At 71.8% G+C, this 57,671-nt stretch carries 50 protein-coding genes, 1 tRNA gene and 1 pseudogene (2 of these 52 running past the window's edge); 18 read left to right on the top strand and 34 right to left on the bottom strand.

Annotated elements, in window-relative coordinates; genetic code table 11:
• From AB0N03_RS07800 to AB0N03_RS07810, 3 genes are all read right to left on the bottom strand, one after another.
• Positions 1-1,028, bottom strand: partial view of a hypothetical protein gene (locus tag AB0N03_RS07800; protein WP_364367009.1) — the 5' portion only. Its footprint begins 1,417 nt before the window's first position; only the first 1,028 of its 2,445 coding nucleotides appear in the window; its start codon is at positions 1,026-1,028; its stop codon lies off the left edge, out of view.
• Between the two features lie 16 nt (positions 1,029-1,044).
• Positions 1,045-2,721, bottom strand: a complete 1,677-nt coding sequence (gene ettA / locus AB0N03_RS07805; protein WP_364367012.1) for an energy-dependent translational throttle protein EttA — start codon at positions 2,719-2,721, stop codon at positions 1,045-1,047.
• Between the two features lie 147 nt (positions 2,722-2,868).
• The gene (locus AB0N03_RS07810; protein ID WP_364367015.1) at positions 2,869-4,887 is read right to left on the bottom strand and encodes a cytochrome c oxidase assembly protein; all 2,019 of its coding nucleotides are present in this window, start codon (positions 4,885-4,887) and stop codon (positions 2,869-2,871) included.
• A 56-nt stretch (positions 4,888-4,943) separates the two neighbouring features.
• On the opposite strand from AB0N03_RS07810, the gene AB0N03_RS07815 reads away from it, so the two are divergent.
• Complete coding sequence (locus tag AB0N03_RS07815; protein ID WP_364367018.1) at positions 4,944-5,582, top strand: histidine phosphatase family protein; 639 nt, start codon at positions 4,944-4,946, stop codon at positions 5,580-5,582.
• Here the strand turns inward: AB0N03_RS07815 and AB0N03_RS07820 are convergent.
• Both AB0N03_RS07820 and AB0N03_RS07825 read right to left on the bottom strand, forming a co-directional pair.
• Positions 5,556-6,707 carry an ATP-binding protein gene (locus AB0N03_RS07820; protein ID WP_364367173.1) on the bottom strand — a complete coding sequence of 384 codons (1,152 nt, stop codon included), beginning with the start codon at positions 6,705-6,707 and terminating at the stop codon, positions 5,556-5,558. The genes AB0N03_RS07815 and AB0N03_RS07820 overlap by 27 nt on opposite strands.
• 197 nt (positions 6,708-6,904) lie before the next feature.
• Positions 6,905-8,083 (bottom strand): MFS transporter, encoded by a 1,179-nt coding sequence (locus tag AB0N03_RS07825; RefSeq protein WP_364367021.1) that lies wholly within the window; start codon positions 8,081-8,083, stop codon positions 6,905-6,907.
• A 51-nt stretch (positions 8,084-8,134) separates the two neighbouring features.
• On the opposite strand from AB0N03_RS07825, the gene AB0N03_RS07830 reads away from it, so the two are divergent.
• The 7 genes from AB0N03_RS07830 (at position 8,135) to AB0N03_RS07860 (ending at position 14,165) form a co-directional block, all read left to right on the top strand.
• Positions 8,135-9,190 carry a LacI family DNA-binding transcriptional regulator gene (locus tag AB0N03_RS07830; RefSeq protein ID WP_364367024.1) on the top strand — a complete coding sequence of 352 codons (1,056 nt, stop codon included), beginning with the start codon at positions 8,135-8,137 and terminating at the stop codon, positions 9,188-9,190.
• Positions 9,191-9,366: 176 nt separating this feature from the next.
• On the top strand, positions 9,367-9,741 hold the full coding sequence (locus tag AB0N03_RS07835) for a peptidase inhibitor family I36 protein (protein ID WP_364367027.1): 375 nt from the start codon (positions 9,367-9,369) through the stop codon (positions 9,739-9,741).
• Between the two features lie 843 nt (positions 9,742-10,584).
• Entirely contained in the window at positions 10,585-10,713 is a 129-nt protein-coding gene (locus AB0N03_RS07840) for a hypothetical protein (RefSeq protein ID WP_284742184.1), read from the top strand.
• Positions 10,714-10,937: 224 nt separating this feature from the next.
• A tRNA-Arg gene (locus AB0N03_RS07845) sits at positions 10,938-11,014 on the top strand.
• A gap of 729 nt (positions 11,015-11,743) precedes the next feature.
• Positions 11,744-12,346, top strand: a complete 603-nt coding sequence (locus tag AB0N03_RS07850) for a dTDP-4-dehydrorhamnose 3,5-epimerase family protein (protein WP_364367030.1) — start codon at positions 11,744-11,746, stop codon at positions 12,344-12,346.
• Positions 12,347-12,428: 82 nt separating this feature from the next.
• Positions 12,429-13,502: a nucleotide disphospho-sugar-binding domain-containing protein gene (locus AB0N03_RS07855; RefSeq protein WP_364367176.1), complete on the top strand. Its 1,074-nt coding sequence runs from the start codon at positions 12,429-12,431 to the stop codon at positions 13,500-13,502.
• Between the two features lie 201 nt (positions 13,503-13,703).
• Complete coding sequence (locus tag AB0N03_RS07860) at positions 13,704-14,165, top strand: YceI family protein (RefSeq protein WP_364367033.1); 462 nt, start codon at positions 13,704-13,706, stop codon at positions 14,163-14,165.
• A 41-nt stretch (positions 14,166-14,206) separates the two neighbouring features.
• Here the strand turns inward: AB0N03_RS07860 and AB0N03_RS07865 are convergent, their stop codons facing one another.
• The 21 genes from AB0N03_RS07865 to AB0N03_RS07965 all read right to left on the bottom strand — a co-directional run bounded on the left by AB0N03_RS07865 (position 14,207) and on the right by AB0N03_RS07965 (position 38,266).
• A complete protein-coding gene (locus AB0N03_RS07865) occupies positions 14,207-14,758 on the bottom strand; it encodes a carboxymuconolactone decarboxylase family protein (RefSeq protein WP_364367035.1) in 552 nt (183 codons plus the stop codon).
• Positions 14,746-15,231, bottom strand: a complete 486-nt coding sequence (locus tag AB0N03_RS07870) for a DUF6187 family protein (RefSeq protein ID WP_364367038.1) — start codon at positions 15,229-15,231, stop codon at positions 14,746-14,748. Before AB0N03_RS07870 ends, AB0N03_RS07865 begins: the two co-directional genes overlap by 13 nt.
• Positions 15,224-16,552, bottom strand: coding sequence for an NAD(P)-binding protein (locus AB0N03_RS07875; protein ID WP_364367041.1), 1,329 nt, complete (start codon positions 16,550-16,552; stop codon positions 15,224-15,226). The genes AB0N03_RS07870 and AB0N03_RS07875 overlap by 8 nt, the downstream gene beginning before the upstream one ends.
• Before the next feature lie 40 nt (positions 16,553-16,592).
• A complete protein-coding gene (locus tag AB0N03_RS07880) occupies positions 16,593-17,135 on the bottom strand; it encodes a DUF6423 family protein (RefSeq protein WP_364367043.1) in 543 nt (180 codons plus the stop codon).
• Between the two features lie 287 nt (positions 17,136-17,422).
• A complete protein-coding gene (locus AB0N03_RS07885; protein WP_364367046.1) occupies positions 17,423-17,728 on the bottom strand; it encodes a DUF6235 family protein in 306 nt (101 codons plus the stop codon).
• Positions 17,729-17,908: 180 nt separating this feature from the next.
• A complete protein-coding gene (locus tag AB0N03_RS07890; protein WP_364367049.1) occupies positions 17,909-18,061 on the bottom strand; it encodes a hypothetical protein in 153 nt (50 codons plus the stop codon).
• Between the two features lie 162 nt (positions 18,062-18,223).
• Entirely contained in the window at positions 18,224-18,409 is a 186-nt protein-coding gene (locus tag AB0N03_RS07895) for a DUF6222 family protein (RefSeq protein ID WP_364367052.1), read from the bottom strand.
• Complete coding sequence (locus AB0N03_RS07900; RefSeq protein ID WP_364367055.1) at positions 18,406-19,464, bottom strand: NAD-dependent epimerase/dehydratase family protein; 1,059 nt, start codon at positions 19,462-19,464, stop codon at positions 18,406-18,408. The genes AB0N03_RS07895 and AB0N03_RS07900 overlap by 4 nt, the downstream gene beginning before the upstream one ends.
• Positions 19,465-19,478: 14 nt before the next feature.
• Positions 19,479-20,054: a flavin reductase family protein gene (locus AB0N03_RS07905; protein WP_364367058.1), complete on the bottom strand. Its 576-nt coding sequence runs from the start codon at positions 20,052-20,054 to the stop codon at positions 19,479-19,481.
• Position 20,055: 1 nt separating this feature from the next.
• Complete coding sequence (locus AB0N03_RS07910) at positions 20,056-20,508, bottom strand: acyl-CoA thioesterase (protein ID WP_364367061.1); 453 nt, start codon at positions 20,506-20,508, stop codon at positions 20,056-20,058.
• Between the two features lies 1 nt (position 20,509).
• Entirely contained in the window at positions 20,510-26,338 is a 5,829-nt protein-coding gene (locus AB0N03_RS07915) for a type I polyketide synthase (protein WP_364367064.1), read from the bottom strand.
• Between the two features lie 251 nt (positions 26,339-26,589).
• Positions 26,590-27,384 carry a TIGR03084 family metal-binding protein gene (locus tag AB0N03_RS07920; RefSeq protein ID WP_364367067.1) on the bottom strand — a complete coding sequence of 265 codons (795 nt, stop codon included), beginning with the start codon at positions 27,382-27,384 and terminating at the stop codon, positions 26,590-26,592.
• Positions 27,385-27,428: 44 nt separating this feature from the next.
• Complete coding sequence (locus AB0N03_RS07925) at positions 27,429-28,481, bottom strand: carboxymuconolactone decarboxylase family protein (protein ID WP_364367070.1); 1,053 nt, start codon at positions 28,479-28,481, stop codon at positions 27,429-27,431.
• A gap of 140 nt (positions 28,482-28,621) precedes the next feature.
• Positions 28,622-30,274, bottom strand: coding sequence for a GMC family oxidoreductase (locus tag AB0N03_RS07930; RefSeq protein ID WP_360685688.1), 1,653 nt, complete (start codon positions 30,272-30,274; stop codon positions 28,622-28,624).
• Positions 30,271-30,840 carry a DUF5987 family protein gene (locus AB0N03_RS07935; protein WP_364367073.1) on the bottom strand — a complete coding sequence of 190 codons (570 nt, stop codon included), beginning with the start codon at positions 30,838-30,840 and terminating at the stop codon, positions 30,271-30,273. The genes AB0N03_RS07930 and AB0N03_RS07935 overlap by 4 nt, the downstream gene beginning before the upstream one ends.
• A 34-nt stretch (positions 30,841-30,874) precedes the next feature.
• Positions 30,875-32,260: a cytochrome P450 gene (locus tag AB0N03_RS07940; RefSeq protein WP_364367076.1), complete on the bottom strand. Its 1,386-nt coding sequence runs from the start codon at positions 32,258-32,260 to the stop codon at positions 30,875-30,877.
• Positions 32,257-33,264, bottom strand: a complete 1,008-nt coding sequence (locus AB0N03_RS07945) for an enediyne biosynthesis protein (RefSeq protein WP_364367079.1) — start codon at positions 33,262-33,264, stop codon at positions 32,257-32,259. Before AB0N03_RS07945 ends, AB0N03_RS07940 begins: the two co-directional genes overlap by 4 nt.
• A 4-nt stretch (positions 33,265-33,268) precedes the next feature.
• Complete coding sequence (locus AB0N03_RS07950) at positions 33,269-35,242, bottom strand: VCBS repeat-containing protein (protein ID WP_364367082.1); 1,974 nt, start codon at positions 35,240-35,242, stop codon at positions 33,269-33,271.
• Positions 35,239-36,222, bottom strand: a complete 984-nt coding sequence (locus AB0N03_RS07955) for a DUF1702 family protein (protein ID WP_364367085.1) — start codon at positions 36,220-36,222, stop codon at positions 35,239-35,241. Before AB0N03_RS07955 ends, AB0N03_RS07950 begins: the two co-directional genes overlap by 4 nt.
• Positions 36,223-36,329: 107 nt before the next feature.
• Complete coding sequence (locus tag AB0N03_RS07960) at positions 36,330-37,325, bottom strand: DUF1702 family protein (protein WP_364367088.1); 996 nt, start codon at positions 37,323-37,325, stop codon at positions 36,330-36,332.
• Positions 37,326-37,357: 32 nt separating this feature from the next.
• A complete protein-coding gene (locus AB0N03_RS07965; protein ID WP_364367091.1) occupies positions 37,358-38,266 on the bottom strand; it encodes an AraC family transcriptional regulator in 909 nt (302 codons plus the stop codon).
• A gap of 492 nt (positions 38,267-38,758) precedes the next feature.
• On the opposite strand from AB0N03_RS07965, the gene AB0N03_RS07970 reads away from it, so the two are divergent.
• Both AB0N03_RS07970 and AB0N03_RS07975 read left to right on the top strand, forming a co-directional pair.
• On the top strand, positions 38,759-39,619 hold the full coding sequence (locus AB0N03_RS07970) for an AfsR/SARP family transcriptional regulator (protein ID WP_360685712.1): 861 nt from the start codon (positions 38,759-38,761) through the stop codon (positions 39,617-39,619).
• Positions 39,616-40,312, top strand: a pseudogene (locus AB0N03_RS07975) (winged helix-turn-helix transcriptional regulator). Before AB0N03_RS07970 ends, AB0N03_RS07975 begins: the two are co-directional and overlap by 4 nt.
• A gap of 90 nt (positions 40,313-40,402) precedes the next feature.
• Here AB0N03_RS07975 and AB0N03_RS07980 read toward each other — a convergent pair.
• Complete coding sequence (locus AB0N03_RS07980; RefSeq protein ID WP_191307830.1) at positions 40,403-41,629, bottom strand: DUF6596 domain-containing protein; 1,227 nt, start codon at positions 41,627-41,629, stop codon at positions 40,403-40,405.
• A complete protein-coding gene (locus tag AB0N03_RS07985; protein ID WP_191307832.1) occupies positions 41,626-42,015 on the bottom strand; it encodes a YciI family protein in 390 nt (129 codons plus the stop codon). The genes AB0N03_RS07980 and AB0N03_RS07985 overlap by 4 nt, the downstream gene beginning before the upstream one ends.
• 133 nt (positions 42,016-42,148) lie before the next feature.
• On the opposite strand from AB0N03_RS07985, the gene AB0N03_RS07990 reads away from it, so the two are divergent.
• A complete protein-coding gene (locus AB0N03_RS07990; RefSeq protein WP_364367096.1) occupies positions 42,149-42,850 on the top strand; it encodes a maleylpyruvate isomerase family mycothiol-dependent enzyme in 702 nt (233 codons plus the stop codon).
• Here the strand turns inward: AB0N03_RS07990 and AB0N03_RS07995 are convergent, their stop codons facing one another.
• Positions 42,851-43,471, bottom strand: a complete 621-nt coding sequence (locus tag AB0N03_RS07995) for an L-threonylcarbamoyladenylate synthase (RefSeq protein ID WP_191307835.1) — start codon at positions 43,469-43,471, stop codon at positions 42,851-42,853.
• Between the two features lie 206 nt (positions 43,472-43,677).
• Between AB0N03_RS07995 and AB0N03_RS08000 the strand changes: the two genes are divergently transcribed.
• Entirely contained in the window at positions 43,678-44,136 is a 459-nt protein-coding gene (locus AB0N03_RS08000) for a DUF899 family protein (RefSeq protein WP_364367099.1), read from the top strand.
• 281 nt (positions 44,137-44,417) lie between these two features.
• On the top strand, positions 44,418-46,766 hold the full coding sequence (locus AB0N03_RS08005) for a histidine kinase (RefSeq protein WP_364367102.1): 2,349 nt from the start codon (positions 44,418-44,420) through the stop codon (positions 46,764-46,766).
• 27 nt (positions 46,767-46,793) lie between these two features.
• On the opposite strand, the gene AB0N03_RS08010 is transcribed toward AB0N03_RS08005, so the two are convergent.
• Both AB0N03_RS08010 and AB0N03_RS08015 read right to left on the bottom strand, forming a co-directional pair.
• A complete protein-coding gene (locus tag AB0N03_RS08010) occupies positions 46,794-47,399 on the bottom strand; it encodes a response regulator transcription factor (RefSeq protein ID WP_364367105.1) in 606 nt (201 codons plus the stop codon).
• Between the two features lie 352 nt (positions 47,400-47,751).
• Entirely contained in the window at positions 47,752-47,949 is a 198-nt protein-coding gene (locus AB0N03_RS08015; protein WP_364367108.1) for a hypothetical protein, read from the bottom strand.
• Between the two features lie 455 nt (positions 47,950-48,404).
• Here AB0N03_RS08015 and AB0N03_RS08020 point away from each other — a divergent pair, with 455 nt between their 5' ends.
• On the top strand, positions 48,405-49,151 hold the full coding sequence (locus tag AB0N03_RS08020; RefSeq protein WP_364367111.1) for an AraC family transcriptional regulator: 747 nt from the start codon (positions 48,405-48,407) through the stop codon (positions 49,149-49,151).
• A gap of 175 nt (positions 49,152-49,326) precedes the next feature.
• Positions 49,327-49,932, top strand: coding sequence for a response regulator transcription factor (locus tag AB0N03_RS08025; protein ID WP_191307843.1), 606 nt, complete (start codon positions 49,327-49,329; stop codon positions 49,930-49,932).
• A gap of 16 nt (positions 49,933-49,948) precedes the next feature.
• Here the strand turns inward: AB0N03_RS08025 and AB0N03_RS08030 are convergent, their stop codons facing one another.
• From AB0N03_RS08030 to AB0N03_RS08040, 3 genes are all read right to left on the bottom strand, one after another.
• Positions 49,949-51,172 (bottom strand): histidine kinase, encoded by a 1,224-nt coding sequence (locus AB0N03_RS08030; RefSeq protein ID WP_364367114.1) that lies wholly within the window; start codon positions 51,170-51,172, stop codon positions 49,949-49,951.
• A gap of 108 nt (positions 51,173-51,280) precedes the next feature.
• On the bottom strand, positions 51,281-52,711 hold the full coding sequence (locus AB0N03_RS08035) for a SagB/ThcOx family dehydrogenase (RefSeq protein WP_364367117.1): 1,431 nt from the start codon (positions 52,709-52,711) through the stop codon (positions 51,281-51,283).
• A gap of 51 nt (positions 52,712-52,762) precedes the next feature.
• Positions 52,763-55,060, bottom strand: a complete 2,298-nt coding sequence (locus AB0N03_RS08040) for a TOMM precursor leader peptide-binding protein (RefSeq protein WP_364367120.1) — start codon at positions 55,058-55,060, stop codon at positions 52,763-52,765.
• 247 nt (positions 55,061-55,307) lie between these two features.
• Here AB0N03_RS08040 and AB0N03_RS08045 point away from each other — a divergent pair, with 247 nt between their 5' ends.
• The 3 genes from AB0N03_RS08045 to AB0N03_RS08055 all read left to right on the top strand — a co-directional run.
• Positions 55,308-55,997, top strand: coding sequence for a winged helix-turn-helix transcriptional regulator (locus tag AB0N03_RS08045; RefSeq protein ID WP_364367122.1), 690 nt, complete (start codon positions 55,308-55,310; stop codon positions 55,995-55,997).
• Between the two features lie 120 nt (positions 55,998-56,117).
• Complete coding sequence (locus tag AB0N03_RS08050; RefSeq protein ID WP_360685754.1) at positions 56,118-56,690, top strand: hypothetical protein; 573 nt, start codon at positions 56,118-56,120, stop codon at positions 56,688-56,690.
• Positions 56,687-57,671, top strand: partial view of a copper resistance protein CopC gene (locus AB0N03_RS08055; protein WP_364367125.1) — the 5' portion only. The gene runs 359 nt beyond the window's last position; only the first 985 of its 1,344 coding nucleotides appear in the window; the start codon lies at positions 56,687-56,689; the stop codon falls past the right edge of the window. The genes AB0N03_RS08050 and AB0N03_RS08055 overlap by 4 nt, the downstream gene beginning before the upstream one ends.

The raw sequence follows: 57,671 nt of genomic DNA on the forward strand, positions 1-57,671 counted from the left end.
TACAGGCACGCGATGGCCTCCTCGGCCTGCCCGAACCGCTCCTCCAGCTGCGCCAGCTCCAGCCACAACCGGGCGGTGACCGCGGACAGCCCGTGCCGATCCGTGCTCGCCACGGCTTCGCGGACCAGCTCGATCGCCGCTTCGCCCGAACCCGAAGGCAGGTGGATCCGCGTCGCGACGGCCAGCCGCAGCCAGCCCATCGGCGCGACCCCGGCCGCCCGCACCGGCTCGGCCAGGATCGGCTCGGCGATCTCGTACGCCATTTCGGCGTCGCCGCGGTCGAGCAGCGTGCTCACCAGCAGCAGGACCAGCCGGATCCGGACGAGGCCGCCGTCGTCGGCCGGGTTGTCGAGCTTCTCCAGGAAGCCAAGGCCGGTCCGGGCGGCGTCGGCCGCCGCGGTCAGGTCGCCGTGGCGGCGCCGGTGCGCGGCCGTGCCGACCCGCAGCAGCGCCCGCACCAGCAGCTGGGTGTCGGCGCCCAGGGACTCGTCGCCGAGGACGAGCTTGTCCGCCTCGACGAGCACGCGGTCCAGCTCCGCCTTGCGCCCGATCTGCGCGAGGCCGCCGACGAGGTGGGTCAGCGCGGCGGCGCGGTGCACCGGCGAAACGACCGGATCGGTCAGCACCGGCCGCAGTGCGGCCAGCCCGGTCAGCGGCAGGCCCAGGCTGCGGGCGCACACGGCGAGGTCGATGCGCAGCCGGGCGGCGATGTCGCCGTAGCCGGCGTGTTCGGCCGCGCGCAGCGCCGCGACCGCCCGCCCGACCGTGCCCGGCCGGTCGCCGAGCCGGACGCGCGCGGACACGACGAGGCTCTCGGCCCGGATCCACTGCTCATCGGCGCCGGCGGCTTCGGACAACGCCGCCGCGCGCTCGCCGAGGACCAGGGCGAGCTCGGGGGCCCGCAGGTGCAGGGCGTCCGCCCGCTCGATCAGCCGTCCGACTGCGGAGAGGGTTCCCCCGGCATTGGCGGAGCGCCCGCCCTCCATTCGGGAGGACAGGCCCGTCCGGTGCTGCTTGCTGGCTTCCACGGGGAAACCCGCCCCCTCAGTCGCGGGTCAGCTTGCGGTGGGTGACACGGTGCGGGCGGGCGGCCTCGGCGCCCATCCGCTCCACCTTGTTCTTCTCGTACCCTTCGAAGTTGCCCTCGAACCAGAACCACTGCGAGGGGTTCTCGTCGGTGCCTTCCCAGGCCAGGATGTGCGTCGCGACCCGGTCGAGGAACCACCGGTCGTGGGAGATCACGACGGCGCAGCCGGGGAACTGCTCCAGCGCGTTCTCCAGCGAGCCCAGCGTCTCGACGTCCAGGTCGTTCGTCGGCTCGTCGAGCAGGATCAGGTTCCCGCCCAGCTTGAGCGTCAGCGCCAGGTTGAGCCGGTTGCGCTCACCACCGGAGAGCACGCCCGCCGGCTTCTGCTGGTCCGGGCCCTTGAAGCCGAACGCGCTGACGTACGCGCGCGACGGCATTTCGGTCTGGCCGACGTGGATGTAGTCCAGCTCGTCGGAGACGACCTGCCAGACGGTCTTCTTCGGGTCGATCCCACCGCGGTTCTGGTCCACATAGGACAGTTTGACCGTCTCGCCGATCTTGACGACGCCGTCGTCCGGCTCCTCGAGCCCCACGATCGTCTTGAACAGCGTGGTCTTGCCGACGCCGTTCGGGCCGATCACGCCGACGATGCCGTTGCGCGGCAGGTCGAACGACAGGCCGTCGATGAGGACGCGGTCGTCGAAGCCCTTCTTGAGCTTCTCGACCTCGACCACGACGCTGCCCAGGCGCGGGCCCGGCGGGATCTGGATCTCTTCGAAGTCGAGCTTGCGGTGCTTGTCCGCCTCCGCCGCCATCTCCTCGTAGCGGTCGAGGCGCGACCGGGACTTGGTCTGGCGGGCCTTGGCGTTCGACCGGACCCACTCCAGCTCGGTCTTCAGGCGCTTCGCGAGCTTCATGTCCTTCTTGCCCTGGACCGCGAGGCGTTCCTGCTTCTTCTCCAGGTACGTCGAGTAGTTGCCTTCGTAACCGACGAGGCGGCCGCGGTCGATCTCCATGATCCACTGGGCGACGTTGTCCAGGAAGTACCGGTCGTGGGTGACGGCGAGGACGGCGCCGGCGTAGCGGGAAAGGAACTGCTCCAGCCACAGGACACTCTCGGCGTCCAGGTGGTTGGTGGGCTCGTCGAGCAGCAGCAGGTCCGGCGCCGACAGGAGCAGCTTGCACAGCGCGACGCGGCGGCGCTCACCACCGGAGAGGTGCGTGACACCCTCCTCGGGCGGCGGGCAGCGCAGCGCGTCCATGGCCTGCTCGACGGTCGAGTCGAGCTCCCAGGCGTCGGCGTGGTCCAGCTCCTCCTGGAGCTGGCCCATCTCCTCCATCAGCGCTTCGCTGTACTCGGTCTCCATCAGCTGGAGGACCTCGTTGTACCGGTCGAGCTTGACCTTGATCTCGCCGAGGCCCTCTTCGACGTTCCCCCGGACCGTCTTCTCCTCGTTGAGCTCCGGCTCCTGCATGAGGATGCCGACGGTCGCCCCGGGCTGGATGAACGCCTCGCCGTTGCTGGCCTGCTCGATCCCCGCCATGACCTTGAGAACGGTGGACTTACCGGCACCGTTCGGCCCGACCACGCCGATCTTGGCGCCGGGGTAGAACGCGGTGCTGACGTCGTCGAGGATGACCTTGTCCCCGACGGTCTTGCGCACCTTCTTCATGGTGTAGATGAACTCGGCCATACCGACGATCGTAGAGCGCACCTGATCGCGACCTGACGCCGGTCACCGTCGGACTACCGAAAGTCAGCGCGGGATCACGCCGGGAACACCGAAACCGCCGTTTTGCCCGGCTCCGGCCGAGCCTCACCCTCAACCGGAAGTCGAGACTCAGTCGGCCCGCTTGCCGTCGGCGAGGTTCTTCAGCATCGCGTTGTAGGCGTTCAGCTCTTCGTCACCCGTCGCCGCTTCGCGCCTGTCTCGCCGCTTCGCCTCGCGCTCATCCTGGCGCGACCACTGCACCAGCAGCGCGATCAGCACCAGCAGCACCGGGAGCTCGCCCGCCGCCCAGGCGATGCCGCCGCCGAGCCGCTGGTCGGTCAGCAGGTCGGACACCCACGGCAGGTGCAGCTGGCCGTAGAACGCCTGCCCGATCACGGTCTGCTTGCTCATCAGGATCACGCCGAAGAACGCGTGGAACGGCATCGCGGCGAACATCATCCCGAGCCGGCCGAGGTACGGGATCCGCCGCGGCGCCGGGTCGACGCCGATCACCGGCCAGTAGAAGACGTACCCGGCGAGCAGGAAGTGCGCGTTCATCGCCAGGTGCGCCCAGTGGTAGTTCAGCGCGTTGTCGAAGATGCCGGAGAAGTACAGCGCGTAGAACGAGCCGACGAACAGCAGCAGCGCGACCACGGGGTGGGTCAGGAACCGCGACACCGGCGAATGCACCGCCGCGACGATCCACTCGCGCGGCCCCGGCGGGGCGTCCTTGCCCGCGGCCGGCAGGGCGCGCAGCGCGAGCGTCACCGGCCCGCCGAGCACGAACAGCACCGGCGCCACCATCGACAGCAGCATGTGGTTGCCCATGTGGACGCTGAACATCGCGGGCGCGTACCGGCCGATGCCCGACGACGTCGCGATCAGCAGCACCACGCAGCCGACGATCCAGGCGACCGTGCGGCCGACCGGCCAGGAGTCGCCGCGGCGCAGCAGGCGCTGCACGCCGGCGAGGTACAGCCCGCCGAGCACGAGCGCGAGGGTGCCGTAGACCAGGTCGAAACGGGTGTCGAAGAGCAGCCGCCACACGGTCGGCGCGCCGTCGAGGTTGTAGCCGATCAGCAGCTCGGTGGTCGACGGCTGGGTGACCGCGTCCGCCGGTGGCGGCGTCCTGGCCAGCCCGGACGCGATCCCGATCGTGACGAACATGATCAGGATCTCGACCGCGGCCAGCCGCATCAGCTGGCCGCCGCCCTTGCCGTCGACGAGGTCCGCGACGCCCTTGCGGCGTTGCTGGTGGCCGAAGACGCCGAGCAGCAGCAGCGCGACTGTCTTGGCGATGACCAGGAGGCCGTAGTCGGTGGTGAACAGGTCGTTCAGGCCGATCCGGACCAGCGCGTTGACCACGCCGGAGATCGCCATCACGATCCAGCAGACCAATGCCAGCCGCGAGAACCGCTGCGCGGCCAGGCTCAGGTGGTTCCCGCGCCGGTAGCCCAGCGCCAGCAGCGCGACCAGCCCGCCGACCCAGAAGGACGCGGCGACGAGGTGGAACAGCAGGCTGTCGGTGGCGACGTCGTGCGAGCCGCCGCTGGCGGAGTGGCCGGTCACCGCGACCGGGACCAGCCCGCCGACGGCCAGGAAGAACAGCACCGCCGTCCAGCCCCACGACAGCGCGAGCCGGCAGCCGAGCGCGACGAGGACCGCGATCAGCGCGGTCCACAGCCAGGCCTTCGGCTGCTCGATGGCGCCGACGAGGTCGAGCAGCGTCTGCGGGTCCAGGACCTCGCCGAAGGGCTTCCCGGCGGTGTCCGCGGCGGTGAACGCGACGGAAAGCAGGGCCGCGCCGAACCACACCCAGGCGGCGATCCCGGCCGCGCGCAGGGCGCCGTAGCCCTCCGGGCCGAGCGTGCCGGACTTCTGCGGCGGCACCAGGAACGCGGCCAGCAGCAGCGACCCGACGCAGATCACCGACGCGGCTTCGGAGAGCACGCGCATGACCGTGATGCCGTACTTGGTGACCAGGCCCGGATCCGGCAGGCCGGCGATGACGTAACCGGCCCCGCCGGTCAGCGCGATCAGCCCGATGGCGACGACGGCGGCCAGCAGCACGCCGACCGCGAGCAGGGGCAGCACACTGGCCCGGCGCTGCGTGGGGACGTCGGATTTCGTCACGCTCTCGCTGGACACGTCCCAGAGGGTATGCCCCGCCCCGGTCAGGCCCGTGTGACGGGCAGGATGGGAGCGTGAAGATGATCCTCTTGCGGCACGCCGAGTCGCTCGGCAACGTCGACGAGCTCGCCTACACGCGGATCCCCGACCACGCCCTGCCGCTGACGGACAAGGGCGAGCGGGAAGCGCTTGCGGCAGGGCCGGAGATCGCGCGGCTGCTCGACGGCGAGCGGCCCGCCGTCTACGTCAGCCCGTACCTGCGGACGCGGGAAACGTTGCGGCTGCTGGACATCGAGGCGTCGTGCGAGCGACTGCTGCAGGAGCCGCGGCTGCGCGAGCAGGACTGGGGCAACCTCCAGGACCCCGCCGGCCAGGAGGTCCAGAAGGCGCGGCGGAACGAGTTCGGGCACTTCTTCTACCGGCTGCCCTTCGGCGAGTCGGGCGCGGACGTCGACGACCGCGTCGCGGCGTTCCTCTCCGACCTGCGCCTGCGCGACGAACGTCACCCGGAGACGGTCCTGATCGTGTCGCACGGGCTCACCGTACGGCTGCTGTGCCGCCGGCTCTTCGGCTGGAGCATCGAGCTTTTCGAATCGTTGTCCAACCCGGGGACGTGCGAGTACCGCGTCCTCGAAGAGCAGGACGGCAAGTGGGCGCTGGATCGCCCGTTCGCGCAGTGGCGGGACTCACCCGACGGGGAAACTCAGCTCTAGCGGCGCGGTCAGCACGACGCGGGTGCCCTGGCCGGGCGCCGAGTCGATGCGCGCGGTGCCGCCGATTTCGGCCATGCGGGCGTGGATCGAGTTCTCGATGCCGAACCCGGCGCGGTGCGCGCCGGCGTCGAAGCCGGTCCCGTGGTCGCGCACGGACACCGTGACGACGCCGTCGTGCTCTTCGAGGCACATGACGGCTTTGACTGTCTTCGCGTGCTTCAACGTGTTTCGCAACGCTTCGCGCGCCGCGTCGTGCAGGGAGTTGACGACGCTCTCGGGGACTTCAGCGGGCTTCGTGAGCGAGACCAGGTCGACCCGCAGGCCTTCCGCCGTCATCTCGACGGCCAGCGCGCCGAGGCGGTGCTCGAGGCCGCCCGGCTCCGCGGGCGCGTCACCGTCGAGGCTCAGCCGCAGGCGCAGGGCGTGCGCGCGGGCGATGCGGCGGACCTGGTCGAGGCTGCCCACCGGGTCGAGGCCGTCCCGGGGCGCCGGCAGCGCGATCGACTCCATCACTTGCAGGACGGTGTCGTGCAGGTCGCGACGGTGCCGCTCGCGTTCGGCGGCGCGGCCGCGCTGCTCCCCCAGCCGGTGCGCGAACCGCATCGCGCCGGCGACGAGCATGACGATCGCCAGCGCCGTCGCGGCCGCCGCGACCAGGGCGAGCACGATCCACGTCGCGGGCGCCGAGGTGCCGGACACCACGGCCATGCCGTAGCGCAGGAACACGGCGCCGGTGATCGCGATCGCCCCCGCCGGGGCGCCGCGCAGCAGCGTCCAGACCATGACCGTGCCCATGATGTTCGGCCAGGTCAGGGCGAGCAGGCCGGGGGCGAACGCCGCCGCGGCGAGGCTCGTGGCGAGGGTGTAGGCGGTGTCGGCGGCGAGCACCGGCCGGATGCCGGTGCTGCGGTGGAAGACCCAGGCCACCTCGGCCAGGTTCGGCACCAGGTAAAGCGCGATGGCCAGACCGAGCACCGGCGCGCCCAGCGAGCCGCCGGCCCAGACCGCTTGCAGGAACAGCGCGAGCCGGAACGCGACCGGCACGAGCACGAGCCTCGGCACCGCTCCCTGCACGAGCGGGAGCCCAGTTCCGCCGGCGAGCGCCCCCGCGCCGCCGAGCAGCACAACCCTCACGACGTCCTCCCGGGGTCAAGGCCCCTACCCTGACCAGCCCACCTGAACTCGTAACGTCGATACATTCATTTCAGCTAACGACACGCTCAGCTTGCCCCGCCTGGTTCCGCACTGTCAACGGGGCTTCGGCGATAGGGGCCGTATGGGGAAGAGACGCGGGCCGGAAGCCCACGGCTCCCGGCTTTTTGTCACGATTCGGCCGCCAACGCGGCCGCCTCCCGCTTCCGGGCCCGCCGGGCGCCGAGGGCGGCGGGCAGGATCAGCGCGGCGACGAGTCCGACGAACCCGAACGCCACGCTGTAGTTCGATACCTGCGCGATGCCGCCGACGATCGGCGGCCCGCCGAGGAACCCGGTGTAGGCGATGGCCGTGACAAAGCCGATCTCGCGTTCGCCACCGGTGCCGTCGCCGCGCTTGCCGGCGTCGCCCGCGAGGCTCAAGGCGAGCGGGAAGGACGCGGCGAGACCCGCGCCCGCGAGCGCGAAGCCGGCATAACCGGCGGCGGCGACCGGAATCGTGGCCGCGGCGAGCAGCCCGACGGCGGCCAGCCCCGAACCCGCGGCGAGGCAGCGGGTGGGGCCGAACCGGCGTTGCGCCCACGAACCGGCGAGCCGGGTCAGCGCCATGACCAGCTGGAAGCCGGCGAACGCGAGCGCCGCGGCGCCCTGGCCGACGCCGCGTTCGGCCGTCATCAGCAAGGCGGCCCAGTCCGAAGACGCGCCTTCCGCGATCGCCGAGCACAGCGTGACCGCGGCGAGCAGCCACAGCACCGGACGGCGGATCGGCGCGCGGCTCGGCGCGGCTTCTTCGCGGTGCTCGGGACGGCTGCCGGGGACCGTGCGGATCACGAAGACCAGCACCGCGACGGCGACCACGGCGGCCACGCTCAGGTGGCGTCCCGGCGGCCAGCCGTGGCCGGCGGCGAGACCCGCGGCCAACGAACCGACGAGTGCGCCGACGCTGAAGCCCGCGTGGAACTCCGGCATGATCGGGCGGCGGATCCGGCGTTCGACGGCCACCGCGGCGACGTTCATCGCGACGTCGAGCATCCCGACGCTCGCGCCGATCAGGAGCAGGGCGCCGGCCAGCAAAGGCACGGTCGGCGCGAAGCCGACCAGCACCATCGAGCCGGCCGCGCTGACGGTGCTGCCGGCGACGACCACGCGGGCGCCGGCCCGCTCGATGATCCGGCCGGCCACCGACGCGGCGGCGAGCATCCCGGCGCTGGCGCCGAGCAGCGCCAGGCCGAAGACCCCCGGTGAGGCGTGCACCTGCGCCGCCAGCGCGGGCGTGCGCGAGGCCCAGGAGCCCAGCGCGAGGCCGTTGAGCGCGAAGACGACGAATACCGCGACCCGGTCCCGCTGCATGTCTCCAGCGTGACTGAAGCGCTTCAGAAAGTCCATGGCTAGACTGCGCGGATGACCCGGCGCCGCCGTCCGACGCTCGACGACGTCGCCTCGGCCGTCGGCGTCTCGCGGGCCACGGTTTCCAACGCGTACAACCGGCCTGACCAGCTGTCCGACCGGCTGCGGGGCGAGGTGCTGCGGGTGGCGGCGGAACTCGGCTACGCCGGCCCGGACCCGACCGCGCGCAGCCTCGCGACCAGCCGGACCGGGGCGATCGCGGTCCTGCTGGACACGTCGCTGTCGACGGCGTTCTCCGACCCCGCGCTGTCGGTGACGCTGGACGCGCTGGCCCGGGTGGTGGACCCGCACGGGCACGCGTTGCTGCTCCTGCCGGGTGGCGCTTCGGGTGGGCCGCCGGCCGCGCGCGTGCTGACGGCGCAGGCCGACATCGCGGTCGCGTATTCGCTGGCCGACGGCGCCCCGGCGCTGGATTCGGTGCGGGCGCGGGCGCTCCCGCTGGTGGTCGTCGACCAGCCGTTGCTGCCCGGCGTCGCGCGGATCGGCTGTCAGGACCGGCTGGGGGCGGCGCTGGCCGCGCGCCACCTCGTCGCGCTGGGGCACCGGCGGTTCGGGATCTTCGCCGCGTGCAGCCGGGTCACGCCGGGTGGGGGTCCGTTGGAGCCGGGTGCGGCGGCCGGCGCCTTGTTCCGCGACACCCGCGAGCGGCTGGCGGGGTACCTGGACGAACTGGGCTCGGCTTCGGTGGTCATCGAGGAGGCGGCCGGGCTCAGCGTGGAGAGCGCGCTGACCGGGGCGTTCGCGCTGCTCGGGCGGACGCCGCGGCCGACCGCGCTGCTGTGCATGTCCGACCAGCTGGCGCTGGCGGTGCTGGCCGCGGCCGGCCAGCTCGGGATCGGCGTGCCGGACGAGCTTTCAGTGGTCGGCTTCGACGACAGCCCGCCGGCGTCGTGGTCTTCGCCGCCGCTGACGACGGTCCGGCAGGATCTGGCGACGAAGGGGCGGATCGCCGGGGAGCTGGTGCTGCGGCTGCTGACCGGCGGCTCGGTGCCCCCGCCGGCCGAGGTGCCGGTTTCGCTCGTGGTGCGGGGCAGCACCGGCCCCGCTTAGCACCGTCTTCTGTCGCTCGCAATACCGTTCGCGGATCTGTGGACAACCGGTTTCCGGCCGGCCACCCGTCCACAGATTCGAAATCGCGGGCTGACAAATCTTCCGCCGCCCGCCAATCTGGAATCACCAGTTCACCGCGGCCCGCGAAGGCCGCGATTCCAGAGGGGAAATCCACGATGTCTTCACGCCGTCTCCGCGCCCGGCTGCCGCACCTGCTGATCCTGGCCGCACTGGGGCTGCTGACCAGCGTCGGAACCGCTCAGGCCGCGTCCGATCCGGGGTGCCAGAAGGGTGAATTCTGCTTGTGGCCGACGGGTGACTACGGCGGCAAAGCCCAGCGATTCGACCTGCGCACCGCGAATCCCGGGGAATGCATTCCCCTGCCCGAGGGATTCGCCGGGTCGTCGTTCGCGAATCTGCTGACGCGGGACGTCACGGTGTACCAGAGCGAGGAATGCTCCACCGAGGGAGATTTCGTCACCTACCCGGGTGGCGGCACGTTCGTGCCGGACGCGCCGTTCCTGGTCCGCGGGATCCAGATCTGGGAGTGACGACCTGAGACCCGGGCCCGCACCGCCGTCCGCTCCCAGGGGAGAGCCGGCTCGCGGCGGCGGCCGGACCCGACCGGGGCCGCTCCCCCGACAGCGGCCCCACCCCGTGGGCGCGCCCCAGCGGCGGGGCGCGCCCACGGGCTTCCCACAAGCCGTCTGACGGCGGTTCAGGCCCGCGCCGGGGGCCGAAGGCGGCTGGGGCGCCCACAGACGCCTGAGACGGCGCCTGAGCCAGCCCAGCGGCGGCTGCCGCCGGGACCAACAGGTCGATCCCCGACAACGGCCGCGGTCGGCTGCCCTGGGGCCCACCTCAACCGGTCCGCCGACAGCCACCGCCCAGGTCCCATGGCGCCCACCTCAACCGATCCGCCGACGGCCCCTGCCCGCTCACACGGCAAGTACTCCAACGGTCGCCTCGGCCGATTCGGCAACCCCGCCAACCAGTCCGCCCCCGTCTACAGCGGCAAGGGCCCACAGCGTCCGCCTCGACCAGTTCAGCGACTCAGACAGGCACCGCCGGCAGCCACGTCAACCGGCCCGGCGACCAAGCCCGTCTACCACGGCACGCACCCGGCGGCCGCTCCGACCAGCTAGGGACCCAACACCCGCCCACCACGACAGCCGCCCACGGCGGCCCGCTCAACCCCGGTTCGGCGACGGCCACCACCCAGTCACCGCGGCAACCACCCACGGCAGCCACCTTGACCAGTTCGGCGACCCCGACACCCGCCCACCGCGGCGGGGACCCCGCAATGACCTAAGCAGCCGGCTCAGCGCCCCAGACCGGCCGCCGCAGACAGCAACCGGGAGGCTCGCAAGTGCGCCGAGACCACATTCATGCAGGTGAGGCGACCACCGCGCCGCCCGCCGCGGCAGGGAGGCAGCGGCGTGCGGACGCTCGCGGCGCTGCCTGCCCGGCCGCTGGTCGTGCGGGCGAGCGTGGTCGGGCTGGACACAGCAAGAGCCTTCTGATCGCCAGATTACAGGTTCGAGGCCCGCCGGGTAGCCCGCTCGGTCACCCTCAGCACCGCACCCGACACTCAAGGAGATCTGCACCACGCTCTCGACGACGCTTCCCCCGAACTTCCGAATTCCGTCGAACGAGACCTGAAACGATTCGCCGGTGTCGAACGATCGAGAGGATGGCGACGACTAAGCTGCCGGTGCCGGGTTACCGGCAGCAGCCGTCGGCGCGGGCCCTCGTAGCTCAGCTGGATAGAGCAAGAGCCTTCTAATCTCTAGGTCGCAGGTTCGAGTCCTGCCGGGGGCGCCACCAGGGAAGACGCCGTGCGCAGCAGCGCACGGCGTGCCCCGGGCCAGTGATCGGGCCCACACTCGTCGCCTCGGCCGTACTCCCACTGTGGACGGTCCCGCGTCTCGTCCCCTCTCGCGTGCAGGACTCCGGAAGGCGCACCGCGTAAGCGCCCAGGTGGCCCAGTGGGTCCCGAACGAGTTCTTCCCGAAACAACCTTGTTACCTGACCGATCGACCGCGGCTTCGGTGCGCGCACGCACCCCACGATCGAGTGAAGCACCGAACGGAAAGGAGACCCACAGTGCACCAGGAAGCACCCGGCGGTCGTCACCGCCGACGACGGCAGAACACCATCACCCGGACAGCGCTCGACGAAGCCCGCCGCGCCGGGCTGGTCCAACGCCACTTGACCAAGCTCAGCCACCTCGCCGACCGTGCCCGCCCCACTCCGGAACCACCGCCCCGAACGCCCGAAGAGCCAACGGAGCACCCGCCCTCCACATCGGACGCGGCTTGACGCCGGCGAGCGGGCAGGGCGGGCAAGAGGACCGGACCACCGGAGCCCGGCGGTCTTGTCTCCACAAGGACAGCGGTCCGGTGACACCGCGCGCGAAGCGCCACCCGCCATCGCCCGGCGGCGAACAGCATGGCTGAAGACGCCGGCCCGGTTGTGCCGGTGCCACGCTTGCTGCGGTGAATCCAGGCGCAGTCCGAACATCGTGGGAGTCACTCTTGAGCGGGGACAGCGATGCAGATACGTGAGCTTTCCGTCGAAGGTGCCCTGGAAATCACGCCGAACCCGATTTCAGACGATCGCGGCCTCTTCGTCTCGCCGTTCCAGGAGACGCCGTTCCGGCTGGCCACCGGTCGGCGGCTCTTCAGCGTGGCCCAGACCAGTCACAGCCGGTCGCGCCGGGGCGTGGTCCGGGGTGTGCACTTCACGGCGACGCCGCCCGGCTGTGCCAAATACGTCTACTGCCCCTGGGGATCGGCGATCGATGTCGTCGTGGACATCCGCGTCGATTCACCGACCTTCGGCAACTGGGATGCCGTGGGGGTCGATCAGGAGCACTTCCGTGCGGTCTACTTCCTGGTCGGCGTCGGCCACGCGTTCATCGCGTTGCAGGACGACACCGTGATGTCCTACCTGTTTTCCGGGGAGTACGTGCCGGAGAACGAGCTCGCGCTCTCGGTGACGGACCCCGAGCTCGGACTTCCGCTGCCGCAGGACCTCACACCGATCCTGTCCGCTCGCGACCGAGTCGCGCCGACGCTCGCCGAAGCCCGGGAACGCGGATTGCTTCCGCACTACGACAAGTGCAAAGCCGCCGAAGTGGCCTTGGGGCACTGACCGGGCATGCCGGTTACCGAGATCGGAGCCAATCATTCGGATCCTGTTCACCACCGAGCCGCTGCTCGGGCACTTCTTCCCGCTGGTCCCGCTCGCCTGGGCCTGCCGGGCGGCGGGGCACGAGGTGCTGGTCGCCGTCCCGGAAAACTTCGTCGACACTGTCCTGCGGTCCGGGCTGCCCGCGGTGTCGAGCGGGCCGCCGATGGACTTCGTCGAGCTGGGCCCGGACCTGTCCACGCACCCGATCGAACAGCGGCGGCACGTGCACGGCCGGGTATTCGGGCGGATCGCCGCCGCGACGCTCCCGCGCATGCTGTCCATTGTGGACGCCTGGCGGCCCGATGTCGTGCTGAGCGAGCGTGCCGAGTTCGCCGGCCCGCTCGCCGCGGCCGCGCACGGAACGCCGTTGGCCGACGTGCGCTGGGGTGTGGCCGAACTGCCGGAGTACCGCGCGGGTGCGGTCGAGGTGCTCGCCGGCTCGCCGGTCGCGGCGGGACTGGCTATTCCCGAGCCCGCTCTGTCGCTGAGCCCGTGGCCACCCAGCCTGCGCCTGCCGCACGCGACGGGCCAGCTGAGCTTCCGGCACGTGTCCTACAACGGCACCGCGGACGTTCCCGACTGGGTGCTGGCGCCGCGCACGAAGCCCAGGATCTGCCTGACGCTCGGCACGCTGGTTCCGCTTTTCGGAATTCCCGACCTGCACGGGAAAATGCTGGCCGTCGTGCGGGAGCTCGGGCGGCTGGACGTCGACGTGGTGATCGCGGTCGACGAGCGGGCCATGGCCTCCTGGGGTCCCTTGCCGGAGAACGTCAGCCAGGCCGGCCGGATGCCGCTGCACCAGGTGCTCGGCGCCTGCGATGTGCTGATCCAGCACGGCGGCCAGGGAACCACGCTGACCGCCTTCTCCGCCGGTGTGCCACAACTGGCGCTGCCGCAGTTCGACGACCAGTTCGAGAACGCGGACGCGGTCGCCAAGGCCGGCGCGGGGATCAGGATGCTGCCCGACGAAGTCACCCCGAGAGCCGTGGCCGCGCATTGCGAAGAACTGCTCGGCACGCCCGCGTTCGCCACGGCTGCCGCGGCCGTCGCCCGCGAGATGGCGGCACAGCTCTCACCTCTCGATGTCGTCGCCGATCTCGAGGCGCTGGGCGGATGAATACCCGCCGGAACAGAGCACGGGCGAAGGTGCCTTCCGGAGGGGGACGGTGTCAAGGTCGGCTGAGAGGCACCACGAGCGCACGGGGAGGACTTTCATGAGCGAGGCCACGGTGGATCCGGCGGCGGTTCCGGAGTGGATCGCCGGCACGTGGACCGTCGACCACTTCCACTCCGCGGTGGGTTCTCCGTCCGGCACCTGATGAGCAAGGTGCGCGGCAGTTTCACCGAATTCACCGCGCAGATCGTGACCGCCGACGACCCGGCCCGGTCGACCGTCACCGCCGACATCGACCTGGCTTCGGTCGACACCGGCCTCAAGATGCGTGACGACCACCTGCGCTCGGCCGACTGGTTCCGGACCGACCAGAACACGAAGATGCGGTTCGTCAGCACCGGACTGCGTCCGGACGGGGAGCACTGGGTGCTCACCGGCGACCTCACGATCGTGGACACCACCCGGCCGGTCGACATCCGGCTCGAGCTGCTCGGCATCGACCCGACCGGTCTCGAGGGTGAAACCCGCATCGGCTTCGAAGGGCGGGCCACGATCAAGCGCTCCGACTTCGGGCTCACCTTCGGCCTCGCGGTCGACGGCAGCAAGGTCGTCATCGGCGACAAGGTCGACATCACGCTGGACATCGAAGCCGTTCTCAACACCTGACGAGCAGGCGGGCCGGGCTCGTGAGCCCGGCCCGCACCCGGTCAGGCCGGGGCGTCGAGCAACTCCGCCAGACCCGCGTAGCCCGCGTTCTTCAGCCGCTCGCCCGAGGTCGTCGTGTAGCCCTCGGCGGCGCGGATGCCGAGTCCCTCGACCATCCGGTTCATGAAGTTGAACAGGGCGCAGACCAGAACGGCGTCGTGGAGCGCACGCTCGTCCCAGCCGGCCGCGAAGACCGCTTCGGCGTCCGCGTCGGTCATTTTCGACGGCGTCCTCGTCAGCTTGCCCACGTAGGCGAGCACCGGCTTGAGGCGGGCGTCCACCGGAGCGGACTCGAGGTCGGCGAGTGCCGCCGCCAGCGTGCCCTCCGGGATGCCGAACGCCTCGGCGGTGACGGTGTGGATGCCGTGGCAGTAGTCGCAACTGTTCACGCCGGACACGTAAGCCGCGATCAGCTCGCGCTCGCCCGGCGTGAACGGGGACTCGCCGCGCAGCACCAGCTCGTGGAAGGCCAGCAGGTGCCGGGCCGGCTCGGGGTAGGCCTGGAACACCTGGAGCAGGGTCGTCTCGGCCGGCAGGGACTTCAGGTAGGACATCGTGGGTCCTTTCCGTTCGAGGGTGCGTCGGCACGGGGATCGACGTCCGCGCGGCGCAGCACGCACGCGGTCAGGTACGCGATCGAAGCGTGGCCCGCACCGGGCGCGACGGCGGCGACGCGCGCGGCGGTCTTGACCCACTCCTGGCGGAGCGAGCCCGGGGTGTCCGCCGCCGGCTCGCCGAGGGCGGAGCGCACCGAGCGCCAGTGGGCCCGGCCGAGCGCGACCAGGCCCGCCAGGTCGAAGCTGCTCCCCCCGTGGCGCACCTGGTCGACCAGCTGGGTGACCAGCGCGGGATCGTCGGCGATCCGCGCCAGGCCCAGCCCGCCGAGCAGGCGGTCGGGATCGAGGCCGAGCAGGATGATGCCGACCTCGACGTCGGCGGGCGCGTCGACGTCGGGCAGGGCGAACCGGTTGTCGGGGGGCGCGTCGACGTCGGGCAGGGCGAACCGGCTGTCGGCGGGCTCAGACACCGACGGCCTCCCGGAGCGTCCGGACGGGGCTTTCCTCGCGGACGGCGGCCGCGATGGCCGCGGCCGCCCGGGTCGTCGCCACGCGGTGCCCATCGATGTTCCGGGCCGCCGGGCCGAGGACCATCGCCGTGGCGGCGCCGACCGCCGAAACGCGGGGGGCGCGCTCGAAGACCAGGGTGCGCTCGTCCAGGGCCGGCCATCCGTCGCGCTCGCCGACCAGTTCGGCGGGCAGCAGGCCGTCGCCGATCGACGGTGCCGTGCCCAGCGCCAGGACGGCGTGGTCGCCGGCGATCCGGCGGCCGCTCGCGAGGCGCACCGTCACCGTCCCGCCGACGCCGGTCGCGATCCGGGCCACGGTTTCGCCGCGGTAGACGACCAGCCGGCCGTCCGCTTCGGCTTGCCGGAGCAAGGGCTGGAACTCGAACATGATCGACGCCCGGCGGAACTGGCTCATCAGGGCGAGCCGGTCGTCCCAGCCGACGCTGTCGAACCGCTTGCGACCCTCCGGGCGGAAGAACGTCGAGTTGACGTCGGCGCACTGGTACCGCTCGCCGGGGTCGCGCAGCACCCAGTGCACCTCCCGCCCGGCCGAAAGCGCGTTGGTGATCAGGTGCGCGGCGGTCAGCCCGGCACCGACGACGATCTGCCGCCCGCCGTCCGGCACGGGCTCGTCCCAGTACGAGATCCCGGGAGGTGTCGGGCCGCCGCCCCACCACGAATCCGGGGCCGGGCGCCGTTCCTCGCCGAGGCAGAGCACGACGTGGCGGGCGGTGACGGTGAAGGCGCCGGCGTGCACCGTGACCGCGTCGGCGGCGGGCAGCACCTCGCGGACCTCGCCCCGCCACGTCTTCTCGCCGACGTGGTGGCTCGCCGCCAGATGCGCGCAGTAGGCCTCGAAGACGTCCACCGGCACGACGGACCGGTGGCCGGCCTGCGACATCCGGATCTCCCGGCGCTCGACCGGGGTCAACCGCGCCCAGTGCAGCCGGGCGAAGTCGACCAGCTCGCAGTCGCGGTAGCCCTCGACTCCCGGGTGGTGCTCGTAGGGCGAGCGCAGGACACGCTGGCCGAGCCGGTCGATCCGGTCGAAGAACCGCCCGCACGGGCGGCCGTCACGGTCGAGCACCACGACGTCGCGGACGCCGTGGTGCCACAGCGCCGACGTCACGGCGAGCCCGGCGGGCCCCGCCCCGACGACGACGACCTCCGCGGTCGCGGGCGGCCGGGCTTCGCGGCCCGCGGCCGGCGGGGCGGGCAACCGCGGCCAGTCACGGCCGCGGGGTGAGTCAAGCAGGTGCGGTTCCGGGACGAACTTGATCACGAACTTCCCCTCACGCCCGAGTCCGGGACCGGGCGCCGGTTCAGCCGATCACCGTGATCGGGACGATCAGCTCGACCACCGGTCGCTGCCGCATCCCGTTGGTGACCAGCTCCTCGAGCGTCTCCTGGGACCGCTCGGCGCTGTCGGTGGCGATCGGGCTGTACCGGGAGGAGAAGTACGTCGGCTTGCGGCCGCCGGTTTCCATCGAGTACGTCTTGAGCACGGCCTCGCCCGGCCGGACCTCACCGTCGTAGAAGGTCAGCCGCCGCTGGTCGGGCGTCATGAAGCTCTTCGCGAACTGGGGCGACATCAGCGCGGCGTCGTCGATGAACACCGAGTCCTCGTCCAGCACCGCCTGCATGGCGACCCACGTCCGGTCGGTCAGGTTGGTCTCGGCCTTGATGACCTGCCAACGCCCCGGCTCCGGCAGGCTGACACTCACCGAAACGTCGTGATCGGTGGTGTCGATCGCGCCGGTGATCATGAGTACCCGGCGGCCGACATCGGCTACGCCGGTGAGCTGGATGTCCCGGGCGCGGACCCGGCTGGAAACATCGAGTCCTGGCAATTCGGGCGACGACATGACGAAGCCTCCTCGTTATTCACCCCAGAAAATAACGGCCGCAACGGCGAACACGAAGAGGTTTTCATACCACAAGAGACATTGTCAAGGTGAGGAATACCCGTTCCGTGGCATGCATTGCCCCCGGAGGGAACGTACGCCATCCGGGCGACGGCTTACCCCGTTCGGCGCAGTACTGCTCATTCGGCCGCCGGACGTCGCCCGACCCTCCCGGTCACGAACCGTCATGGGACCGAGCCGCGGCACCCTGGCCGGAGTAAGCCGCAGCGTCAGCTCGCGACCGGTGCTCACTGACCCGAGGAGCCCGGACGGGCCGGCGCGTCGACGCCGTCCTGCCGACTGCCGACATATCGGATCTCGAATGCGGATTCCGCCCGCTGCACAATTATCTTCAGCACCAGACCCGGTTGCACCATAACCATGAAATTACCGGGATCGTGCGGGTCGCCGAAAATATCGTAGACCAGGAAAGCCGACCCGTCGCCCACAGCGAACAATGCCTCGTAGACGACATTCCGTTCGGCCTGTGTCGCCGACTCGGCCCAGTCCTCGAGCACCTGCACTCCCGCGGTGAGCTGGAGGCGCATCGCCATCCGCCGGCCTCCCAACCGAACTTCGGCCGGGCGCCGGGCGCGCACGGCGAGTCCCGCCCCGCACTCCGGCCCCGGTGAGGTTCCAGTGTCCCGCCCTCGCGGTGACCGCGTCATCTCTGTGCGTGCGCCGGACCGGCAGGCGCGCGCCCGTGACGCGGCACCCGCCCGGCCGCCGGACGTTCAGTTGTAACCGAGAACGATGTGCTCACGCAGGTACTCCCGCTCGGCCGGCGCGGCCGGTTCCCGCGGCGAGTCCGCGCGCGGGCGGCCGCTCGGTTCAGCCGGCTTTTCCGTCGGCCCGGCCCTCCCGGCCGGCAACGCTGGAGCTGTCATGGCGTTTCCTCCGTTCTCCCTCCCCGGCCCGGAAAGCTCACGAATCGGACGAATCTCGCCGCATTCCGGGATACCGGCCGTCGAGTGGCCGAGGCGGTTCGACGGCAGCGGTTCAGCGCGAGGGCGAGTGCCTCACCGCGGCGTCCGCGCGGTGACTTCCGCTCACGCGGCATCCCGCAGCCGGACCTCGTAGTCGTGCTCGATCTCGGCGACGATGTCGGACCAGACGATGCCCCGCCCCAGCCGGGGCATCGGCCGGGCCTGCAAGCCGTCCGGCACGTCCGTCATGGCGGTCGGCACCGTGTCGGAGCCGGGCCGGATGGGCTCGATGGCGTCGCTGGCGGTCATGGCAGGACCCTCCTCGGTCGGGACAGTCCCGGCTCGGCCGGGACCGCTGTCGTCGTCATGGGCACAGTGGGCAAGGCGGCCGCGCCGGCCTGCCGGTCGGTGAGGCGCCTGGTCGCGTGCAACCAGGCGATCGTGTCGCGCACGGTGCGGGCCACCGGCCGCGCCGGGACGCCGGCCCGGGGTGCGTCCGCGGCGACGGGCACGGCGTAAGCGCAGACGTAGAGCGCGCCGTACTCGGCCGGGATGTGCCACGGCCAGCCGCGCTGCAGCAGGTCGGCACCCCGGCCGACCGGGAACATCGCCCGTGCCGGGAGGAACGCCGCGGGCAGGCGCCGCCCGGTCGCGGCCCGGACCGCGGCCAGGTATTCACGGGAGGTCAGGAAGTGGCCCGGCCCGAAGTACACGTCGCCCGGCACGCCGTCGAACATCCGCGCGTGCAGTTCCGCCGAGTCGCGCACGTCGCCGATCGGCAGCCCGCCCGACGGCCAGATCGGCATCAGCCCGCGCAGCAGGTCCCGCAGCCGCGCGTTCTGGTCGCCCAGGTGCGGGTCGTGCGGCCCGAGCAGCGCCGGCGGGTGGGTGACGGTGACCGGGACGCCGTCGGCGCGGTGCGCGCGGGCGATCCGCTCGGCCTCGGCCTTCGAGGCGAGGTAGGCCTCCCGCGGGGTGCCGACCGGGCTCGCCGCGCCGATCGCCGGCCCGGCCGCCGGGTACAGCGCCCCGACGGTGGAGACGTGCACGATCCGCCCGGTGCCCGCCCGGCGTGCGGCGGCGAGCACGACTTCGGTGCCGCCCGCGTTCACCCGCCACAGCTCGGCCCGGCGCCTGCTGTCGAAGGTGTAGACGCCCGCCGCGTGCAGCAGCGCGTCCGCACCGTCGACCAGCCGGGCGACGGCAGCGGGGTCCGTGACGTCGCCGGGCACGACGTCCACAGTGGACGGCACGGTCCGGCCGGGGTCGCGGGCGAGCAGCCGCACCCGGTGCCCCCGCCGCAGCAGGGCCGCGACCGTGTGGGTCCCGAGGAAGCCGGTGCCGCCGGTAACCGCGATCAGCATGACGTTCGCCTCTCTCAGGCCGCGCGGGCCCGCCCGTCGATGCGGTGGTAGCCGCCGCCGTAGAAGACGAGCGCGTGTTCGCCCTCGCCGCGGCTGGTGGCGACCACCCGGCCGAGGAAGATCGAGTGGTCGCCACCCGCCACCACCTGGGCGAGCTCGCATTCGAGCCACGCCAGCGCGCCGGTGAGCAGCGGCGCGCCGGTCAGGTCGCCCGCCGTGTAGCCGACCGCGTCGAACTGGGCGATCCCGTCGGGACGGCGCCAGTCGGCGAAGTACTTCGACAGCTCCTGCTGCTCGGCCGCGAGGATGTTGACCCCGAACGAGCCCGCGGTGACGATCGCGGTGTGCATCCGGGCCGCCTTGGACACGCAGCACAGCACCATCGGCGGTTCCAGCGACACCGACGAGAACGCGTTGGCGGTCATGCCGTGCGCGTCCTCCCCGCCCGCCGTCAGCACCGTCACCCCGGTCGCGAACTGGGCCATCACCTGCCGCAGGCCCGGCTGGACGGAGAGGCCACTGCGGGCGCGTGACGTCCGCAGCCGTTTGAGCACGGGAGCCGCCTCGGAAGGCTCTGCGTCGTAGCCCACGTCAGACTCCCTTGCCGTTGACCGCGGCCGTCGCGTAGGGCACCAGCGCTTCGCGCAGTTGCTCCGGGACCCGGGACGGCACGGTGGCCGTGTTCGGCCCGCGCATGCAGGCGATCCGCTGCCGTCCCCGCGCCACGAGCCGCTCCTCGCCGTCGGCGGTGAGGTGGACGTAGTCGAAGGCGAACTGGATCTGCGTCGAGGTGAGTTCCTCCAGCCGCATCCGGATGGACAGCTCGTCGAACGCGGTGATCTCGGCGAAGAACTCGCACTCCACCTTGAGGGTGAACAGCTTGAGGTCGTGGCGGACCTCTTCGAGCACTGCCGGCGCCTTCTCCTTCAGGAACATCTCGCGGCACCGGCCCTGCCAGCGCACGTAGTTCACGTAGTAGACGTTGCCCACCAGGTTGGTCTCTTCGAACCCGACCGTGTGGCGGATCTCGTAATAGGCGGACATCTCAGTTCCCCTCTGCGTGGAGCACAGCGAAGACGATCGGGGCGGTCCGGTCGTTGACGGTGGTCGACCAGGTGGCGATCCGGGCGTTGCCGGAGGCGAGCAGCGCCCACCCGTCGGCATCGACCTGGCGCACGGTCAGCGCCTGGGTCATCGACCCGGTCTTGCGCACGCACTCCAGCGCGCTCCACACCCGGGTGTTGGCCACGCTGACCGGTTCGCCGGTGTCGGCGGCCAGCAGCCGGCCGAGGGCGAGGAGCTCTTCGCCGAGCAGCCCGGCCCAGTCCTCTTCGCTGCGTTCGATCGCCGTCTCGATGTCGCAGGCCACCGGGCCGGTGCCGGCGACAGCCAGGGTCAGCTGTGCGGTGTGTGACGCGGTGATGTGGACCCCGCCGTCGCACTCCGGCTTGCCGTCGGGGCGGTACCGGATCTCGACCGGCCGGTCGAGCGCACGGCCCACGGCGAGCGCCGTCTGCGCCCTCCGCTCGGCGATGCCCTCGGCCGGACGCCCGGCCGGGTCCGGCTCGAGCACCACCGACCGCGTCCCGCCAAGCAGCCGTTCACAGGAACGCTCCACATAGGACCCGAGCATCGACGGGACCCACGGCCCGGCACCGTCGCGCTTGCGGACCGCGCGCAGCTTCAGGCCTTCCCAGCGCTCGACCAGCGTCCCGTCGGGGTTGCGCACGTCGAGGTCGTAGACGTAGCTGTCGCCGTCCTGGGAGCGTTCCTTCGCGTCCAGCAGGACGTATTCGTCGTGCTGACGCCCCGGTTCGGCCAGGTACAGCTTCTCGATGCCCTGCGGCAGCAGCGTCGCGTCGGGGACGCAGCACTGGATCGCGTGCATCATCGCGTCCCGCGTGCCGGGGTCGGCCAGCAGCCGCTCCTGGGGCAGGAAGGGCGCGAACCACGAGAAGTCCGCGCTGGTCGCGATCTCGGCGACCGCGTGCCGGGCGCTCGCCCGCCGGTAGCCGAGGACGCGCTGGAACCGCTTGCCCTGGAACAGGACCGAGCCGTACAGCTCGCTGATCGGCTCCACCGGGACCGGCGGCAGCGCGACGTCGCGGGCGGCCTTCTCCCCCAGCTCGGCCGGCCGTGCGAAGCTCAGCCGCGCCCGGAAGTGGTCCGCGCTGAAGCCGGTCTCGTCACTGCGGATGACGACGTCCACGGTGTCGGCGTCACGCGCCAGCGTGGCCAGCCGGATCGTGGTCGACCCGCCGGACGAGACGATGATCGGCCGGAGGAACTCGACGTCGGAGAGCACCGGGGTGCCGGTGCGGTCCAGCGTCGCCGCCGCGGCCTGCGTCATCGCCTCCATGCCGAGCACCGCCGGGAACAGCAGCTGCCCGTCAAGCAGGTGGTCGGTCAGGTATGGGTCGGCCCCGTCGGACAGGTCCGCCTCGGTGATCAGCTCGACACCCGGGTAGTGCACGATCGCGCGGTCGACGAACCGGGTCAGCGGCAGCTCCCGCTTCCGGATCGGCAGCGTGGGCAGGCCCGCCGTGCGGCCGCAGACCACCAGCACCGGCGGCGCGGCCGGGTCGGCCAGCACCCGGCGGAGGACGGCGATGCCCTCCTCGGTCGGGATCGGCGTGATGCCGTCGCGCATCAGGGCGCTGACCACGCCGAGCTTCTCGCCCATGCCGGTGCCCGACCAGACCGACCACTCCAGCGCGGTCGCCCGTGCCTTCGGGTGGTCCTGGCCGAAGCGCAGGGTCAGCTCGGTCATCCAGTCGTTCGCCGTGGCGTAGTGCGCTTCACCGCGCAGGCCGGCCCGGCCGATGATGCTGCCGAAGGTGACCAGGAGCTTGATCCGGTCCTGGTCGACCGCGGCGAGCACCGCGTTGAGGCCGCCGATCTTCGGGGCGAGGGTCTTGCGGAAGCTGTCCTCGGTCAGGCTGAAGAGGGCAGCCGGCTCGTTGCGGCCCGCGCCGTGCAGGATCGCGGTGACCGGGCCGAGTTCGGCCTCCACCCGGGCGATCGCCTCGGCGACCTGCGGGGCGCTGGTGACGTCGGCCCGCTCGTAGCGGTAGCGGATGCCCACCGCCTCCATGCGGTCGAGGTTCTCCGCCAGCTCGCTGTCGGACTCCGGGTCGCTGCGCCCGAGCAGGGCCAGCCGCGCCCCGGAATCCTTGGCGAGCGCCAGCGCGCTCTCCGCCGTGATGCCCTTGCCGCCGCCGGTGACGAGCAGGACGTCGGTCGCGTCCAGCGAGTCGCGCAGCGGGCCGGGCTTCGGGGCGGGCAGCGCGGACAGCCGCGGCACCGTGCGCCCGCCGTCGGCGCCGTAGCGCGCTTCGGTGAAGTCCGTGGTCGCGGCCACCTCGGCCACCACCGTGGTCACGGCCGACGCGATCGCGTCCACATCGGACGGTGCCGGGTCGGCGAGGTCGACGATCGTCGTCTTCGCCGACGGGTCCTCCAGGCGCAGGGTCCTGGCCAGGCCGGCGGCCCCGTAGCCGTGGTGGACGACCACGAAACGCGTGCCGTTGGGAGCAGCCATGACCGCGCGACCGGCTTCGAGGAACAGGCCGACGTGGCTCGAGTCGCAGTCCGCCGGCAGGCAGAGCAGCACGCCGTCACCGGCGCCGGACCGCGTGAGCGCGGCCTTCAGCGGTTCGGCCAGCGGGTGCCGCGGCGTCGCGAAGACCTGCCATTCGGCGTTCCCCGCCCCCGACGTGAGGTCCGCGGCGGGCCGCGGCGCGGGCACGTACTCGACCGCGAACGGCCGGACCCACGGACCCACGCCGGGGGCCTCGCCGGCGGCGGTGTCGGCCGGTTTCGCCGTCTGCGCCAGCTCGTCGATCATCTCGGCGAGGTCGCCGAGGCACACCGTCGCGAAGTTCGGCATGCCTTCCAGCGCGGGGCGGCCCAGCGCCCGGGTGACGTCGTTGACCAGCTGCCCGACCGTGATCGACGACAGGTGCAGGTCGTCGAGCGGGTGCGTGTCGGCGGTGACCGCCTCCAGGGGCAGCTCGATGCGCTCGGCGGCGAACTTGCGCAGCAGGTCCAGCGTCGAACCGGTGTCCGCGTCGGACGCCTCGGCGTCCGAGGCGGCGGCCTCCGCCTTCTCCGCGGCCAGCTCGGCGGCCAGCTCGCTGTCGATCGACGCCCCCGCCTCGCACGGGCTGGCCAGGAAGGTGAACTGGCCGTCGGCGGGCAGGGCGCGGACGATCCGGCCTTCGAACAGCGCGTCCACCGAGATCTGCGCGCCGAGCGCGAACGCCGCGCCCACGACCCGCAGCAGGGCCTTTAGCGACGCGTTGTCCGTGTCGATCGCGAGCACCGGGGTCTCCGGCGCGATCTCCTCGAACAGCCCGGTCAGTACCCGGCCGGGCCCGACCTCGACCACCAGGTCGCTGCGCTCGGCCACCTTGGCGGCGGCCTCGCGGAAGCGGACCGGCAGCACGATCTGGTCGCGCAGCAGCCCGGGCAGGTCCTCCGCGGCGTGCAGCACGTCCCCGCTGACGGTCGAGACGACCGGCCGCTCCAGCCGCGCGAAACCGAACTCGCCGAGCCGCTCGGTCATGGCGTTCGCGGCCGGCTCGACCGCCGGCGAGTGGAAGGCGTGCGAGACCTTGACGCGGGTCGCGGTGACACCCTGGGCCTTCGCACGGGCGACGATCCGGTCGATCGCCCCGGTCGGCCCGGAGATGACGGTCTGCTCGGGTGCGTTGTACCCGGCGATGACGACGTCGTCGCCCAGGCCCAGCTCCTCGACCCGGCCGGGCGAAGCGGCGATGCTCGCCATCGCGCCGGTCCCGTCGCCCACGGTCGTGGCCATCACCTTGCCGCGGATCGTGGCGAGCTTCAGCAGCGCTCGCTCGTCGAGTGCGCCGCCCCAGTGCAGTGCGGTCAGCTCGCCGAGGCTGTGGCCGGTGGCCGTCGACGCCTCGATGCCGAACGAGCGCAGCACCCGCAGCGCGGCCAGCGAACCGGTGACGATCCGGGGCTGCGCCACCTCGGTGGCGACCTGGTCGCCGGTGGTGGGCAGCGCGGCGGCTCGGTGGATCTCGTCCGCCACGGCGAACCGGCGGCGCAGCGCGCCGTCGCCACCGCGGCCGGAACCCTGGCCGGGGAACAGGTAGCCGATCTTCGGCGCGGAGCCGCGGCTGCTCGCGAAGATGCCGTCGGCGCTGTCGAAGACCGAGTCACCGGAGTCGAGCTGTTCGAGGAGCTTGGTCAGCTTCCGCTCGGCGTGCTCGGGGTTGGCCGCGACGACCGCGGCGCGCACCGGCTTGCCCGACAGGTCCTCCGCCAGCGTGCCGGCGAGGTCGGTCAGTTCCGCGAACGACAGCTTCGGCACGGTTTCCAGCACCGCGGCGATGTTCCCGCGCAGGGTCGCGAGGTCGTCGGCGTCGAACAGTAGCAGCTCGGCGTCCTGGCGACCGGCGACCAGCGAGCGGGCCCGCTCGTCGACCTCCCGGCGCCGGGCCGCGGTCGGCGCCTCGGTCACCGTGACGTGGGAGTTGATCCCGCCGAAGCCCATCGCGGAGACACCGGCGCGGACCGGCTGGTCCTCCGGCCACAGCGTCGCCTCGCGCGGGACGTACATCCGCGCCGAGGAGCCGGTGAGCGACTCGTGGGGGGTGTAGTGGCCGGTCGCGGGCGGGATGACCTGGTGGTACACCGCCAGCGACGCCTTGATCAGGCCGGCGACGCCGGCCGCGGCCTTGGTGTGGCCGATGTTGCCCTTGATCGTCGACAGCGCGGCCTGCTTGGCCAGCGGGTCGGCGTCACGGCGGGCCGTGGACAACGCCTCGATCTCGGTCTCGTCGCCCAGCGCGGTGCCGGTGCCGTGGCCCTCGAAGTAGGAGACGGTCTCGACGCCGTAGCCGGCGCGTTCGTAGGCGCGCTTGAGGGCCAGCCGGTGCCCGGACGCCTTGGGCCGGGTGATGCCGCCCTTGCCGTCGGAGGACACCCCCCAGCCGCCGATCGACGCGTAGATCCGCTTGCCCTGCTCCAGCGCGTCGCTCTCGCGCATCAGGACCAGCATGCCGGAGCCCTCACCGGGCCAGAAGCCGTTCGAATCGGCGTCGTAGACCTTCATTTCGCGTTTGGCCAGCGCGCCGGTCTTCGCGAAGCCGATCACCTCGAACGGGTCGATCGACAGGTCGACACCACCGGCGATGGCGAGGTCGAAGTCGCCCTGGACGAGCGCGTTGGCCGCGGTCACCACCGACAGCAGCGAGGACGAGCAGGCGCCGTCGACGGTGTACCCGCCGCCGGCGAAGTCGAAGTAGTTGCAGACCCGGCCGGCGATCGTGTTGGCCAGGCCGCCGGCGAGGGAGTCCTCGTTGATCTCGGGGAACGGCTCCTTGTACTGGACCTCGAGCTCCCGCAGGAAGTTCGCGGTGTCCTCGTCCTCCCAGCCGCGGGCGGTCAGCGCCGCCGCGACCGTGCGGCGCACGTACGGCCAGCGCAGCCGCATGATGTTGGCGCGGGAGAACTCACCGGTGAGGCTGTTGCCGATGACGACGCCGGTGCTCAGCTTCGGGGCACCCTCGCCGTCACCGAACCCGGCGTCCGCGAGGGCCTCCGCGGCGACCTCGAGGGCGAGCCAGTGCGTCGTGTCGGTCGCCCGGAAGGTGCTGCCGGCGACCTTGTGCGCCACCCGGTCGAACTCGTAACCCCGCAGCACGGCCGCCTTCTGCGAGTAGAAGCGGTCCGGTGCCTTCGGGTCGGGCGAGTAGTAGTCCGCCCGGTTCATCCGCTCGTCCGGCAGCCTGCGGAACGCCCGGCGCCCGGCCAGCACGTTTTCCCAGAGCTCTTCCGGAGAACTCGCGTCGGGGTACCGGAGACCGATACCGACGATCGAAATCCGCTCTACGCTCATGCCACAGCACTCCACTGGCTCTCGAGCCCCATACCATCGGAACCGTCAGGTCCCCGCTGATCACCGGTGCGGGAACCGAGGTCCTGCCGCTGGCCTGTCTCCGTCTGGCGGCACCGCCGCTGCCCGGTGTTCCGGGCGGCCGGGCCGTCAGGTCCAGCATCTCCGGACGATGCGGACCGGCTTCTTCTGCTGCTGCCCGTGACCGGATCGTCAGCACGACCGGACAACGACCAACACTGTCCACAAAGGATTCAGGAGTGGAATTGGCCGGGACGGCGTCCCTGCCCGGCCGGCCCGCGATAGGCCTGGGCGATGTCGAGCCACTGGTCGGCCAGTGTGCCCGTCGCGTGCACATCGAGGTCGTAGCGGTGCCGCCGCCGGGTGACGAGCAGGCAGAAGTCCTCGGCACTGCCGGTGACCCGCTGGGCCGCGTCCTCGGGCCCGAACGCCCAGAGCCCCCCGGAGGGCGCGGTGAGCTCGAACCGGAACTCTTCCGCGGGCGGCGTCAGGTTCCGCGCCTCGTAGCCGAAGTCCCGGACCCGAACGGAAAACCCGGCGATGTGCCGGATCCGGTCGGTGCGCTCGCGGCGCACGCCGAGCGCGTCGGCGACGTCCTGGCCGTGGGCGAACACCTCCATCATCCCCGCGCACGCCAGCACGTACGGCGGCAGCGGGTTCACCAGCCACGGCACCAGCTGGTTCCCGGGCACGGCCGCGAGGGCCTTGAGCCCCGCGTCCCGCTCGGCCCGCCAGCGCGTCAGGAGCACCTCGGCCGGGTCGTGGACGTAGTCCTCCAGCGCGGCGTTGACCGCGGCCTCGAACCCGCCGGACAGCGACTTCGTCATGGCGACGAACGCCTCCGGCTGCGCCGCCGACAGCCCTGCGATGCGGAAGATGAAAGCGAGGTGCGCGATCTGGTGGCGGACGGTCCAACCCGGCGCGGGCGTGGGGGTGTCCCACTCCGCCTCGGTGAGCCCCGCGACGAGCGCGTCCACCTCGGCGGCCTCGGCGGTAAGGTCGGCGATCACGCCCGTGGTGTCAGTCACCTGTCTGTCCTTTCACCGATGCGACGTCTTCTCCTGATCGATCATCACCGTTGCGGCCTGGGGAGTCTTCTCTTCGCGGGCGGAGAAAGCCGGTCGCCCGCCGCGACGGCCGCGGTGAGCGCCGCCCACGACACCAGCTCGACCACCCCGCGGTCGTCCGTCCTTTCCGGACTGAGCGCGGCGACGTCGGCGGCCGTCACCTGGTAGGCGGACTTGGCCGTCAGCAACGCGATCCGGCCCGGTGCGCGCTCCTCCGCGGGGAGTTCGGCGAGGACCGGCTCCACCCACGCGCGGCTCAGCCCGGGCGGTTTCCCGTCCCACGCCTTGAGTTCCCGGCGGACGAGCTCCCGGACCCGGGAGGGCACCGAGCGTTCCCCGGCGGTCTCGATCGCCGCCGCGGCACGCGCGAAAGCGTCGGACAGCGTGCTGTCCGGCCCCGGCCCCGGCGCGGCGGGCAGCAGGTCCAGCGCCTGCCCGGCCGGCGGCGCGACACCCGGCTTGAGCAGGAAGCCCAGGACGGCCTTGGCCTTCGCCCGCGCCGTCGGCGGAACGGCCTCGGGCAGCGGCGACGGCCCGAGGAACACGCTCACCACCCGGTTGAGGTAGTGGAACGCGACGGCCACCGCCGTGAACTCCGCCGCGGCGTCCTCGGGCACGTCCGCGGGCAGCCTGCCTGCACCGCCCGCCCACGCCGTCAGCGCGCGCAGGCCGCGGTCCGGGATGGCCGCGGGGTCCCCGGCCTCGATGGCCGCGGCGGCGGCCGGCTCCCCCAGCGTCCCGAGCGCCATCGCGTGCACTTCGACGCAGTACGGGCACGAGTTCGCCGCGGACACGGCGGCTGCGACGGCCTCCTTGCCGGCCCGGCTCGCCGCCCCGCCCGCGACCAGCGACTCCCGCAGCATCAGCCACGCCGCGGCCAGCACCTCCGGCGATGGCGAATGCAGCGCGATCGGCGGGGCGAGCATCCCGAAGTCCCGCTCCACCTGCCGGTAGACCTCCCGCACCAGCCCGCGCGCCCGCCGCGGGCGCACCACGTCGACGTAGCGCACCTCCCGCACCGATCGCCGCAGGGCAACCCGCACCAACCCGGCCGCCATACTTCCTCCTCAGCCCGGCGAACCCGCGTACCGGAAGCCGGATCTCGCGTGATCAGAGCCGGAACTCGCGTGATTGGAGCCGTACCGCGCCGAATCACGCGAGTTCCGGCTTCGATCACGCGAGTTCCGGGTTTCGTGCCTCAGTTCCCGGCGACCAGGTCCAGTTTGGACACCGCACGGCGGCCCGTGATCGAGCCGTCGGGAGCCGGCGCGCCGTACTTGACGTCGATGTCGCGGGCCTGCAGGGCCCGGACGATGCCCGGGATCGACCGCTCGGCGAGCGCGGCGATGGTCATCGCCGGGTTGACCGTTAGCGCGCCCGGCACCGACGCGCTGTCGGTGACGAAGATGCCCGGGTGGTTGCGCAGCTCGTGGTTCGGGTGCAGCGCGGACGTCGCCGGGTCGTCCCCGATCCGGCAGGACGCCAGCGGGTGCACCGTGTACGCCCCGACGACGTCGTTCGTCCAGGGGGCCACCTTCGCCAGGCCGTCCTTCTCGATGATCGCCTTGCAGTCCGCGTCGGCCAGCGCCCAGCCGCGCCGGGTGTTCGTCGTCGGCTCGTAGCGCAGCGGGCCGCGGCCGAGCATCTGCTGCGAGATCCGGTAGGCGTTCCCGGTGGGCGGCGGGGCCCCGAACACGCCTTCGTTGTCGTCCTCGGTCATCAGGAAGATCGTCAGCCAGTTGGCCCACTGCTTGAGGATTTCCTTCTTCTCCGCCCCGAACCAGCGCGGCTCCTCGCCGCCGGGCACCTGGGCGAGGATGGTGCCCAGGCCCGGCGGGAAGTACAACTGCTCCAGCGAGTACCGCTCGTACTCCGGCAGCGACCCGTCGAGCTTGTCCCAGTTCGCGACGGTCGGGCCCTTGCCGATGTGGTTGGCCGAGTAGACCGGACCGTCCTCACGGGACAGTCCAAGCACCTCGCGGACGCGGTCCTCGTCGATGATCGCGGTGTTGAGCCGCTCGCCGTTGCCGGAGAAGTACCGGCCCACGCCGTGCGGCATCGTGCCGAGCGCGGCCTCCGAGCGCTGCAGGATCACCGGGGTGGCCCCCGCGCCGGCGGCGATGATGACGATCTTCGCTTCGATCACGCCGCTGCCGGTGTGGATCCGGTAGTCTTCCTCGTCGATCAGGTCGAAGTAGACGCGGTAGTCACCGTCCTCGGTGCGCTCGAGCCGCTGGACCTCGTGCAGCGGGCGGATCTCCGCGCCGTGCGCGAGGGCCGCGGGCAGGTAGTTCGTCAGCATCGAACGCTTGGCGTCGAACTTGCAGCCCGCCATCATGAAGTTGCAGTTGACGCAGGTGTCGTTGTCGACCGCGACCGGCGCCGGGTTGGCCGTCCGGCCCGAGTGGTTGCAGGCCGCGGCCCACAGCCCGCCGGCGTAGGAGACGTCGCTCCAGTCCTGTTTGGACACCGGCAGCGCCTCGTCGACCCGGTCGTACCACGGCTCGAGCGAGTCGCGGTTGATCACCCAGGGCCACATCCGGCGCCCGATGCTGCCGTGGCGCTCGAAGACGAACTTCGGCGCCCGCGGCATCGCGGCGAAGTACACGACGCTGCCGCCGCCGACGCAGTTGCCGCCGAGCACGCTCATCCCGTCGCCGACGACGAAGTCGAACGCCCGCGTGTAGGACGAGCCGAGCAGGTAGTCGTGCTCGAAGTCGGCCGCGGCCAGCCACGGCCCGCGCTCCAGCACGGTGACCTTGGCCCCGCCGGCGGCGAGGTGGTAGGCGGGGATGGACCCGCCGAAACCGCTGCCGACGATGAGGACGTCGGTCTTGTCGATGGCAGTCATGCGGGGCTCCCGGAAGGCGTGGTGTCGGGGTGGAGTTCGGCCAGCTTGCGGCCGTAGCCGTACTTCGGGAACCGCCAGAACCCGTCGGCGTCCGGTGCGGTGTAGCCCAGCGCCAGCAGGCCCGGGTGACCCTCGCGGATGGCGTCGGCGGTGTGCTTGTGCGCGGCGCTGTCGAAGGCCATGTTGCAGAACAGCGCGAGGCTGACCCAGCCGTCCTTCTCCGGGTGGCCGGGTGCGGTCAGCCGCCGCACCAGCTCGCGGCGGTGCTCGTAGGGCAGCGCGACGAACGGCGGGACGTCGTGATCGAGCGACAGCTCCGCTTCGCCCGCGTAGGCCTTCGCGTGATCGTTGAGCGACTGCGCGAGGTAGGGCAGGCCGACGGTGACGCCGGTCGCGTCGAAGTGCAGCAGCTCGAGCGCGCCCGCCGCCACCGAACCGGGGCCGGGCGCGGCCCCGGCGATCGCCCGGTCACCTTCGTACCGCTTCTCCCCCGGCACGATCGTGTCCGCGTAGGCCTCGAGGGTCATGGTGTTGACGCGTTCTTCTTCGGTGGCCTCGGGTTGCACCGGCCTACCTCCTCGTCGAATGTCCACAATGAACTCAGGCGGCTTCGGCCCGCCGCGTCCGTTCCCGGCGGTGCACGGTCATCGGCAGCCCGCCGCGCACCCGCAGCGAGAGCATCGCTTCGGGGTCGACGACCTTGCCCGGCACCTTGCGCAACTCCAGGTCCCGTGCCGCCATGGCGATTACGAACACCGCCTCCATCACGCCGAGGCTGTTGCCGATGCAGAACCTCGGCCCGGCCCCGAAGGGGAGGTAGGCGTACCGCGGCGGCCGCCCGGCCGGGTTGGCCGGGTCGAACCGGCCGGGGTCGAACCGCTCCGGGTCGGTCCAGAACCCCGGGTGCCGGTGCAGGGTGTAGGGCACCACGACGACGTCGGAGCCGGCCGGCACGTGGTACCCGCCGATCTCGTCGTCGGCCTGGGCGATCCGCGGCAGCAGCCACACCGGCGGGTACAGCCGCATGACTTCCTCGACCACGGCCACGGTGTAGGTGAGCCGCCGCAGGTCCTCGTTCCCGGGCAGCCGGTCGCCGAGCACCTCGACGGCTTCGGCGTGCAGCCGCTCGCCGACCTCCGGGTGCTCGTCGATCAGGTGGAAGGCCCAGCCGAGCGTGCTCGCCGTCGTCTCGTGCCCGGCCAGCAGCAGGGTGATCAGCTCGTCCCGCATGCGTTCGCGCGACGCGCCCTGTGCAGACCCGGACGCGATCAGCCGCGACAGCACGTCTTCGCCGTTCTCGACCGGGTTCGCCAGCCGCTGCTCGACGAGCTCGTCGGCGATCCGGCGCAGCTCGTCGCGCGCGGTGCGGAACTCCAGCTGCTTCTTCAAGGGCACCCACTGCGGGACCGCGCTCAGCGTGACCGCCTCGAACATGGCCTGGTCCTGCACTGCCTCGAACGAGTGGCCGAGCGTTTCGTACCCGCCGAGCTCGGCGTCGAGCAGCGTCTTGCCGAGCACGCCGAGGGTCAGCCCGGTCATCTCGTGCAGGATCTCGACCGGCCCGTCGTGCGCGCCGAGCCGCTTGATCAGCGCGTCCACTTCGGCCGCGACGACGGCGGCCTGCCGCGCGATCCGCTTGGGCTGGAACACCGGCTGGATGGTCCGCCGCTGCTCGCGCCACGTCTCGCCGTCGCTGGTGAGCAGGCCGTCGCCGAGGGCCCGGCGCGCCTCCTGCAGGCCGATGCCCTTGTGGTAGTTCGCGGCGTTGTCCGCGAGGACGTGTTTCGCGAGGTCCGGGTGGTTCACCAGGTACATCGCCTTCGGGCCGATGGCGATGCGGACGACGTCGCCGTAGGCCTCGGCGTTGTCGCCCATGAGCGCGAGCCGGTCAGTGAAGAGCTGCTTCAGCAACCGGAGGGTCGCCCGGCGCGGCGGCCCGGGCGGCGCGGTGCGCGCCGCCCGGGCTCGGTACTGGGGACCGGTCATGCCGCGACGGCTCCCGGCTTCTGGTCGCCGGTTTCCGCCGGCGGCGGCGCGATCTCCAGCTTGGCCTTCTGCTCGGCCTGCTCGGCCTCGAACTTGATCCGCGCCTTGTTCGAGAAGTGCAGGCCCCACAGGAACATGCCGCGGATCAGGCAGACGGTCGCGGTGGCCAGGAAGAGCCCGTAGGCGACGTGCACGGCCGTGAAGAACCCGTACGCGAGCGCCACCCCGGCCCCGAACGCGAACTGCGAGCCCGGCTTCGACGGCGACGTGCCCGGGTCGGTCACCATGTAGTTGGTGTAGAGCACGAACGCGACACCGGTGGCCATCGCCAGCGCGCCGGGGATCGACGTGCCGAAGAGCCAGCCGCGGACGACGGCCTGGATCACAAAGAAGCTCAGCCAGCCCGCGATGAGGAACATCCGGCCGGTCAGCAGCGCGTTGAGCACCGTGCCCGACACGAGGATGATGCCGACGATCAGCCAGCCGCCCCAGGTGGGGATCTGCTCGGTGAAGTGGTACGGCGGGGCGATGCTGGCCCACGGGAACACGAGCAGGATGATCGTGATGCCGAAGTTCGACGGGTTCATGAAGTGCCGCATCCGGCCGTACACCGGCGCCTGCAGGATCCACTTCGTGCCGACCGCGACGACCACCCCGAAGATCATCACGAGGATCCGGTCGTTGACGTAGGTCAGCATGTTCAGGGCGAGCCCGGTGATGTGCGCCGGGAGCAGGAACTCCATGAGTCCCTTGAACCCGTTGCCCTTGAAGCGGACCGCACGGGAGGTGACGCGGGCGTTGATGATTTCGAGCAGGATCTCCGTGGTGTACGCGGTCGCCAGCGCGACGAACGGGTACAGCCACGGCTGCTCGAAGCCGAGCACGGTGTAGCCGACGATGTTGAAGATCGTGATCGAGATCGCGAAGCGCCGCAGCGCGGTGGTGACCTTGTCGGTCCGCTTGGGTGGCGTGGTGTCCACTTTGGTCAGAGTCGGGGTGGCCATCACGTCACATCGCTTCCTTCGCCGTGGTGCCGAGCTGGTACATGTGGCAACCGGGTTCGACCTTCAGGTTCTGGGTCCGCAGCTGCCCGGTCCGGTCCCGCCACTGCAGGTGCACGTCGAGCGGGCCGCTGACGTCGTGCCCGAGGCCGATCTGGATGTCGAAGCTGCGCCGGCCGGCCTCCCCGCTGCTGCCGTCGACCCGGCCGAGGTACTTCTTGCCGTCCGCGGTCGTCACGGTGGCCTGGGCACCGATCGCGGGCGGGCCGGCCGCGGGCAGCGGGCCGGGCGCCACCGGGGCGTCGGTGGTCAGCTTCAGCTGCAGGTACTTGCCGGGGTTCGGGCTGTCGTTGTGGTAGAAGATCGGCGCCTCCCACTGCCGCGCCACCGCGAACTCGGGCAGGCCGTCGCCGTCGGTGTCGCCGACGGCGATACCGCGGGTGGGCACCGGGACCGCCAGCCCCAGCTGCGGCGCGAGGTCGGTGTACCGGCCGTCCGCGCTCTTCACGAAGAAGTGCAGGGTGTGGTCGCCACCGATGTCGTCACCGGCGCGGGCGTTCGGCCACCAGAGCGGGTTGGACAGCATGCCGTCGTGCGCCGTGGCCAGCTCCTGCAGGTTCGGCCAGCGGTTGACCTCGCCCTTGACGAACCCGGTCGCCTGCGCGATCTGGTTCTCGCCGCCGTTGTTGAAGTCCTGGATCTTGACGTCCCAGCCCCAGCCGGACCAGGCGGTGCCTTGGCTGCCGCTCTCGTCCTCGAACGGCGCGACGCCGTCCTGCAGCTGCTTGCGCAGGTCCGCGGCGTTCTTCGCGGTGTTCATGAACTGGAAGTTCGACTCTTCGATGCCCCACGACGTCGTGATGTTGCTGACGAACAGGTCGTAGAGCCCGTCGTGGTTCAGGTCGCCGAAGTCGACGCCCATGCCCTTGAACGAGTCGTTGCCCAGCACCTTCGACTTCGGGTCGGTGATCCCGCGGACGGCGGTGACCTCGGCGAGCTCGATCTTGCCGGGAGTGGACCTGTTGTAGAGCAGGCGGTCGTGCCCGAAGTCGTTGGCGATGTAGAGCTCCGGCAGGCTGTCGCCGTCGATGTCGGTCGCGCTGGAGGCCAGCGTCCAGCCGAACCGGGCGCTCTCCGGGATGCCCTGCGAAGCGTCGACGTACTGCGCACTCGGGTTCGCGCCGGACGCGGCACCGGTCCAGCGGTAGATGTACTTCGCGCCCGAGTTCAGCGCGTGCGACATCGACTGGTTCATGGTGACGCCGCCGTCGGCGTTCGGGTCGAGGACCCGGCTGTCCGGGAAGTAGTTCCCGATGAAGATGTCGACGTGCCCGTCGCCGTCGAAGTCGCCGATGGTGGCGGAGTCGGTGTTCCACATCGGGCCGTTGTACTTCCCGTCCGGGCCGCGGTGGTTGCCCGCCACGAGCTCGACCGGCTGGAACGCGGACGCGTCGAACCTCGTCGCGGTGGCCTTCTGCAGGAACAGCACGGGAGTGCGGCCCCAGTAGTAGGCCAGCACATCGGTCCGGCCGTCTTCGTTGTAGTCACCGGGGACGCAGCCCATCGGCGCCATGTAGTCCCACGTCGGCAGCGCCGGCGCGGGATCGAGCTCGAAGGGCGCGTACCGCGGGCCCGAGTCCGGCGACGGCGTGATCACGACCTGGTCGCTGCGGGTGTCGACCAGGCAGAGGTCGTTGGCCTTGCCGGTGCCGCTGATGTCGTTGAGCGCGATCGCGGCGCCGACCGAGGAGATCCACGCGGCGATGTCCTCGTACTCCTTGTTCACCGTGCGGATCGACTGCGCCTTCTTCGCCGCGGGCAGCGCGATCGACATCGGTGTGAAGTGGAACTTGCTCGCCATCGAGTCCTGCTCGGCGGCGGAGACGCTGGGCAGCCGCGCGACCAGGAACAGGCTGAAGATCAGCGCCAGCGCCACGATGCCCGCCAGCTGCTTGCGCAGCCGGCCCAAGGTCGCGGTCATTCGTGCACACCTCCGTGCGTCAGGACTTCGTCGGCGATCCGCCGCCGCCAGATTTCGAACGCCGGGACGTCGTCGCCGTCGACGACCACGTCCGGCCGGACCTCTTGGGTGATGGCCGCCGCGCGTTCGGCAGGCAGGCCGCAGATCGCCCGGGCCGCCATCTCGGTCTCCGGGATCATCAGGCCCGCGCGCACCCGGCACTCGGCCGCGAAGGCGCTTCCCTGCGCCAGCGGCCCGTGGTGGATGCCGGCCCGGTCGACCAGTTCCGCCAGCTCGTCGGCCGTGACCCCGCACGCGTAGGTCGAGGCCAGCCCGACCCCGGCGTACAGGTCGCCGTGGCGCGACTCGGGGAACTCCTCGATCGTCTTCGTCACCAGCTCGACGTCGGTACCGCAGATGAACCACAGCGCCCGGCCGATGCCCTGGTCGATGGCGCGCAGGGCGTAACCGTCGTAGCGCCGGTCCGGCCAGGAGAAGCCCGGCTCCTGGTACTGCTGCCGGATGTACTGGTCGGTCTTGAAGTACGCCTGGTGGAAGCCGTAGCCGTCGAGCACGAGCCAGCGCAGCAGCGGGTCGAACGCCGAGGCCTTCGGCCACGCGAACCGCGGGAGCCGGCACATGGCCCAGCCGACCCCGACGTAGATGATGTAGTCGTGCTTCTCACCGGGGCCGGCCAGGAACTCGGCGACGTTCGTGCTCTTGCCGAACGGCAGCCCGTCGAGGACGCCGTACCCCATTCCCGCGCCTTCGTAAGCGAAGCCGCGGAACTGCGGTGGAATGCGCTCGAGCCATTCTTCGGCCTGCTCGACCGAACGCGCCTCGACCGCATGTGCGTAGCCAAGGAGGAATTTCTCGCCGATCGTCTCGAGCCGTTCCTGAGCGGCTGGGCTCTTGCGGTGGAAGCCACGCTTTTCCAGCGAGGTCTCCGAAACGTTCGGTGTCAGGATGCGGCGTCTGAGCGCGCGCCAGCCATTGCCCAACGCACTCTCCCCCTCACGGGTCGAATGGGACTTGGTTCTGCTCGTCGATTCCACGATCACAGATCCGCTGGTCGGCGGTCTACTCCACGGTTGCGTGCGATCACCGCTCAGCTCGCCCGGCGCGCGGCGGCCGGGCGGAGCTCCTGCCGGATCCGCTCCCGCCACAGCTCGTAGGGCGGTTCCGGCCCGTCGTCGCCGTCGGCGCGCTCGGTGCGGTCGGCCAGGTTCTGCGCCTCCTGCACGGTCAGGTCGACCAGGGCACCGCACGCGAGGTGGGTGTGCTCCGGCACGTACCCGGAGTAGGTCCGCGCCTTCACCGCGAACACGACGCCCAGGCCGAGCTCGTCGTGGTACCCGCCGGCCGCCCGGCGCAGCCGCGCCAGCCCGAGCTGGTCACTGCCGCCCGCGAACGTCGCGGCGAGCCCGATCCCGCTCCACAGGTCGGCCCGTCGGTGCTCGGCGAACCGGCCGGCCGCGGCGGCCACCGCGTCCGGGTTCCCGCCGTGGATGAACCACAGCGCGCGGCCGACCCCCTGGTCGAACGCGCGGGGGAAGTACTCCGGGCGGCCGGCCCACGGGTAGGGCTCCGGGGCGGCCTGCCGCTCCACCCACTTCCCGGTGTCGAAGTAGGCGCGGTCGAAGCCGTAGCCGTCGACGGCGAGCCAGCTCATCACCGGGTGGTAGGCCACCCCGGTCAGCTCGGGCAGCATCTTCTTCCACAGTGGACGCGGCAGCCGCGCCATCGCGAAGCCGATCCCGATGTAGGTCAGGAAGATGTGCGGGCGGCCCGGCCCTTCGAGCAGCTCGCGCGTCCGGTCCGAGCCGCCGCCGGGCATGGCGTCGAGGATCGAGTAGCCCATCGTCGCGCCCTCGTAGGCGAACCCGCGCTGTTCGGGCTCGATCAGCGCGAGGCGCCGCTCGATCTCCCACAGCGACGCGCCTTCGATGGCCCATTCGAACCCGCACACGACCGCCTGCGGCACCGCTTCCAGGCGGGCCGTGGCGTCGGTGTGCACCACCGGGAACCCGCGCTCGGCGAAGCCGACGGACGCGAGGGAGGGAGCGAGCACGCGCTTGCGCAGCACGCCGAGCAGAGTCGACATCCGGATCTTCCTGTCGGTCGGGGGAACGGGGCTCAGGCGACGGCGCGCAGGTGCGGCCGTTGCGTGGCGAACTGCTGCCGGCTCGACGGCGTCGGCCGGGACGCCAGGGTGATCGCGATCGGCGGGTCGGTCAGCGCGGGCCGCCGCAGCCGGACGGTGACGCCCTGCGGGTCGAACGGCGACACGGCGGCCGAGGCGGTCCCGACCGTGAAAGCGGGGCCGCTCTTGGCGTGCATGCTGTGGTCGGCGATCGCAATCACGGTCCAGTTGCCCTCCGGCACGCCGTGCACGGTCAACCGCCCGGACCGGGTGTTGGCCGAGCCGTCGAAGGCGACCGGGCCGCGCTGCGGCACGTTGTCGGCGAACACGCCGACGAGAACGGTGGCCGGGGCCGCGTCGTCCGGCACCACCAGGTCGACGTCCAGGTGGCCGGTGCCCATCGGCTGCGAAGCGCAGCTGCGGCCGGCTTCGCGCAGCGACTGCTGCGACGGCAGCCGCTGGAAGTACGCCGAGTGCGCGACGAGCAGCTCGCCGACGTCCGGTTCGCGGTACTCGGTCGGCGTCATGCCGACGGCCCGGACGAACCGGCTGGTGAAGGTGCCGACGCTGCTGTAGCCGACGCTGCAGACGATGTCCGACACGGTCAGGGAAGTGGTCAGCAGCAGCCGTTTCGCCTCGAACAGGCGCACGGCCGTCAGGAACCGGCCCGGGGTGACCCCGGTCGCCTTCGCGAAGATGCGCGAGAAGTGGAAGGGGCTCACGTACACCTCGGCGGCCAGCGCCGACAGGGTGATGGGCTCGAAGTAGCGTTCGAGCAGCAGCTCGATCGCCCGCAGGATCGCCGGCTGGACGGCTTGTTCGCGTCTGAGCCGGTCCGCGTCCTCCGGTGGCTCGCCGGCCTCCCACTGCGCCCCCGTGGACGCAACCGATCGCAAGATCATCAGTCCAACCTCGAATTCCTCCGCTTGAATTTCCCTGGCCGTCAGGTAAGACGCCGGATGTCGCGGGTCTGTGGACGACCGATCGAGCCTCGACGGAGACCGGAGAAGGCGCTGTCGGCGGGGAACGCCGAACCCGTGCGAAGGGCACGGCTCCCGTCGTGCACTTCGCACGGATCCGTTGTGAAAGCTGTCCCGACACGGCGAGTGAGCACCGGCCTTCCGCCGTTCGCCCGGCCGGGCGGCATGATCCGGACGGCCAATCCGGCCGGGTCGGGAGTCCGCGGCACGCAGCCGCGAAACGTGCGGAACGCACGGGTCCGGGCGGAGAAACACAGTTCGACTCTGGTGGGCGGCTCACTGGCCGCACCCCGGCCGCTCTGTCACATTCGAATGTGGACAGCCGGGGGATCGACGGTACATCGGGAGTACATCGGTCCTGACGCGGCACTACTGGGGAGCCGGCACACGGCTGCACACTGGAGGCGTTCGGCAATGTACTCCGAAACTAGGCTAGCGGCCGGGGCAACCCCGCGGCCACGGGAACCATCCGAAAGTGTCGTCCGCTTCACGGTCCTCGGCCCGCTCGGCCTCCTGCGTGACGGCGTCGACTACGCGCCGACGACACCGAAGGTCCTGCAGCTGCTGGCCTTGCTGGTGGTCCGGCCGGGCCGGTTGGTCCACGCCGACTCGATCATGCAGGAGCTGTGGGCCAGCGACCCGATCCGCACGGTGCGGACCACCCTGCACACCTACGTCTACCACCTGCGGCGGTGCATCCAGCAGAGCGGGCTCGCGGAGAACGCCGACGACCTGCTCGTCACCAAGAACCCGGGCTACGTCTTCCGCATCGACCCCGCGCAGGTGGACGTCTTCCGCTTCGACCGGCTGCAGCACGAAGGGCAGGTCCTGCAACGGAACGGGCGGCACGACGACGCGGCGGGCCGGTTCCGCGAGGCGCTGGACCTGTGGTCGGGCCCGCCGCTGGCGAACGTCTCTTGTGGACCGGTGCTGCAGTCGTACGTGACCCAGCTGGCCGAGCAGCACCGCACCACGCTGCACCTGCTGGTCGAGGCGGAGATCGCCAGCGGACGGCACCGCGAGCTGATCGGCGAGCTGCGGTCGCTGACCGTGGGCAACCCACTGGACGAAGCACTGCACGGGCAGCTGATGCGGGTGCTGGGCCGCAGTGGCCGCCGGTCCGACGCGATGGCCGTGTTCCGCGACCTGCGCCGCCGGCTCGCCGAGGAGCTGGGCGTCGAGCCGTGCGACGACCTGCAGCTGCTGCACCGCGAGCTCATCTCCGAGGGCGACCACAACCAGTTCCACCCCACCGCACGAAGTGAAGACCGATGACCGCACAAACCCGTACCTATGGCCAGTTCTGCGGAGTGGCCCGCGCGATGGAGCTCGTCGGTGAGCGGTGGGCACTGCTCACCGTGCGGGACCTCGTGCTCGGCTCGAAGCGGTACACGGAGCTGCAGGCCGGGCTCCCGAAGATCCCGCCGAGCATCCTTTCGGCCCGGCTCAACGAGCTGGAGAAGTCCCGGGGTCGTCCGCCGGCGCGTGCGACCCGACCTGGACGCCAGCGTGGTGTACGAGCTCACCGAGTACGGCAGCGAGCTGGACCACGTCCTGCTGGACCTCGGGCTGTGGGGAGCGCGCTCGCTGAACGGCCGTGACCCGGAGGACGTCTTCACGCTGGACGCGGCGATCCTTTCGCTCTACACGACGTTCCAGAGCGACGCCGCCGACGGCGTGCAAGCGACGTTCGAGATCCGTTACCACGACACGATGACGTTGCACGCGATGGTCGACGACGGCGCGCTGAAGGTGACGGAGGGCCGCCTCCCGGACGCGGACCTGGTCATCCACGCCGACCGCGGCCGGGTCCTCCTCGACGTGATCGGCGGCCAGACGAGCGCCGCGGAGGCGGTCCGCACGAGCCGCATCGCGATCGACGGCAGGCTGGCCGACCTGGAGCTGTTCGCCCGGCTCTTCCGCATCACCGCGGCACCTTCGCCGCAGGAGGGCATCGTCGTCCACTGAGGACAGTGCCGTGGGTGGCCACCCCCGCGGTGGCCGCCCACGAGCCCGTGCCGGGCCGCGGCAACCGCTCGGCCCGGCCACGCGCGCGAGTCACCCCAGCCGATCAGCCCGCCCCAGCAGATAACGCTGCTCGGGCCGGCTCGCGGTCGCCTCCGCCGCGCGGCGGTAGTGGGTTCGGGCGGCTTCGTGGTCGCCGGCCAGTTCCAGCAGGTGGGCCCGGGTCGCGTCGAGGCGGTGGCTCTGCTTCATCCGGCTGTCGTCCGCCAGGGTGGCCAGCAGCTCCAGCCCCCGTTCCGGCCCCTCCGCCATCGCGATCGCGATCGCCTGGTTCAGCGTGACCACCGGGCTCGGCGCGAGCTCCTGGAGCACCGCGTAGAGCTGGACGATCTGCGGCCAGTCCGTGGTCTCCGCGCTGGGCGCTTCGTCGTGCAGCGCGGCGATGGCCGCCTGCACCTGGTACGGGCCGACCGGGTGGCGGCCCAGCGTACGGCGGACCAGGCCGGCGCCCTCGGCGATCATCGCCCGATCCCACCGCCCGCGGTCCTGCTCGGCGAGCGGGACCAGTTCGCCTTCGGGACCGACCCGCGCAGGCCGGCGTGCGTCCGTCAGCAGCATCAGTGCGAGCAGGCCCGCCACCTCGCCGTCGTCCGGCAGCAGCGCGTGCACCCCGCGGGTCAGGCGGATCGCTTCGCGCGCCAGCTCGGGTGCCTGGAGGTCCGTCCCGGACGTGGCCGCGTAGCCCTCGTTGAAGATCAGGTACAGCACCTGCAGCACGACCCGGAGCCGCTCCGCGCGGTCGGCCGGGTCCGGTTCGCCGAACGTCGAGCCTGCCGCCGCGATGCTCTCCTTCGCCCGCGTGATGCGCCGGGTCATGGTGGCTTCGGGCACGAGGAAGGCCTTGGCGATCTGCGCCGTGGTCAGCCCGCCGACCGCGCGCAGCGTCAGCGCGACCTGCGAGGGCGGGGAGACCGCCGGGTGGCAGCAGAGGAAGAGCAGGGTGAGCGAGTCGTCCTCGTCGGACGGCCGGTCGTCGTCCGGCCCGGGCGCCACCACCGGCTCGCGGACCGCGACGGACTCCTCCCGCCGCCGCCGCGCGCTTTCGCTGCGCCAGTGGTCGGTGAGCCGCCGGGTCGCGACGGCGACGAGCCAGCCATACGGGTTGTCCGGCACGCCGTCGGCGGGCCACTGCTGCGACGCGGCGAGCAGTGCCTCCTGGACGGCGTCTTCGCACGCGTCGAACTGGCCGTACCGACGCACGAGCGCACCGAGCACCTGGGGCACCAGCGGCCGCAGGCGCTCCCCGACGGACGCGCTCACCCGCCGGTGAACCCGGATTCGGTTTCGGCGTCGGCGAAGAACACCACCGGCCGGACCTCGATGCCGAGCCCCTTGATCCCGGCGTCCGGGATCATCGCGGCCACCTCGTAGGCGCGCTCGGGCGAGGCGCACTCGACCAGGTAGAACCCGGCCAGGAACTCCTTCGACTCGATGAACGGCCCGTCGGTCACCGCCGGGACCCCGTCGGTCACCCGGACGACGGCGCTGCGGGCCGGGGCGTCGAGGGCCTGGGTGCTGATCATCTCCCCTGACTCCCGGATCCGGCGGATGAACTCGCCGTGGCCGCTCATCACCTCGTCCCTGTCCTGCTCGGACAGCGCCTCCCAGACGTCGGGGTTCATGTACATCGCCAGCAGGTACTTCACGTGTCCTCCCCGGATCCGGCCTTGCCGGTCCCGAACATAGCCGATCCGGGACCGCAACCCACGAGTCGCCCGCGGCGGCGGCCCGGGAGCAGCATCGACACCTCAGCGCCGATCAGCCACGGAGGCCGCAACCATGTCCGACGTGTACGCCGATCTGGAGGCCGGGGCGGACGCCCTCGCGGACCTGGTGCACGCCCACGCGGGAGCCTTGCCGCTGCCGTCCGCCCGCGCGGTCGCCGCCCACCTCGCCGAACTGACGGTCGTCGCGCGGCGGGTCGTCCTGGCCGTGGAGGGCACCGGGACCGGGCCCGCTCCCCGGATCACCGACGCCGGCCTGCTCGGCGACGCCGTGCTCGCCTGGCGTTCGGAGCACCGCAAGGCCGTCGAGCTGCTGGCCACCGCGGCCGGGGACGTCCCGTGGCCCGGTGGCCCGCTGCGGCCGTCCCTGCTGGCGGCGGCGCTGCTGACGGTCCTGTTCGCCCGCGGCCAGGACATCGCCGATGTGCTCGGCGCCCGGCTCCCGCGCGACGACGCCATCGGCCACGTCGCCTACTACGGCGTCCGCACCAGCGGCGACGTCTACGCTGGGCACGGCGGGCCGCCCGCCGGGCCGCTCCGGTTCGAGCTGACCGCGCCGTCGGGGACGCTCTGGGAATTCGGCCCCGCCGACGCGGCGGACCGGATCTCCGGCCGTGCCGAAGACTTCTGCCTGCTGTTCACCGGCCGTCGCCCGGCCGCCGGGCTGGCCGTCGAAGCCACCGGGCCGCGCGCCCGCCGATGGCTGGAACTGGTGCAGCAGCACAGAAATCCACTGTGGACGTCCGAATCGGACTGATCAGGCGAAGCGGTCCGGGTCGCCCGCGCCGCGGCGGACGATCTCCGCCTCCCCCGAGGAGAAGTCGACCACCGTGGTCGGCTCGACCCCGCAGTCACCGGAGTCCACGACCGCGTCGAGCACGTGGTCGAGCTCGTCCTTGATCTCCCAGCCCTGCGTCAGCGGTTCCGGCACGTCCGGCAGCAGCAGCGTGCTGGACACCAGCGGTTCGCCCAGTTCGGCCAGCAGCGCCTGGGTGACCACGTGTGCCGGGATGCGGACGCCGACGGTCTTCTTCTTGTCGTGCATCAGCCGCCGCGGCACTTCTTTGGTGGCCGGCAGGATGAACGTGTAGCTGCCCGGCGTCGCCGCCTTGATCGCCCGGAAGACCGCGTTGTCCACGTGCACGAACTGGCCCAGCTGTCCGAAGTCCTGGCAGACCAGCGTGAAGTGGTGCCGCCGGTCGAGCTTGCGGATCGCCCGGATGCGGTCGAGGCCCTCGGGGTTGTCGAGCCGGCACCCGAGCGCGTAACACGAGTCGGTCGGGTAGGCGATCAGCCCGTCGCGCCGCACCAGGTCCGCGATCTGGCCGATGGCGCGCCGCTGGGGGTTGTCCGGGTGCACGTCGAAGTACTTCGCCATGGCCGCGAGCCTAGGGCCCGGCCCGCGGCCGCGCCCGGCGGCCCGCGTCTCCCACCTTGCTCTGCCCGCTCGCGAACCGGTGACCTGGCCCGGCGTCCGGGCGCACAATGCGCGGTGGGCACCGGCACACCGTACCCAGGAGGCGATCATGACCGAACTGGCGCTGCCCGGCCTGACCCGGCAGGCCCCACCCCGGGCCACGCCCCGTGCCGGCCGGGGCGTACCGGTTCGCCGGGCCCGCGGGCACGGTCACCCTGACCGGGTTGTTCGACGGGCATCGACGGCTCTTGGTGCACCACACCGTCCCCGATCGCAGCCGGCCCGCCGCCGTCGCCTCCGCCGAAGAGCTTTCGGCCGCGTTGCACACCCGGGACACCCGCCTGGTAATCGTTTCCCACGCCCCCTACACGAAGATCGAGCAGTACCGCAGGCACTTCGGGTGGGACCTGCCGGTGTATTCGGCGCTGGACACCGGGTTCGCCGCGGACTTCCCGGCGACGCGCCGCCTCGAGGGCGCCGGCCCCGGCGAGCACGACGACGACGGTCCCGGCCTGAGCTTCTTCCGCCAGGACGGGCGATCCGTGCTGCACACCGGCTCGATCGCGGTGCCGTACCTGGATTTCCTCGCGCTGGCCGGTGTCGCGCGGGGCCGGGGCCGCGGCTGACGAAGCGGACCGGACGTTCGGCCGGAGCCGGACGCACGGCGGCACGGCCACTCTTCGCCGACTGTGCCGATCGTCGCCGATCCGGCCACAGTCACGGCCGAATGGCTTGGTAACAACGGTTACGTGCAGTACAGGGGGCGGCCTACTTTCGGGCCGGATTGGTAATTGGTAATACGAGCCGACGGGATGAGATAGGATTGGCCGGAAGCATGCAGACCGAGCTCAGCCCGGGTCACCGAACCCACTCCGTGCGACGCCACGACACCGGAGGATCGTTGCGCATGTCTCCGGTCGTCGACTCGAACCGCTCGGGCGCCCTTTCCGCGCCCTGGGGCACGAGCGCGGTCGACCGGCGGCCCAAGCTGGCGACCTACCTCGCCGGCTCGATCATCACCGTGGTCGTCGCCGGCTTCGGGGCCGTGCTGCTCGCCGGCCTCATCCCCCAGTCGGTGAGCCCGGTCGCGGCCGGTTACGCCATCCTCGCGGTCGCGCTGCTCCTCGCCATCCAGCTGCTCCACTTCAGCAGGCCGTCGGTCCGCCTCGACACGAGGACCAGCCGGGTCCTGCTGGTCGTGCTGGCCCTGCTGGGCTACGTGCCGGTCTTCACCTTCGACGCCATGTGGTCAGCGATGCCGGTCTTCTTCGGCGGCGCGGTGGTGCTGGTGCTGCCCGCCCGGTTCGCGTGGCCCCTCTTCGGCCTCAACCTCGCCGCGGTGCTGTGGATCGAGCTGCGCTACGACACTCCGCTGGAGGCGGTTTACACCGTCCTCGGCCTCGCCGTCTACAGCCTGGTCTTCGCCCAGCTTCCTTTGGTCGCCCGGATGATCCGCGAGCTGCACCTGGCCCGGACCGAGCTCGCCCGCCGCGCGGTCGCCGAGCAGCGCCTGGCCTTCGCCAGGGACCTGCACGACCTGCTCGGCATGAGCCTCTCGGCCATCGCCCTCAGGGGTGAGCTGGTGCACCGCCTGATGCGCAAGTCGAGCGAGCAGGCGCAGGCCGAGCTGGCCGAGATCACCGCCATCGCGCAGCGCACGCTCTCCGACGTCCGCGCGGTGTCCCACGGCTACCGCGCGTCCCTCGAGAAGGAGTTCCGCACCGCCCAGTCGCTGCTGACCGCCTCCGACATCGCCGTGCGGATCCACCTGGACCAGGGCGACCTGCCGGTCCAGGCGCGCACCCTGCTCGCCAAGGTGCTGCAGGAGGGCGTCACCGACGTCCTGCGCCACAGCGACGTCGAACACTGCGAAATCGCGGTCCAGCAGCGGCACGGCCGGGTGTCGCTGGAGATCGTCAACGACGGCGTGGGCCCCGACGACCTGCCCGCGGAGTCCGAGCTACTCGCCCGGCTGCCGGACGAGGTGGCCGCGCTGGGCGGCACCGTGCGCAGCGGTATCGGCGAGGACGGCCGGTTCCGGCTGCTCGTCGAGCTGCCGCTGCCGGACCGGGTCGAGCCGCCGTCCACCGACGACGGCACCCAGCCGGCCGACGCGGAGGCGAGGCGGGTCCGGGTGCTCCTGCCGGTCATCTTCACCCTGTTCGGCCTCATGGCCGTCGTGCACGAGCTCCTGCTGACCACGAACGGCTGGCACATCGCGCTCGTCGCCGGGTCGCTGGCGGCGCTGCTGACCCTGCAATTCGCCTACTTCAACCGCCCCTCCACCCGGCTGCGCTCGGGCCAGAGCATCGCGATGCTGTTCGTCCAGGCCTGCCTGATCTACCTCCCGATGCTGCCGCTGCAACGGGACTGGGTGAGCTGGCCGTCGCTGCTCATGGGCTGCGCGCTGCTGGTCCTGCCCCCGGTCGCCGGCTGGCTGGTCTTCGCCGCGAACGCCGGCTTCTACCTCTGGCTCGAGTACGTCGCAGGGCAGGCCCGCGAAGACGCCCTCTACGCGGTGACGTTCTCCGCCGGCACGGTGATGGTCGGGCTCATCGTGTTCGGCATGCTGTGGCTGGTCCGGCTGGTCGCCGAGCTCAACCACAGCCGGCGGCGGCTGGCCGAGACCGCGGTCGCCGAGGAGCGCCTGCGCTTCGGCCGCGACCTGCACGACCTGCTCGGCATGAGCCTCTCGGCGATCGCGCTCAAGAGCGAGCTGACGGCCAGGGTGCTGCCACTGGACCGCGACCGGGCGGCCGAGGAGCTGGTCGAGATCCTGGGCCTGACCAGGCAGGCTCTCTCCGACGTGCGCTCGGTGGCCAGCGGCTACCGGGAGCTGTCCCTGGACAGCGAGTCCCGCTCGGCCCGCTCCGTGCTCGCCGCCGCCGACGTCCGGGTCCGGATGGAGATGCTCCAGGACGAGCTGCCCGCGCCGGTCCGCACGGTACTGGCGGTGGTGCTGCGGGAGGGCGTCACGAACGTGCTCCGGCACAGCCGGGTGGAGACCTGCGAGATCGCCCTGCACCGGGTCGACGGCGGAGTCAGCCTCGAGATCGTCAACGACGGCGTCGAGCGGTCCGGCCCGCGCCCGGTCACCCCGGCCGATCCGGCGGACGACGGAGCCGCGCGGCCCGGCACCGCGTCGGGCAGCGGCATCGGCAACCTGTCCCACCGGGTGGCCGACCTCGGCGGCGAGCTCACCGCCGGTGTGGTGGACGACGGCCGGTTCCGGTTGCGCGCCGTGGTACCCGTCTGAGAGCCGGTTTCCCGGGCGACCGGCGCTTCAGATCCAGCCGGACTCCCGGGCCAGCCGGATCGCGTCCACCCGGTTGCGGGCCCCCAGCTTCGACACCACCGTCGTCAGGTAGTTCCGCACCGTGCCCGCCGACAGGTACAGCCGGGCCGCCACCTCGACCGTCCCGTACCCCTGGGAGGTCAGCCGCAGCACGTCGAGCTCGCGGCCGGTCAGCGGGCAGTCGTCGCTGTCCCAGGCCGCCAGGGCCAGGTCGCCGTCCACCATCCGCCGTCCGGCCGCGACGCCGCGGACCGCGTGGGCCAGCTCGCCCGGCGGCGCGTCCTTCAGCAGGAACCCGCTCACCCGCGCGTCCAGCGCGCGCCTGAGCGTGCCCGGACGGCCCAGGCCGGTGAGGATCAGGGTGCGGCAGCACGGCAGCTGCTCGCGCAGCTCACCGGCCGCGGTGAGGCCGTCCTTGCCCGGCAGGTCGATGTCGATGATGGCGACGTGCGCTTCGCTGGCCCGGGCCGCGGAAAGGATCTCGGTCCCGGAAGCGACTTCGGCCACCACCTCGATGTCGGGCTCCAGCCGCAACAGCGCCACGAGCGCGCTCCGGACTATGTGCATGTCTTCAGCCACGAGCACTTTGATCACGAGGCGCCCTCCGCCTTCACAACTCCCCAGGGCCTCAGTTAAACATTTCCGCGGGACTCCCGGTTGGGCCAAGAGGGTTCACCTCGGAAAATGCACGTGAACCTCGAAGCAATTCGATCCGACCACAGCAGAACGCGCTCGGACGACTACCGAAGGTAGAAAAGCCACAGCAGGACGCGCTCGGACGACTACCGAAGGTAGAAAAGCAATAGGTGCATGGTGGGAAATTTTCCCATCGACTGTCGCCAGTGGATGTCAGGCGCACGCCGAGGGAGCCGGCCTCCGGGGCGAATGCACCCGGGAGACCGGCTCCCTCAGGCCCGGACCAGTGCGGACGGCAGCCGGAACGGGCTCACGCGGCGAGTTCCGCGTCGCGCAGCGCTTCGCTGTTCGTCCCGCAAACGGAGAAGCACACCCTCGAGTCGACGCGGCTCCCCCATTGTTCGAAACAGTCGATCACGAGACCGGTCTCGATCGAATCGGCGTTTTCGACCTCGACCCCCAGATCGACGAAAAGCGCGCGGACGTCAGCGGAAATACGTGCGGACATTGAGGTCTCCCAGTGGCGAAGTAGAAAGCTTCACGTACCATAAATAGTCCGCTCGCGGACCGTCGGGAACCAGTGCCCACATCACCGGGCATATGTGATTTATGCCTGCTCCACGCAGCGCGGCGACTGCCCCGAATGGAGTAGCAGAGGGCAGCAAACGACCGGATAACGCCGTTTCGCTCACTTTTCGCGTTCGCGCCGCCGCGATACGCGACGGGAACGCACGGCCATCCATCGGAGGACATACCCGGCCGGGCCGCCGGAAACCGCGGTAGGCGGGCCATATGCAAAACGCATGTCCGGCCCGTGCGAAACCCATCCGGAACGGTGCACTGAGCACTTAAGAAGTAGACAGCGTCCGACCTAGAGTTCTTGTCGACAAGCATTCCGCCAGCGGTCACGCGTTTCACAGGGGAACGCGGCCACCGACGCCAGGCGAGGGGAGGAGGGCCACCATGGACGAGGTCGTACGACAGGCCATGGCGCGCGCCATCACGACCATGCGGGACCACCTGGGCGACCGGCTCACCGTCGACGACCTCGCCCGGGCCGCCATGTTCAGCAAGTTCCACTTCACCCGTGTGTTCCTGCGGGCGACCGGGCTTTCCCCCGGCCGGTTCCTGTCGGCGCTGCGGCTGGCCGAGGCCAAACGGCTGCTCGCGACGACGAGCATCTCCGTGGCCGGCATCAGCCACCAGGTCGGCTACAACAGCGTCGGCACCTTCAGCGCCCGCTTCAGCGGCAGCGTGGGGCTGTCGCCGAGCGGCTACCGGCAGACCAGGGGCCTGCCGCCGCGGATCCCCGAACGCGCTGACCAGGCCCCCTCGGGCAGCACGCTGCGCGGGAACGTCCGCTGCCCGTACGGGACCGCCGGCACCGTATTCGTCGGCTTGTTCCCGGCGAAGATCACCGAAGGCCGTCCCGCGCGGTACGCGATCCTGTCCGGGCCGGGACCGTACGCGCTGGCCGACGTGCCGCCCGGCGCCTGGTACGTCATCGCCCACACCTTCGCCGCCGGCTACGACGACGACCGCGGGCCACGGCCCTACACCGGGCTCGCCGGCCCGGTGCCGGTGCACCGCGGGGTCACCGCCGTGCTGGCCGACGTACGGCTGCGGCCGCGCCACAGCTTCGACCCGCCGGTGCTGCTGGCGCTGCCGGACCTGCGGCCGTCGGCCGTCCGGCGGCCCGTGGCGGTCTGAACGCGTCCGCCGAACCGGGGAAGGCGGTCACGCCGGGCTTCCGGCCGGCGATCGCGCGTCGTGGGGACGGCGCCGATCGCCGGCATTCCGGGCGGCGGAAATTGCCTTCCGGCGGGATCCGGTGGCGTACCATTCTCACGGGGAGACGTCCTGCTGGGGGAAGTGAGGTCACACCGTGATCAGAGTTTTGCTGGCCGAGGACATGGATATGGTCCGCGGCGCGCTTGTCGCCTTGCTCAACCTCGAATCCGACATCGAAGTGGTCGCGGAAGTCGATTCCGGCGACGAGATCCTCCCCGCGGCGAAGGCGGCCCATCCGGACGTCGCCGTCATCGACATCGATCTGCCCGGGAAGGACGGTCTGACGGCGGCCACCGAGATCCACGAAAGCCTGCCGGAATGCCACACCCTGATCCTCACCAGCCTCGGCCGGCCGGGCACCGTCCGCCGCGCCCTGGACGCCAAGGTGAACGGCTTCCTGCTGAAGGACGCGCCTTCGGACAAGCTGGCGAACGCGGTCCGCTCGGTGGCCGTCGGCCGCCGCGTCATCGACAGCGAGCTCGCCCTGTCCGCCTGGGAAGCCGACGACTGCCCGCTCACCCCCCGTGAGCTGGAGATCCTTTCGCTGGCCGCCCGCGGCCGCAACGTGGCCGACATCGCCGCGGACCTGTTCCTGTCGCCCGGAACGGTCCGCAACTACCTGGCCGCGTCCGTGACGAAGCTGAACGCGCGCAACCGGGTCCACGCGATCCGGATCGCCACCGAAGCCGAATGGCTGTAACGGCTCCGGACGCCGTTCACCAGGCCGGTGCCCGCAGCGGGACGACCGCGCACAGCCGGTGCGTCCCGTCCGGCCGCACCCCCACCGACAGCTCGCCGCCGAGGGCTTCCACGCGGTAGGTGAGGTTCCGCAGCCCGGAGCCGCAGTTCTCGCCCGCGGGCGAGTCTTCGCCGGCGGGCGGGACCCCGTTGTTGGCCACCTGCAGCCGCACCGCGCCCGCCACCGCCACGACCGAGAAGTCGCACCAGGCGGCCTTGCTGTGCCGGATGACGTTCGTGACGCTCTCGCGCAGGACCGCCGCCAAGGTCGTCGCCACCGGCGACGGCAGGTCGGCGGGCAGCTGCCCGTCGAAGCCGACCGTGATGCCCGCCGCCCGCAGCACCGAGGCGGCGGACCGGCACTCCTCCGCCAGCGACATCTCCCGGGACCCCGCCACGATCGCCCGGACGTCCGCCAGCGCCTTGCGGGAGATCGTGAGCAGTTCGGCCAGCTCGGCCTGCGCGGCCTGCGGGCAGTCGTCGACCAGGCGCCGGATCAGCTCCACCCTAAGCGTGATCGCCGAGAGGCTCAGGCCGAGCAGGTCGTGGGTGTCCCGGGAGAACCGGCGGCGTTCCTCGGCGACCACCTGGGCGGCGAACTCCCGCCTGCCGTCCTCGTCCAGGGCGGCCGCCCCGGCGAGCCACGCCAGCCCGAACACCGCGAAGGCCGTCACCGCGGTGAGCAACGCGGCTCGCAGGCCGTCCGCGACGGCCGCCGGCCCGGCGGCCCGCACGGCCAGTGCCCCGGCCCCGGCCGTCACGAGCACCAGAACCGGGACGGCGACGCGCGGCCGGGCCACCAGCGGCAGGCTGCCCAGGAAGAAACAGCTGAACACGGCCCATGCCGCGCCGAACTCCAGCTCCGGGGCCAGGCCCAGCACGGCCTGCAGCGCCAGCGCGGTGCCACGGAACCGGGTCCGCCCGCGCCCGAACGCGGCCAGGTGGACCAGGACCAGCGCCCCGCCGCACCCGCAGGCGGCCAGGACCACCGCCCGGTCCGCCGCCTCCTGCAGCGGGGTGAGGAGACAGAGCAGCCCGATGGCGACGCAGCCGCCGGCGTGCGCGAACCGGCCCGGCCGCGGCGGGAACGGGCGGCCCGCCGGACCGTCCACGGCCCCGGGCCGCGCGGGTCCCGCCCGCGGGACGAAGCCACGACGGACCCGGCGCTTTCCGGGCACGGCCGGTTTCGGTGCCGAAACCACCGCTGCGCCTCCCCAGTACCCCCAGTTGCCCCCTCGCGGAATCTCCCCAGACGTCCGCCCGGCAAATCTAACAGCCGGAACCGCGATCCGGGCGTTCCCGCCGCAGGCTCACCCGGGCAAGTTCAGGACACATTCGCCGACGCTGACCTCGGCGGGCCACTTCAGCTTCAGCGCCTGGTCGACGCGGTCGCCGGCGTCCACGGGCACGGCGTGCGCGGTCAGCCCCATGGCCTTCGCGGCGAGGGAGAACACCTGCTGCAGCGTCCCGACGTGGAGCAGGGTCGTGGCGTACGCCGCCCCGCCGAGGGCCCAGGCGATCCGCGACATGCGGGCCGTCATCGTCAGCAGCGCCGACGGCCGGGCGTGGCCGCCCGCGGCGACCATCGCCATGTCCAGCAGGCCGTCCAGGACCGGGAGGTCGTCGTTGATCAGGGTGAGCGTGTGCCACAGCGGGTCGTAGTGGTAGATCCCGCGGGTCAGGTCGTCGCAGCGGTTGATGCCGACGTAGATCTCGAGCTCGTACAGGCAGCCGACGCTGAAGTACGGCCGTTGCGACGCCTCGTGCGCCGGGCCGCCGGGCAGGTGCGCCGGGCCGACCGAGCGGACCCGGGCCGCCCGGAACAGGAACTCGCCGATCTGCCGCGCCGGCAGGGCGCGCTCGCTGAACTCCGGGCAGGTGTGGTCGCGCTCGAGCAGGCTGGTCAGCGTCGGGTCCCTGGCCGCCAGCACGGCCGGGTCCGGCCGGTACAGCGGGAACGTCGGCCCCGCGGTGACCTGCTTGACCACGGGCGGCTCGCGCATCTCGCGAGCCGCGTCCGGATCCGGCGCCGCCCCCTTCTGCCAGGTCCGGCTGCGGGTGTGGAACAGCAGGTCGCCCGGCGACCAGACACTGAGGTCGGGCCCGCCGGACTCGGCGAACCCGCCGTCGGGCCGGGCGAGCAGCACCACCCCGGCGGCGACCAGGAAGGACAGGACGTCGGCCACGACCGCCGAGGGCACCCCGGCCGTCCCGGCCAGCTCGTCGACCGTTCTCGGCGCGGCCAGCGACGACGCGATCACCACGGCGGGCGAGCTGGACAAGGCGACCTTGTACCGCGCTCCCGGCGACTCGGCGAGCAGCGTGCCACCGTCGGCGCGCAGCGAGGTGAACCGCGAGAGCCGGACGCGCCGCGCCGCCGGCAGCGGGCCGACCGGGAACGCGGGGTTCTGCGTCACCGGGATCGCCGACAGCAACGGCCCCTGGCCGTCGTTGAGCGCGAGGGAGTGCACCACCGAACCGGAGAGCCGGGTGAGCACCTTCCGCAGCGACACCCGCGACTCGTCCTGGCCGGCCACGGCCAGGTTGGCCATGGTCACCGGGCCGAGCGCCATACGGTCGAGCGACGCGCGGACTTCCTCGGGCGTGCCGGGGAACTCGTACTCCCCCCACCAGGAGATGGCGACGAGCGTCCCGTCGTCCGCGGCTTCGAGCAGGGTGTCCTCGGTCAGGGACAGCAACCGGATCGTTTCGGCGCGTCCCTCCGGGCTGTCGGCGGTCAACGGGTGCTCCTACGCGAGGGGTGAAGTGCTCTTCCGGGACACTCCAGGGTGCTAGAGGAAGATGGGGAACGGATTGAGCCGCTCGTACGGCGTCGGCTCGGCGAGCCTGCCCAGCCGCACCGGAACGTCGAACAGTCGTCCGGGCGCGTAGCGGGCCCAGAACGGCCGCAGCCCCGGCGCGAGCACCTTGACCACCGGGATCCCCACGTCGGGCCGGGTCTGGTCGAGCACGAGCAGTTCCGTGCCGGCCGCCGCCAGCGTCCGGCCCAGCGCCACCACGTCGTCGCGCACGTCCGGGCGGTGGACGAACCGGAAGTCCGCCGGGACGCGCATCCGCACGCCCGCGGCGGGCCGGAGGTACGGCTGGTTGGCGACCGTCGCGTACCGGAGCCAGCGGGCCGCGTCCGGGTCGTCGAGCTCGTGTCCGAAGTGGAGCACGTCGGGGATCATCTGGTTCAGCTCGGTGACCGCGCGGCGGAGGGCGATCCGCGGGTCGAGGTGGGCCCCGAAGCCGAAGATGACGTGCTCGTGCGGCCCGTCGGTGCGCCGCGAGAGCGCCACGACCACCGGGACGCCGAGGTCCGAGGTCACGTCGAGCGCCCACAGCTCGCGGCCGATGCCCGCGTAGCCGCCGATCATCTCCTCCAGCCACGGGTCGCCGACGGACGCGAGATCCACCCCCGGCACCGGCGTCCGGTTGTACCACCACAACGCGACGGCGTCCCGTTCGACGAGCTCCAGGGTGCCTTGCAGGATGGCGTCCTCGAGGCTGCTGCCGGCCGCCGCGCCGTTGGAGTCCGGGCGCAGGCCGCGGATCCCGCAGCCGGTGGGCGCGCCGTAGTACAGGAACCCGGTCGGCAGGAGGCGGCGCCGGCCCGCCAGCGTCCACACCGGGGTCCAGTCGATCACGGCCGAGGTGTCGAAGGGCGCGCCGACGTGCTGGAACAGTCCGTGCGCCGCGTTCCAGGCCGCGCGCTCCCGGTACTGCCGCTCGGCGAACAGCATGCAGTCGTTGGGGTGGACCGCCTCCGCGCCGAGGTCGTCGAACGAGGCCCGGATCCGCAGTTCGTCACCCTGGAAGTTGCCGGAGAAGCGCTCCCCCGCTTCGCAGAGCGCGCCGACCTCGGCGTCGAGGGGACTGACGCCCTTGCCGCCGTTCTCCCCGCGCAGCCCGGCCTGCAGCCCGACGACGCCGGTGAGGGCGCGGGCGATGTTCGTCCCCGACCGGTAGGCGTTGACGAACGGCGGCGCCGCCGGGTCGGGCCGGACCGCCTTCACGATCCCGGTGACCGGGCTGACGAGGTGCCGGTACCGCTCGAGCATCTGGGCCGGCGTCGCGGTGCGGTGCCCCCCGCCGGCCGAGGTGGCCTTCCGGGCCTCCCGCAGCTCGATCGGGCGGGCGGACCGCTGGGTCACGAGCGTGGCGTCCCCGCAGCCGGGGCACTGCGGGCGGCGGCGCAGCTCGTGCAGCTCGCCCTGCAGGCTGAGGGTGTCGAGCACCCAGACGCTCTCCTGGCCGCGGTGGCGGTAGCCGGCCAGCCACTTGCTGGCCTCCAGCGCCACCAGGTGGGCCGCCGCCGCGGTGAGCGGCGGCAGCGCGGCGGCGGGGTGGCGCGCGGGGCCGACGTGACCGAGGACCTCCTGGGCGCACGCTTCGGCGTGCCGGTGGGCCCACAGCCGGTTGGTCAGGCACAGCCAGCACGCCGACTCGTGCGGCCGCAGCACCGGCCCGATCCAGACCTGGGCGCCGAACGGGCGCGCCAGCAGCCACGGCCGTCCGGTGCGGCGGTGCTCGGCGTCGACCTCGCCCAGCCGCGGGTCGAGGTAGTCGGTGCACAGCACCACGCTCAGGTCGGGCTCGCCGGTCCCGCCGACGACGTCGAGGGCCGCGCCCGCCAGCGCCTGCTCGACGGGCCGCGTGTCGACGTCCTCGCCGACCGCGATCAGCCGGACGCTGCCGCGGGTGTCGCCGGCCGCGACCTCGCCGGCGTCGATGCCGCACGCGTCCCAGTAGGCGAGCTCCCGTTCGTCGGCCCCGGGCCCGGCCGCCTCGCGCACGGCCACCAGGCCCGCCTCGACGAGCTGGGCCACCAGCGCCGCGACCTCCTCGGGCGCCATCCCGTCCGGCCGCGCACCGAGCACGTCGGCCAGTTCCCACGTCCCGTCCAGCAGCGGCGTGAGCGATTCGATGCGGGCGCCCCGCATCGCGATGACCCCGCGTTCGGAGAACAGGTAGGCGCCGTTGCCGTTGCTGACCTCGGCGCGCAGGTGCCGTTTGAAGCCGAGCACGCGGCCGCGCGCGTGCGACGTCGACGGGTGGAAGGCGGGCTCCACGGCCGATCCGCTCATTTCAACTCCCTGCCGCCGGTGCGCACAATCCGAGAAACCGGATTCTTCTCCGGCGGCCGGACCTGCGGCCAGTGCGCGGCACACCTGCCCGGGTATGCGAAACACACGGCATTTCCCGTGAAATCCACAGCGAAGGCATGCACACCGCACTGGCCCGGCGGCCGAGCGGGTCGTCAACCTGGATCCCGAGCGCGCTAGCCGACGGGCGTGCGCGCGCGTCCGATGCGCCCCACAGTGAGGACCGAGCATGACGACCACACGCACCTACGGACAGTTCTGCGGCCTGGCGCGTGCTCTCGAAATCATCGGCGAGCGGTGGTCCATGCTCGTCATCCGCGACCTGATCCTCGGCCCGAAGCGCTTCACGGACCTGCAGCGAGGCCTGCCCCGCATCCCGGCGAGCATCCTGTCGTCCCGGCTCAACGAGCTGGAGCAGGCCGGCGTCGTCCGCCGCCGCGTCCTGCCGCAGCTCGACGCCGGCCTGGTCTACGAGCTCACCGAGTACGGCAGCGAACTGGACCACATCCTGCTGGACCTCGGGCTGTGGGGCGCGCGCTCGCTCGGCTACCCGAAGGGCGACGACGTCTTCACCACCGACGCCGCCATCCTCTCGCTCTACACGACGTTCCAGGAGGAAGCCGCGCGCGGCGTGCACGTGACGTACGTGCTGCGCCACAGCGACTCGCTGATCATCCACGCCATGATCGACGACGGAACGCTGAAGGTGAGCAGCGGCGACCACCCCTCGGCGGACATCGTCATCGAGCCGCAGGGGCCGGAGCTGATCAACCTGGTCAACGGCAACCTGACCGCGGCCGAGGCGATGGCGTCCGGCCGGGTGAAGATCGAAGGCGCGTTCGCGCACCTGGAGCTGTTCACCAAGCTGTTCCGGATCCCCCCGAAGCCGGAGCTCTCCGACGGCCTCACCCTGCACTGAGCCGCCCCGGGGTGCGGCCGGCCGACCCGGCGAATTGGGCAATCCGGAGTAACGGAGCGGGCCGCCGGGAGCTTTATCGTCGGAAAGCCGAGATTCGGTCCTTCGAGAAGGGGCACTTGCATGTCGACCTCCGAGTTCGTTCGGCCGGCCGGCTTCCTGGGGACGCTCAACGGGAAGTACCACAACCGGGCCCTCGCCGTGTTCATGGTGATCGTGCTGGCCCACTGGGCCGAGCACATCGTCCAAGCCGTGCAGATCTACGGGCTCGGGTGGCCCACCTCGCGGGCGCGGGGAGTGCTCGGGATGCCGTTCCCGTGGCTCATTTCGCAGGAATGGCTGCACTACGGCTACGCGCTCGTGATGCTGGTGTTCCTGTGGATCCTGCGGTACGGCTTCGCCGGCCGGTCGCGGCAGTGGTGGAACCTCGCGCTCGGCATCCAGTTCTGGCACCACATCGAGCACCTGCTGCTGTTCATCCAGGCGCAGTCCGGCTGGCGGCTGGCCGGGCAGAAGGTGCCCACCAGCATCATCCAGCTGCTCGTGCCGCGGGTGGAGCTGCACCTGTTCTACAACACGATCGTCACCATCCCGATGATCGTGGCGGTCGTCCTGCACCGGCGCGCCTCGGCCGCCGAGCGTGAGCTGACCGGCTGCGTCTGCGGGCAGAAGCCGCTGGCTCTCGCCGCTTCGTGAGCGGCCGGTCCGCGCGGCGGGCACTGGCCCTGCTGGCCTTCCTGGCCGGCTGGCTGGTGCTCGGCGCCACGCCGGCTTCGGCCCACGTCGAGATCGTCTCGTCGACCCCCGGGGACGGCGCCCGCCTGAGCGCGGCGCCGTCCCTGGTGTCGGTCACGCTGTCGGAGAACGTCGGCATCCAGCCCGGGTCGATCAAGGTCGTCGACCTCGCGGGCACGCAGGTCGACTCCGGGCCGGTGTTCCAGCCCGGTGACGTCGCCGAACAGCTCGCCGTGCGGCTGAAACCGAACCTGCCGGACGCGAGCTACCTCGTCGAATACGCCTTCGTCTCGGCCGACTCGCACCCGGTGCGCGGCACGTTCGCGTTCGTCGTCGGCACCGGACCGCTCGTGACATCGGCTGGCGCGGTGTCCGCGGCGACCGGCACGGACCCGGGCGTCGACTTCGTGTCGACGGTGGTCCGCTGGCTGGCCTACCTGGGCGTCGTCCTGCTCGGCGGGCTGGCGTTCGCCGTCCTGTGCCGGCCGGCGGCCCGCACCGACCGCCGCGCCCGGCGGCTGCTGCGCTGGGGCATCGGCCTCGTGGCCGTGACCACCGCGGCGGCGTTCGTGGTGCAGGGCCCGTACGCGGCCGGCCGGAACCTCGATGCGGTCTTCGACACCGGCCTGCTGGCGGACACGCTGCGCGTCGCCTACGGGAAGCTGCTGCTGCTCCGGCTGGCCGCCGTCGTCGCGCTGGCGGTGCTGCTGCCCCGGTTGCTGCGGCCCGGGCTGCCGGACCGGCTGCGGTCCCGCTACGAGAACCTGGCCATGGTGACCGGCTTCCTGGTGCTGCTGACGTTCTCGGCCACCGGCCACCCGGTCACCGACCCGATCATGTTCGTCTCGGTCTCGGCGGACCTCGTGCACTTCGGGGCGATCGCCGTCTGGGCGGGCGGGCTGGTCCAGCTGGCCCTGTGCCTATACCGCCCGGCTCCCGACG

The sequence above is a fragment of the Amycolatopsis sp. NPDC051061 genome, from assembly GCF_040682935.1.
In the GTDB taxonomy this organism is placed as follows: domain Bacteria; phylum Actinomycetota; class Actinomycetes; order Mycobacteriales; family Pseudonocardiaceae; genus Amycolatopsis.

What these genes read in the sequence shown, in the direction of transcription:
- AB0N03_RS07925 (WP_364367070.1), bottom strand. Translation starts at nt 28,481, where the DNA reads ATGGCGGCCGGGTTGGTGCGGGTTGCCCTGCGGCGATCGGTGCGGGAG.
- AB0N03_RS08040 (WP_364367120.1), bottom strand. Translation starts at nt 55,060, where the DNA reads ATGAGCGGATCGGCCGTGGAGCCCGCCTTCCACCCGTCGACGTCGCAC.
- AB0N03_RS07825 (WP_364367021.1), bottom strand. Translation starts at nt 8,083, where the DNA reads ATGCAGCGGGACCGGGTCGCGGTATTCGTCGTCTTCGCGCTCAACGGC.
- AB0N03_RS07880 (WP_364367043.1), bottom strand. Translation starts at nt 17,135, where the DNA reads ATGTCGTCGCCCGAATTGCCAGGACTCGATGTTTCCAGCCGGGTCCGC.
- AB0N03_RS07910 (WP_364367061.1), bottom strand. Translation starts at nt 20,508, where the DNA reads ATGTCCGCCTATTACGAGATCCGCCACACGGTCGGGTTCGAAGAGACC.
- AB0N03_RS07865 (WP_364367035.1), bottom strand. Translation starts at nt 14,758, where the DNA reads ATGTCCTACCTGAAGTCCCTGCCGGCCGAGACGACCCTGCTCCAGGTG.
- AB0N03_RS07990 (WP_364367096.1), top strand. Translation starts at nt 42,149, where the DNA reads ATGTCCGACGTGTACGCCGATCTGGAGGCCGGGGCGGACGCCCTCGCG.
- AB0N03_RS07915 (WP_364367064.1), bottom strand. Translation starts at nt 26,338, where the DNA reads ATGAGCGTAGAGCGGATTTCGATCGTCGGTATCGGTCTCCGGTACCCC.
- AB0N03_RS08045 (WP_364367122.1), top strand. Translation starts at nt 55,308, where the DNA reads ATGACGACCACACGCACCTACGGACAGTTCTGCGGCCTGGCGCGTGCT.
- AB0N03_RS08020 (WP_364367111.1), top strand. Translation starts at nt 48,405, where the DNA reads ATGGACGAGGTCGTACGACAGGCCATGGCGCGCGCCATCACGACCATG.
- AB0N03_RS07900 (WP_364367055.1), bottom strand. Translation starts at nt 19,464, where the DNA reads ATGCTGATCGCGGTTACCGGCGGCACCGGCTTCCTCGGGACCCACACG.
- AB0N03_RS07940 (WP_364367076.1), bottom strand. Translation starts at nt 32,260, where the DNA reads ATGACCGGTCCCCAGTACCGAGCCCGGGCGGCGCGCACCGCGCCGCCC.
- AB0N03_RS07965 (WP_364367091.1), bottom strand. Translation starts at nt 38,266, where the DNA reads ATGATCTTGCGATCGGTTGCGTCCACGGGGGCGCAGTGGGAGGCCGGC.
- AB0N03_RS08005 (WP_364367102.1), top strand. Translation starts at nt 44,418, where the DNA reads ATGTCTCCGGTCGTCGACTCGAACCGCTCGGGCGCCCTTTCCGCGCCC.
- AB0N03_RS07830 (WP_364367024.1), top strand. Translation starts at nt 8,135, where the DNA reads ATGACCCGGCGCCGCCGTCCGACGCTCGACGACGTCGCCTCGGCCGTC.
- AB0N03_RS07835 (WP_364367027.1), top strand. Translation starts at nt 9,367, where the DNA reads ATGTCTTCACGCCGTCTCCGCGCCCGGCTGCCGCACCTGCTGATCCTG.
- AB0N03_RS07970 (WP_360685712.1), top strand. Translation starts at nt 38,759, where the DNA reads ATGTACTCCGAAACTAGGCTAGCGGCCGGGGCAACCCCGCGGCCACGG.
- AB0N03_RS08015 (WP_364367108.1), bottom strand. Translation starts at nt 47,949, where the DNA reads ATGTCCGCACGTATTTCCGCTGACGTCCGCGCGCTTTTCGTCGATCTG.
- ettA (WP_364367012.1), bottom strand. Translation starts at nt 2,721, where the DNA reads ATGGCCGAGTTCATCTACACCATGAAGAAGGTGCGCAAGACCGTCGGG.
- AB0N03_RS07930 (WP_360685688.1), bottom strand. Translation starts at nt 30,274, where the DNA reads ATGACTGCCATCGACAAGACCGACGTCCTCATCGTCGGCAGCGGTTTC.
- AB0N03_RS07950 (WP_364367082.1), bottom strand. Translation starts at nt 35,242, where the DNA reads ATGACCGCGACCTTGGGCCGGCTGCGCAAGCAGCTGGCGGGCATCGTG.
- AB0N03_RS07885 (WP_364367046.1), bottom strand. Translation starts at nt 17,728, where the DNA reads ATGGCGATGCGCCTCCAGCTCACCGCGGGAGTGCAGGTGCTCGAGGAC.
- AB0N03_RS08050 (WP_360685754.1), top strand. Translation starts at nt 56,118, where the DNA reads ATGTCGACCTCCGAGTTCGTTCGGCCGGCCGGCTTCCTGGGGACGCTC.
- AB0N03_RS07850 (WP_364367030.1), top strand. Translation starts at nt 11,744, where the DNA reads ATGCAGATACGTGAGCTTTCCGTCGAAGGTGCCCTGGAAATCACGCCG.
- AB0N03_RS07995 (WP_191307835.1), bottom strand. Translation starts at nt 43,471, where the DNA reads ATGGCGAAGTACTTCGACGTGCACCCGGACAACCCCCAGCGGCGCGCC.
- AB0N03_RS07945 (WP_364367079.1), bottom strand. Translation starts at nt 33,264, where the DNA reads ATGGCCACCCCGACTCTGACCAAAGTGGACACCACGCCACCCAAGCGG.
- AB0N03_RS07860 (WP_364367033.1), top strand. Translation starts at nt 13,704, where the DNA reads ATGAGCAAGGTGCGCGGCAGTTTCACCGAATTCACCGCGCAGATCGTG.
- AB0N03_RS07960 (WP_364367088.1), bottom strand. Translation starts at nt 37,325, where the DNA reads ATGTCGACTCTGCTCGGCGTGCTGCGCAAGCGCGTGCTCGCTCCCTCC.
- AB0N03_RS07895 (WP_364367052.1), bottom strand. Translation starts at nt 18,409, where the DNA reads ATGACCGCCAGCGACGCCATCGAGCCCATCCGGCCCGGCTCCGACACG.
- AB0N03_RS07890 (WP_364367049.1), bottom strand. Translation starts at nt 18,061, where the DNA reads ATGACAGCTCCAGCGTTGCCGGCCGGGAGGGCCGGGCCGACGGAAAAG.